The following is a 57,463-nucleotide window of genomic DNA, read 5'->3' as shown; positions in this document are numbered from 1 at the left end:
AATTGTTCTTCCGGCAGATACCGGCAATCAGAACGGGGATATGTGGTCAGCTTTTTTTCATAAAGGGCCTGGGCCACATCAAGCACTTGTTTTGCTCCCATGCCAAGCTTTGACGATGCTGCTTTTTGTAAAGAGGACAGGCAATGCGGTAATGGCGGATTCTTTTTCTTTTTCTCTTTGTGGGCTTCAAGAATTTTACCCGGCTGGCCACTCACTTCTTTTTTGATCCGGTAGGCTTCATCAGGACTGATTAAGCGGCCCTGGTCATCCAGCCCTTTTTGTATGTCAAGCGGCTGAAACGTGCCGGTAAACGTACCTGCTTCATGAAGGATTTCAACATGAAGGGTGAAATACGGGTGGGGTTTAAAGTTCTCGATAACCAGGTCCCGGTTGACCACCAGGGCAAGGGTCGGGGTCTGGACCCGGCCAAGGGATAACACGCCCTGGCTGCCGGCATCACGGCCTTTGAGGGTCATGGCCCGGGTGCAGTTCATGCCCACCAGCCAGTCTGCCTGTGATCTGGCCCGGGCCGCATCACGCAGGCCGGTATAATCATTGTTGCCTGTCATGGATGCCAGGGCTTTTTTGACTGATTTGTCATCCAGGGCAGCAAGCCAGATACGTTCGCAAGAACCGGTATAGTCGTGGTATTCCAATACCTCGTCAACAAGCAGTTGACCTTCTCTGTCTGGATCTCCTGCGTTGACTACGCTTTCAGCGTCCCGAAGCAGTTTACCTATAATTTTCATTTGTGCTGCAGCATCTTTTCTGACAGACGTTTGAAAGAAGTTTGGCAAAATGGGCAGATCTTCTTTTTTCCAGACCTTGTACCTTTCGTCGTATGCTTCGGGTTGATTCATTTCCAGCAGATGGCCAAAGCACCAGGTAACGACATTTTGGCCGCATTCTATATAACCGTTCCTTTTTTCGACATCCCCCAGGCCAGCGGCAATCGCCCGGCCAAGGGATGGTTTTTCTGCTATGAAAAGTCTCATGGTGTCTTTCTCCTTAATTGTTCCTTGTGTATTTTGACTTTCATTTTTTCTGCCTCTGCCTGCCCTTCAAGAAACCCGGCATGCCAGCTTAAAACGTCTGTGTTTTCCGGTTGGGGGTCCTGGTGCCGGAGTCCTGCCTCATAGCCTTCTTGCCAGGATTTTTTATCAATTTTCATAATTTGCCTTCATACGGTTCGCTGAACGCTAAATCTTTAACCGCTATGATGTTCAGACGATAACCGGGTCGGATGATTAAAGTGGGGGACATATTCATGTGTTTTTCAAGCAGGCCCATGGTTGTCCGGCCCATCTGGTCGGCAAAGGCCGTCCCCAATGATTCATTCAGCGTTGTTTTTTCGTTGTTATTACTGTCCAGGGTGTTAAGGGCATAAGCGGTACCGCCGGTGACAAGGCTCATTAGCAGGGCATGGCCGTAAATCCTGAAATAGTGATTATTCACCTTGTCTTTCAGACCGGTAAAACCCAGCTGATCCCCACCGGGCATATCATTCAAGGTCATTGCCCGGCCATCCGGAAATATTAACCGCTGCCAGACGACAAACACCCTTTCCTGGCCCATAATGATATTGTTCTGATATTGGCCAAAGACTTTGGTGCCTTGGGGGATGAGCAGGTTATATCCGGTTGCGGTGTCCCATACATTTTGACTTACCTGGCCGCTGATATAGCCGGGCAACGTTGAATCAATCCCGGTGATAAGCACCACAGGGATAATGGACCCGGTTTTAATGGATAACGCATTGGTGTCTTGATCCATGGAATAACCGTTATCCCACATTGAACCATCATTGCCTTGGGTTTGATTTGCCAATATGGATAAACCGGTTTTCGTTGTTACCGATGCTGTGGATTGTGAACCGACCCCTCCAAGGCCAATCCTTGCTTTTGCGTTTGCAAGCTCACTGTTTAACGATGCCAATCTTGCTGAAGATCCCGATTGCCGGCCAGTGTGATCAGAAACACCGGCAGAGGTGCTGATAACCATTGAGGCATTTTTTTTGTAAGCAACCAGGTTGGACTCTAACGCCTGGCGTTGTTTTTCAAATCGGTACTGCCGTACAGTGACAAGCTGTTTTTGCCGCTGCTTGTCCAAAGCAGCTTTTACAGGGTCCTGGGGCGCGGGAGTTGCAGGTACAACCTGAATAGGTTCGAACGTCTTTTGATCTTCCTTTTTTTTCAGGGTGCTTATATCGGATTCAGAAGCAAGGCCTTTACGTTTTTTAGGTGCCTTGGGCAGATTAAGCCCTTCTTCATCAGTTGATACGGATGACTGCTGCGGCTCTATCAACAGGGTTTCCTGATCCTGGCCACTGTTGTTCTTTTTTCGTTTGCCTTCATCAAAGATTGAAAACAGCAGCAGCAATACGATGATGGCAATGAACAGCATCAGCAAGAATATAGGCTTTTTGCTCAATACGGTTGTCATTACGCCTGGCCTTTGCAGTCCTCGTGGGGCGCTCATTTGTTAACCTCGATTTGGGTATACGTGTCTGCAAGCTCATATCCAGGCAGACGGAACATCTGGCTGAAACTGAATCCATCACTGCTTTTAAGGTGAAAGTATCCGGTGCCGGGGTTTTGCGATAACATGTCAATGACATAGCTTATCTTTACAGCGCGTTCGCTTTGGGCCTGGCTGATTATATAACCGGCTCGTCTGGCCTGTTTTTCAATCAGTTGGTCAAACGTTTCATTGCCGCTTTTAAGAAGCGTTATCGTGGTTTTTGCCGGTGGATATTGCAAAATCAGGCGGCTGATGATTACATCACAAAGCTGTAATGGCGGCTTAGAGTCACTCAATACCCATGATTCTTTAGGGGCAATGTGGGTGCAGGAAAAACAGTTTAACGCCATAAAAAAAAGAAGAATCAGTCTGGTAAGCGTTTTCATTATTTCGCCTCCAGCCTGGTCAGGGTTAGTTCTTCCTTATCCTTGCCAACACCTGCGATTAAATAGGCCTGGTCAAAAATCCGGTCCACAATAAAGCAGTTATTTTTTACCCGGTAGTTTACAAGGCCTTTACCCGCAGTGGTTTTAACCATGAACATTGGCATTTCCTGCAGTTTGGGTAGCTTGATATACGTTTTAACGCCGTTGTCAAAAACCTGCAGAGGTTTCCAGCCGACATCCCCGGATATTTCATACTCAAAATTTAATTCGGCAATATCAAAGCCTTCAGCAGTCGTCCTTTTCTGTTTTTCTTTGATTTCTTTTTCCCGGGCAGCTTTGGTGATTGCTATACGATCCTGGGGATAGATGAAGCCTGTATACAGCATGTGTTTTTTACGGTCAGATTTTAGATTGATATGATACACCCGCCGGTCAGTGGTGATCACGGCTGTGGTGGTGAGCCCGGAATCCAGGGCTTTGAAAACAACGTGACTGGTGCTTATATCGCCGCTGCCGGAAAATACGATTTCTGCGTACCATCGTGCGTTATCGCCCAGGACCATGGAATTAATCAACTCTCCGGGCTGCAGCTGCAAATCAGCCACTTTATAAGGGGTAACAATGATGGTTGGATTAGAATGGCCATAAACAAAACAGGTCATGCCGTTTCGGGTGGTGATAGGGTCCAGGGTGTTTCTTTGCCATCTTGACTGCAGGGTTAAAGGTTTTCTTTCTTTGCCGTCCAATTTGGCCGATACGGGGCTTACGAAATCCGCAGCCCGGCATGTTGCCAAACCCGCAACGAATAGTGCGATTGTGATTGTTGCAAGTTTTTTCATGTTTTAAGCTCCTACTGTATTTTTTTGCTGTGACTGATTTCTGACACATATATGCCGCTGGCATTATTGATGATTTCCTGCTGTGTTTCAGGAAGCTTACGCTTGATGATAAGGTTTGCCTGAAAAGTCGTCCGGGAGCGCTCAACACCTTTATGGGTTCGCTCTATTTCTGTCCATTCGACCAGCCAGGTTTCGCCGCTGACATACAGAGGCAAGGCCATAATCCGCACTTCGACCAATTTTTTTTCGCTGGAGATGTATGGATTATTGTCTGCATACCATTTCGCCAGGATTCTTTTTGCAGCCCCAATTGACATAAAACTGGATTGCTTTATGTATTTTTCCTGCAGGGCAATATCAGCCGTGACCGTCCGCCAGGCCGTGATAAACTGGCCCAGGCTGTATTGAATGATTTCCTGGCTGGTCTCAAGCTTTTTGGCCATCTGTCCGCCGCTGATCCGCCCGGCCCGGTCAACCTCAACCATGTACGGGATCACTTTTTGTTGCCTCAGCTGTATGATATTGCCGGCACCAAGCAGAATAGCGACAATGGAAACAAGCAGGGCGACCAGCCGCCAAAGATTTCTTTCCTGGATGAAAGATCCGAACACTTCAGCCCAGGCCTGCCGACCGGCGAGATAATGGTTTTGAATTTCTTTTGACATTTATTTCTCCTCTTTGGGTTTTACGGCTTTTGCTATGGCTTCCAATGCACCGCTCCTGGCTCCACTGAGTGCACCGGCCATGCCGCCGCCACCGGCAGCACCGGCGGCGGCACCGACGCCCATGGAGGCCGCACCCGCCGCCATGCCAGCACCTGCTGCCATGGCTCCGGTAATAGCTCCGGCACTGCTGCCGCTGTGCAGCGTCACCATTTTAGCTATTGTGTCGGGCAGAACTTTGATGAGAAACGCCAGGATGAAAAAACAGGCCGTGATAACAAGGGTTTCTGTAAAGCTTTTGAAGGTGAACAGCACCATATCTGCCATGAATGAGCCCAGGATATATAGCAGACACCGGATTACGAATAATTTAAGGCCTACGCTCAGGGCGTATTTTAAAAAACCGGTGGCAAAGCCCCTGGTGTATCTAAACCCGCCAAAACCCAAAATAAAAATGCCGAGATTTAAAGCTATGTAAGATTCGCAAAGAATGACCAAATACATGCCATAGATAAAAGCACCGCAGGCAGCACTGCAGATGGAGCACAGACAAAGAGCAGGGACAAATATGGGGTTCCAGGAATACATCATATTATTAGACACGTCCAAAATATCGGTGAAAATTTTGGCGAAAAACGCTTCGTCAGGAGTGGAACCGGAACCTGCAACATCTTCCGCCATATTTATCATGCCTTTAATTAGATCAACCCCCCAAGCCTGGCCTTTTATAATGAGAGCCCAAAAGATACCGCCAAAAATTGCTGTCATTACAAGATCCTCAATAACATCTTGTAATGTGGATTGTTTAAACCCAAGCTTTACGGCCATTACGACAAGTTGAATGACGAGCAGCCATTTGAGTAACCACAAGGCATGGCTTTTGATGTTTTCACCCCAGGTAGAGCCCATGATTAGATATTTATTTACAATTCTATCTATAATATCTTGATTAACATCAGCAGCGATTGCTAAATTTTTGAACAAAAACAAAAAACCTGCTATTATCAAAAAATAAAGACAAATTTTAACTGGAGTCTTCTTTATGTCTAAAAATTTGATCATCCTGACCATCTCCATTGTTGTCGCCATTAGTATCAGTATTGGCGTTTATTTCGTTGTATCCGGTGACTCTGAACCCGAGTGGAAAAAAATCGAAGCACAAGAGAAAAAAGTGGGTGTAAACAGAAAAAACGTTCTGGAATTACCTAATTAGGTAATTGTAATACATTCCCTCGCTCCACTCCTATTTCCATTTCCTGCTGCAAATCAGCATCCTCAAGCTTTGCAGCATTGTGTTCTTGAGCCAAAGCCGCAGTTTGAGCCTGAACATAATTAGCCAGCAGAGCCCTTGTCTGTCTCATTTCATGGACAGTGAGGGCGTTGATCTGGTTACCGGCTTCAATTGCCTGCTGTCTGCCTTCCTTGGTAGACAACAGGTCATCTAAATAGCTGTCAAACTCCCCTGAATCCTGGAGGTCTTGTAACTGCTGGCCGGTAAACTGAAAATTAGACTGTAAAACATTGTCAATTTTCTCAGAGGCTTTTGAAAACTGATCTAACTGCATTTGAATTCGATCCTGCATTAATATGTCATCTATTTTGAGGTCCTGTAATTCCGGCCAGGTTTCAGTGAAAATTGTCAGTAACGCTCCCATATCGGCCTTGTAAGAGTTCAAACGGCTCACATTGGCAACCGCTACCCTGATTTGAGATTGAAGATTTGAAAGCAGGTCGTTCGGCAGGTTTATAGTGTTTGTAATGGCGTTCTCTGTCTGCTTTACTAATTCGGTGTACCGCTTGATAGATTCGAGCATTTGTTCAATATCCTTGACATACTCAAGTGCCTGCGTAAAACTCGTTGAACAATTCACACAAGTAACGGGTATCCCGGCCATAGACACATTGACAAAGGCAATGACGGACAATAAAGCGATTGTGGTTTGGATTCTGTTTTTCATTTTAATGCTCCTTAAATTTTAGACTTTTTTAATACTTCTGGCATGCAGCCATTGTGTCGGCCATTCAGGGCCGTACTCATTTATTAAATTCTTAATTGCGGTGATATCTTCTTTGCCTGATGCTCCGGCAAATGACAGGGCCAGGGGGGATAAAGACAAGTTGATCAGGCGGCAACCCTGCGAAGATGTCACGTAATATTCACGTTTTGGCCGGGCCTGCGCGATGATTTTAACCTGGGTGGAATTGAGGCCCAGCCCTTGATAGAGGACTTTTTGAGTGTCTTTTTCTGCATCCTGGTTTGGTAAAAATATTTTGGTTGGGCAGCTTTCCGACAACACATCTAAAATACCTGAGTTTTTGGCATCAGAAAGGCTTTGTGTGGCAAGGACAACTGCACAATTCGCCTTTCTGAGCACTTTTAACCATTCCCGGATTTTTCGCTGAAAAACAGGATGCCCCAACATAATCCAGGCTTCATCCAGGATCAGTATGCTTGGCTGCCCTTTAAATGCTTTTTCAATGCGGTGAAAAATATACAAAAGCACTGGGATTAAGTTCTCTTCACCAAGATTCATTAACTCTTCAATTTCAAACACCGTGTACTTTTCCAGGATCATGGAATCGGCAGGCGCATCAAGGAGTTTGCCCATGGCTCCCTGATTTGTATAATGCTGAATCGCCTCTTTGAGTTCCTGGTGTTGGATATAATGATACAGGTTGCTTAATGTGCGGTGCTGATCCGGAGAGTTCCTGATTTGTGTAACAGCGTCATGTATAGCTGTTCGGTGTTCGGGCTTGATATCAACTTTTTGCAGGGTGGCCAGGGTGGTGATCCAATCTTCAGCCCATGCCTGCTCTGCATCTGTATCAATGTATTTTAAAGGGCAAAAAGCAAGTTGGCTGTCATCGCCGGCAATGTGATAATGGGTGCCGCCTGCGGCAGAGACCAGGGGAAACATTGACAAGCCCTTATCAAATGCGAAAATACACGCTTCCTTATAACGCCGGAATTGAGCGGCTATCATGGCCAACAAAACGGATTTACCCGCACCCGTAGGGCCAAAAATCAGGGTATGACCTAAATCTCCTATATGCAGGTTCAACCGGAAAGGGGTTGCGCCATCTGTGGCGGCATACATAAGCGGCGGAGATCCTGACGGATAAAAAGGACAGGGAGCGGTAGCAGATCCGGCATATATTGTTGACAATGGTAAGATGTCAGCAAGATTCAGACTGTGCAAAATAATGCGGCGCAGGTTGGAATAATTGTTTGCCGGATGAGTACCAAGCCAGCCTTCCAGGGCGTTAAGGGTTTCTATCCTGGCTGCAAAGCCTTGGGATAAAACCACTTTCCGGATATCCCTGGTTTGCGTCTGCAGCAACTGTTTATCTTCATTTAGCAGAATGATGTTCCCGGAAAAATAACCGAACCCGACAAATCCGGATTGATTAATTAAATATGCTTCCTCCGCATCTTCAGCCATCAGAGCGGCATCTTTGTTTGGTTTTGCTTTGGCGTTATTGAAAAGCTTGTCAAAAAAACCAATGATTTTTTGAGACCAGCCCTTCCTGTAATTTTCTATCTGCTGCAAGGCTGTCCATTGATCCATACAGATATAACGGGTGTTAAACCGGTAGGGTATGGATAAACAATCTAAACCAGACAGCATCATTGGGTAAGATTCTGCCGGAAAACCGTCAATGGCAACGACGCTTATATATTTATCCGCAATTTTTGGGACTATGCCGCCGGTGATATCTTGAGAGGATAAAAGATAATCAAGATACATAGGGATCTCCGGCAATTTTATTTTGTGGCGTTCCCCTGTGATAATAAAGTTGATAATTTCTAAAAGTTCTGAATATATGCCATTTTGGAGGAGTGTATCCTTGAGTTTCCGAAGTTGAAAAGACAACGAGAGCCTGTCCTCGATTTCGACCAGATTGTTTTGAAAGGTTTTTAACGCCTTAGGAATGCGGATTTAATAACATCCTAAATGCTAATTGCCGTAGGAAGAGCAACATAGTTCCATTGCGGTAAATATTCATCAAACTGAATTCTCATATTTTTTTTAAAATCGTCCGCTACTTTACGACCAGTTTTAAAATTTTTATCAAGGATAGACGTAAAAACCTTCAACCCCGTAGATGTTTTTGTTTTTGCTACGAAATCATTAACGATTTCGATACTCTTAAAAATAACACCTTTACATGCCCTTGTGATATGCGGGAACAATCGATGTTCAATGGGGTTATACTTTGATGTGTACGGTGGAAAATGAGCAATACGAATTTTGATTTTTAATTCATCCGACAATTTTTGCAAATCTTCTTTGAAAATATAATAACGAGCATTATTGCTTCCCCCACAATCACAAAGTAACAATAACGAATTAGATCCGGAATAATCATATTTTCCGTAAGTTAACCACCACCGCCGAATACACTCGCAGGCAAATTCAGAAGTATCATGGCTTGTGGTCAAAGTGACATAACCAATATTCCGATAGATGTCATATAGTCCATGAGGGGCCACTTTGCCGTCTGAATTTGAGACAAAATCGTGATCATTTACACGAATAGGTTCTTGTGTATAAAGCTTTCCTGAACGAAAAAAATTCCCAATCAATTCTTTTTTTTACATCCATACTTAACACGGGATGGCCCTCTTCATGATATTTTTGATTAAGTCGCTGAATATTTTTAAATTGTTCATCTCGTTGGGGAATGTTTTTTTTGCCTGCCTCTGATTTAAATGCTTGGCGGGAATGGAAATGATGCTTTTCCAGTAATTGATCAACCACGGTAACACTCACTGGAAAATTGTGTTCTTTAAGTTTTTCAGCGATGGCAGGACGAGATAGATTGGTCCATTTTATAGTCTCATCCATTGGAGAACCAGCGGTATGGTTTTTTATTACTTCTAAAAATGCATCATCCAATCCTTGAGTCGTTGCCAAGAGTGATTTGCGTCCTCCACCTATCTTCCGAATGCGTTGGGCTTCACCGGATATACTCGCCCCCAACTCCTGTTGCCCCCGACGAATGGTGCGATCATCACAACCGAAAAGCCTACGCATATAGCTCGCACCGCCATGTCCTAATTTTGAGGTTTCAATGGCAGCATAACGACGCCGATCTTTTTCTGATAGGCTATTATAAAAATCACGCATTTGCGCTTCTATCTCTGGAGAGTAAGTTTGTATCGTCATAATCGAATATGAATACTGAATTTATAGTCTGTCCACAACCACTATCTGTATATTTTTTAAACATTCCAAAAATTTGAAGTGCTGTTTTTTTGCATAACTACTAAGACAGTAGAGGAGATACATGAGATCATATTCGGAAATTATTAAATCCTTGGTCCTTAACACCGGCATCATCCCCCTTTTTTCTCTGGCGGTCGTCCTTTTCTTCTGAATATAAAAAGGAATCCATTTTCTGCGCTGATATATCCGGTTTCCAGGTGATAAAAAGATAATGAGTGGTGCGAAAATGCTTACCCTTTTTAAAATATATCCGCCTTTCATCATCAATGGCTCTGGTGATCTTGTCAGGGAAATGATTTTCATCTTTATCAGGATAATAATCTTCCGGGCTCCGGATACAGTCAAAGTGCAGGGTGAAACCATCGCCTAAATTTTTTAAAGATGCGGATATAGAACTTGAGAAGGTTTCAAGGTCTGTATCGGTTGAACTGGCCGTGTCCCTGGTAGTTATTTCATAGCCCACCAGGAACGAACCGTTTTTACAAAGGATAATCCCATTATCTGCCATCACCGCATACTGCAAAAGACTTTGCAGGCCCTTTTCTTTTCTGCTCATGGCATTGTAATGGATAGATTTATGGGGCAACTTTGGGCTGTCTTTGGCCGGGTAGAATTTTTTATGCCGTATATGCTGCCGGAACACCTTTGAAAGGATCGGCTCTTTTTTATTTGCTTTCCTGGCCAGGGCAAACCCGCCCGACAGAATGATCAGACCAATCAGTATCTGCCAGGGGCGATTGCCGCTGGATACCATCAGCACGCCGGCGGCGATACCAATGGGGAAAAGCAAATCCCGTTCGATGCCCATGATCAGGTCTGCACGATGTAATGAACGATGTATGGCTATCCTTCGCATTATATTAATGCTCCAGTGCCGAATGTGAACAGCGTATCAATGATCGGTTCCGCCAGGGCCAGCACAGATATGATACAGACCACCACCAGGAACCCCTTTGTCATGCCGTCCAAGTCGTCTTTCTTAAACCACATTACAAAAGCAGCCGCCAGGATCATCAGTATTGCAACGGATTTGGCCCACGGCCCGCGTAAAGTTTCCATCAAGGTTTCAGCCGGTGTTTCAAATTCCGAAATTGTTGATGCAAAAGCAGAATCAACAAAGATGATAACGCCAAAAAAAATAAAGGTGGGTACAAGTAACGGTAAATATTTCTTCATTTCTAAAACTCCTCTTCAAATAATCAATTGAATGGACAGACCGATAATGATGCCGAAAAGCACGGCGATCAATATATTCAGCGTGTTGTTTTTTTTGTTCACCTCCTTGATTTTTACTTTGAATTCTTCTGCAAGAATGTCTTGCTGGTCAGAAAGTTTTCGTGAGTATTCTTCGGCCATAAATTCACACACAGTTGCAACGATCCAGACAGGATCATTGTCACAGACTGTCATGTTGTGCCTTCTGGCTATTTCTGCCTGGATTTTGTCTTTCATTCCTGCGGTTCCTGGGCCTCAATGATCAGGCCGGATTCATCCAGGATGTTCCAGATTTCATCCCTGGCTATTTTAAGCCGCTGTTTAGCCATGACGTTAAATTTGCCGGAATTGAATGCCTGGGCAAATGTCAGGCGGGACTTGAGCATCAGCTCTAAATCATAGCCAAAGGTTTCTTTTTTATACGTGGGCAGAACAATGGTGGTGCCGCCCTGATTCCGGTTGGCCTTTTCCAGTTTGTGATTTTTAAAGTCAATTTGGCCGAAGAAAGGGTTGACCCATATGGTTATAGGGGTGTCCGGAAAACCGTCCATCAAAGATGCAAGGCCCTGGATGGTATCACCTTCGGCCTGGCCGCCGGTGATCAAGGTATGCAATGTCAGGGTGTGGCCGCTCTCTTTCAGGAAATCGGCAACATTGTTTTCCGACATGTACGCAGCCAGGGGGACAAATGTGCTGGCGCCGCTGTCAACAACAGCGAATGCCTCATCCGGCAACTGGAGTAATTTTTCTATCATCGTGTCAAATAACCGGCTGTTAATAGAATCACCTTCCATGATTTCTATTTTGGTCGCCTTTAATGCTTCATAGGCTGTCAGGGTTGCATTAACCGGATCAGCGTCCAAACATGCCAGTAACTGGTCTCTGTCAACCAGATATTGACTTAACAGGCTGGCTGTAAAACTTTTCCCAACACCGCCCTTACCCTGCAGAATCATATTTATAGATGCCATTTTTTCCCCTTTATAATTGGTTATGGATGCAGCTTGCTTTGCAGCATCCGGCTTTATCGCCAAGGCACATGGCATACATGGTGCCCCAAGCTAACATTATGATTTTTTGAAAATCCTTTTTGGAAACTTTGGTAAAATCTTCAAACCGGTGTTCTTTTTTGAATTTGTTGAATAAAAACTCATAGCTTATCCTCTCCTCGTAATAAGCCATGAAATCAAACAGCCCCCTTAAAGGCTGTAATTCATCTTCAGTGCAAAGATCTATAAAGTCGTTTTGCAGTGTTTGTATTCCTGACCAGATATATTCCATGGCGTTTTCATAACTTGACGTTGTGATGCCTTTCAGGTTTGTTATCTGCATGTAGGCACATAGTTCTGCTTCAAGATTTTCAGCGGTGGTGTTTTCAATCCATGCCCAAATAGAAATTAAACCTTTGAGTGCCAGCATCTTTTTTTCAGTAACATTGGCCCGCTGGAACCGGGGGGTAACACTTTGGAGCGCCTGTACCTGGACAGTCTCCACCCGGGCTTTTTGGGCATTGACAGCCCTTAACTGTTCATATCCTTTTAATTGAGCGGCCTTGGCTACCTGGCTGCGAAAGAGATGTCCCATCATGCCAAGACCGGCCAAGGTGATCCCGTAGCCATCCTCTCTTGGGCCGTGATCTGCCACATGGCCCATTGGGATAAAATTTTCTGCCTTAAATGCGGCAGGAATATCCAAAAAATGGATTTTTGTTATCAAGGCGTTGTGAGGCTGATCAATTTCATGGGCCAGTTTCCAGCTTGAAATACCGAATTCGCCGGTGGGCAATAAAACTGTCAGATCGCTTTCTATTGGTATTTGTAATGCGGCTTTTAAATATAATTTGTCTTTTTGAGCCTTTTCCATGGCGTTGAAAGCTTCAATGTATTTAATTTTCCAGGCCATGGCTCTTTTGCCTGTAAAACCCATAACAAGCAAAACAAAACCATCACGGGTCATATTAAAAGCTGGTCGTTCCTCGCCTTTTGCATCGACATATTTAACGTCCTCAAAATTGAGGGCGTTAAAATCTTCCGGTATTTCAAGATGTTGAATTGTTCGAATAATATTATCATGTCTTTTTTTGAAATGTTCTGCGACCATCATCGAAGATACCGTTAATTTCCCGTTTATCTCTGTAATGTTGATGTGTTGTTTCTCTATTTCCATGTCCATCGTTAAACTCCAAAATAAATACTCTATTTTAGGGGGGCTCAAAATTGAGCCATCCTAAATAAATCTATCATAACAAATGGTTACTACCCTTTTTTGATGAGGTTAAACGGTTTTTCATTTTCTTTTTCTTCCACAATAGAGTCAGTTTCTTGTGGGTAAGGATCGTTTGAATGACTGAACTTTCCCTTTTTTGAACCCAAGCTTTGCCCTATGGTTTTTCGAGCTGTTGAAGTCTTCTTTTTTCGAGAGAACGGTGATTTCTGGTCATAGTTATCAACTATTTTCACCCAGGCTTTGTATGACATCGTGATTTTTTTCTGGGCCACAAAATAATCAAAAACGGTTTTTTTCGTATACCCCTGGTCCAGCAGCTGCTTGGCTTCAGTGTGGACTGCCAAATATTGACTTTTACACGTCGGTTTTAAATTCATTTAAGCGCCTCATCTATTAAATTTATGGTATTTTTTGAGGTTATGCTGGCGGCAGACTTCTGTGAAATTTGCATAGCTGGTACTCCACTTGCCTTCTGCTTTTAACATTCTATGAATTTGGGCTTTGGAATAGCCCTTGTTTAAAAGCACAATAATTTCATGTTTATTGGCCTTGAATTCGTTTTCTCTATCGTTGGCTGATTTCGGCCCTGGTTTCAGATCAGGCTTAGTTAAAAACACATAACTTTCCGTATAGTCTTTAAAAAACTTGGTAAAATGTGTGTATGACATGGTTATTTTACCGGCCTGAGTAAGTTTTTGATGGATATGATTGATAGGCACACTTTGAGAAAACAGCTGTGATATTTCTTCTATATTTTCCTTAAATTCTAAATATTTAGTGGAAGTGGACTGAGGTTTGACAAATGGTTTCCAGTATGCGTCAAAAGCTGCTTGCAATTTTTTATACAGCCGTTGTGTTGCCCTGCAGTCATCAAGTGCATTGTGGGTTTTGAGGTCAGACACATCAATACCCTGCTGCCGGCAGGCCACTTCTAATTTTTGCCATTTCCAGGTACCGTAATATTCGCTGAATTCAATCTGAGCTATATCAGCATACGCTGCCCCTAAATCCCGGCATGATGGAACAAGTTGCGGCCAGACACGATCAAACGCCTCTGCTGTCTGCCGCATTAACCTAAAGTCAAAATCAGAGTTGTAGGTCATTATCGACTCTGCACTTTTAATAATCTCAAGAATATGATCATGGTAATCTGCCCAGGTCCTAAGATTTGCCAGGGCACCAAGGGTAATGCCGTGCATAGATGCCGCCTGGTCTTTTATAAAAACAGATGGTTTGAACCGTTGATTAAAAAGTGTCTGGGCTGTATCTGCGTCAATAATCGCCAGTTCTATAACCTGATCCTGGCTTTCCGTACCGGTATTTTCTGTGCTAAGTATTAGTTTCATCTAACCATCGTCTTTCTTTCAAAAACTTTGACAGCCCAGGTATCCAGCGGCCATTATCACGCTGCCAGTCCTGGGACATCTTGTTTTTTCCAATGATTTGTAAAAGTTTTGATGTTTCTGGTATTTCTCCAGCCTGAACAAGTTTTTTAAAATTCATCCAGGCTTGCCATTTGCCGGTTTGCCGAGGGTATTGATTTAAAATCACATCGAATTGTTTTTTGAGAGGCAAGTTATTTAATTCAGATTCCTGCTGCTGTTTTTCAGCCAGAATCCTTTCCTGCTGTTCTTTCTGCTGCTGCCGTTGAATTTGATCCTGCAGCTTTTGTTCTTCATCTTTTTTTCTTTGGAGTTCTTCCGAATAGACTTTAAAGACAAGGGTTTTAACGCCAAAAAAAGAAAAATTATCTTTGAGGGTTTGGCCGTAATGTTTTTCGATTCTTTGTAATGCTACTTTGTTTGGCCCTGACAGGATTACACTGTCGTTCTCGATTTCAGCCTCCAGGCAGGGAAGATATTTAGCGGCTAAATTTAGTTGGTCCTTTTCAATAATACTCTCTCTGACTTTTGCCCAGGTTGCAGGCTCCTGGCGGCCATGATTTATGACTGATTCTGAGGGAGACGGAGGGGGAGTATCTATATATAATCTATCTAGGGTATATTCCGACAAATTGCCGACATTTTTTCCATCCGGGGTATGACATTCCTGGGTGGTCTCCAGGTCGTCACCTTCTGGTAATTCTTGCCCAGCTTCAGGCTCAATTTCTGGGGCCGTTTCCGGCTGATCCTGACTGGGTGTTTCATCCGGTTTTTGTCGAGGTTTTGTTTTACCAGCCCTTAATTCTCTGAATTTAATAATTACAGGATGAGCAAGAAAATAATACACGGTCTGCTTCCAGCCGTTAATTTCTTCCCTTACGGCCTTGATTAGCCCGGATTCTTGAAGGATCTTGACGTGTCTTTCAATGGTTCGATAGCAGAAGTTTGTCCGGTTGGCTAATGTTCCCATATTCACGAATGTATGGTCTTTACCAACCGCGCATCTTACCATTGCCTTAAACGTTTTTTCGATCCCTGCTGTCATTTTCCCACCATCTTTTCTTTCTATTTTCCCAAACCACAAATCAAGGTCATTCGCATAACCATGCGAAATTGTGAGATTATTCAAGATCCACCTTTCTAACCGAAAAAACAAAACACTCCACCGATTGCTTGACAAGACTCTTTTTTTGAGTTATCTTCTAAATTGAGATTATTCAATTTAGAAGACACAAGCTTCTACAGAAGGACCTCATCGGCGCCCACCGATGAGGTTTTTTTGTTTTTAGCGGTTACCTTTCTTTAAAAATAAGTTCACTCTCCATAAAAAAAATTTTATAATAGAGCGTAATGTAATAAAGAAAGAAGTTAAGACGGGCGATCTGGTATCTTTTTCCAGAGCACCGCTTAAGGAGAGCCCAAATAAAAAAGGGCTCAGAAGAAAGAAATCTTCTAAGCCCTTAAAGTCGGGTTGGAGGCGGCTCCCGGATTTGAACCGGGGAATAACGGCTTTGCAGGCCGGTGCCTTACTTTTCCGTAAAGAATCCTCTTTTAAACCTACACACTTAACATATTAATAACCGTGCTTTCCTCAAAAAGCAACAATTATTTTAGTTAAGTGCAGATTTTGTAACTTTCCAACAAGCTCAGGTAAACATTGCTTTTTATTTTATTTCAGCATGTCAGCCTCTGTCAAAACAACCTATTTATAGGTGTTTGGGGTTGATAATAACTTAACATAAAATCACAACAACCTGGATTTATACGTATTTAGCATAGGATTTGCATTTGTTGGATGAAGTTACCAATTTTTAATTTGGAAGGAATCTAATTGAAACAGATCAGAAAAGTTGATGAAGCGTGGGAATTTTATAATGAATTTATTTTAGGGTCATTCTCAAAGAGAAGTCAAACCACAGAGACAAGCAGATGGGAAAACCATATTTCCCCCATGGTTGGGGAAAAAATCATAAATGAATTGACCATCGTAGATCTTCTGAAATTACGCAAATCGTTGGAATCAAAAAAACTGAGCCCTCAGACTGTTTTTCATTGCTTATCCTTACTGCGTAGAATCCTTAACCGGGTTGTCGATTATGACTACTCTGTGCAGGTGCCTAAATTCAGAAATGTGATGCCTAAATTTGACAACCGCAGGTTACGGTATCTTTCAAGACCTGAATTGGCGTCTCTTTTAAGAATTTTAAAGAAAAAATCAAAAGACTGGTTTGAAATATCATTATTTGCCGTTAATACCGGGCTGCGCCGAGGGGAAATATTAAATCTTGGTTTTGAGAACATCAACAAAAACGACCGGAATATTTGCATTTTAGACTCTAAAACGCATAAAAACAGAGTTGTTCCGTTAAATAGGACAGCTTTTAAAATAATTTCGCGTAAGAAAGATAAAAAAATATTTACCTTGTCCGCACCAAAAATTTTTGAACAGGCCGTTGAGGAATGCGGCCTGAATGATGGAATCCAAGATGCCAGGCACAAAGTTGTATTCCATACACTGCGTCACACTTTTGCAAGCTGGCTTGTCCAGGATGGGGTTAAGCTTGAGGTGGTCAGTCAGTTGCTTGGCCACAGCAGTATTAATATCACAATGCGGTATGCTCATTTAGCACCTTCCCAAGCGAAATCCGCCGTTAATTTAATAAGTCAAAAATTAGAAGAGAATTTTGGCGATTAATATTGATTTATGGATACTTTTTATAGTTTTTTGCATACTTTCTGTAGGATAAATGCAGATTTTTGAAGAATTCTCCAAATATCTGCATTTATCTCGAATATTCTGTACAAATCTTCGAGGGTAGGAGGGCAGGACATGTAAAGTAGGCCCACTTTTCAAGGTGGTCAACTTTACGTCCTGCCTTATTCGCTTCACTCAACGGGCCTTATTCGCTATGCTCAACGGTGATTTACACAGACTTTCTAATAAAAAACCCAAAAGCCATTTAGCAGAAAGCCGGAAGCCACTCATGCCCAAAGTCGCACTTTTGTAGCTGGCAAGGAATACATTTTTTGTTGACTATACATTAATCAATTCGAAACCGCCCTGCGCAGCCTTCAGGCCGGTGGTGGTATTGATATCTTTGCCACCGGCAGTAATGCCAAACTGCTTTCTGGAGAGCTGGCCACCTATCTATCTGGTCGGTACATCGAAATAAAGGTATATGGGCTGACCTATAATGAGTTTTTAACTTTTCACAGGCTGGAGCAAGGGCTGGATAGCCTGCAAACCTATCTGAAATTTGGCGGACTTCCCTACCTAAAACATCTGCCTTTAGAAGATTCAATTGTTTTTGATTATCTAAGAAATGTTTCAGATGCCATTATCCTCAAGGACATTGTTGCCAGGTACGATATCCGAAATGTTGCCTTTCTGCAGCGGTTATGCCGTTTCCTTGCAGATAACGTCGGTTCCCTGGTCACGGCGCGGAAAATCAGCACCTACCTGAAATCCCAGCAGATCAAAATCTCCCACAACCTGGTCATTGACTACCTGTCTTATCTTTCCAGCGCCCAGCTTGTTCTTCCGGCAAGACGGTATGACATTGCCGGCAAAAAAATCTTTGAAATTGAAGAAAAATACTATTTTGAGGATCTTGGCATCCGTCATGCAATGGTCGGATTTAACACCTCAGACATCAATAAAATTATTGAAAACGTAATTTTCACCCACTTGAAAACAGCCGGATATGATGTCACCGTTGGACAAATTGGGAAAAAGGAAACCGATTTTGTTTGTGAAAAGCAAGGGGAACACCTGTACATCCAGGCTGCTTAAATGATTCCGGATGACAAAGTTCGGGATCGTGAATTCGGCAGTCTTCTTGCTATTCCAGACAACCATTCTAAAAAAGTGGTGACCATGGACCCGGTTATCGGCGGCACATATAAAGGCATTGAGCATATCCATCTTGAAAATTTTCTGCTCCGGATAGTTGGGAAGACGACCAATTAGGCGGCGTTGTCAAGTATTTTCCAGAAAAAACTTGACAGATAAACATTAACACCCATGCTTAACAAAGCGATGATTTGAACGGTTATTGGTTGTTTTTTGAGACTTTGCTCGTCCACTTTCATACCTTTATATTGTGGTCTGCTAAAAAATTTGAATTGGTAGGAATCGGAAATCCCGGGATACACGTAATATTGCTCGCCGATTTGATGATCTAAAAAATGTGGAAGTACAGGGATAGTCCGGAGGTTTCATGCGCCTAAAAAACGGAACCATCCGGCAAGTAGTCCTCACCATCTCTACAAATTCAGACTGATAAAACAAACGAAAAAATCCAACACTCCGGAGTGCCCAAACGCTTTTGGAGCGTTTCTTTTTGTGGGTGCCAATTCATCCATCTTTATCCTTATTAAATATTATTTTTGAAGTTCTGGTGGCGGTAGAGGCCAACGATTTGATCCGGCCCGTTTGGCTGTACACCATGCAACCACCTGAAAATTCCAGATTAAAAATAATTTTTTCTGCGTGGAACGGAGAAAAATTAATGGAAATGTGATTATGTGATAAATTTTTATTTGACATGGGCGGACTCTGTTTGTATATTGGGTAATGTGAAAGTGAGTATGTGACACGGAGATTATATGAAAGCTCAAGAATACATAAAGGCAAGAGGCATTGAGGTTACCTCGCTGGACAATGCGAGCGTGGGTCGCCTGTCTATTGATGCGGAGTTTAAGTTTGCCGAAAAACGGGGTGTTGTTGTATCTCCGAAGCGTGGCTCTGTCTCTGATCGATACCTGTCTTTGCTTTTTAACGAGGGTGTATCCTTTGTTGTGGCTGAAGGCGGCTCGACGCTGTCCTTCTATGAAGTTCCCCCAAGGGCGGGCGAGCTGCATTTCGTTCGCGCTTTGAAACCTGTTAAGGTACGGCTATTTCCATCGCAGGATGTTTTTGAATATCTCTCGACCCTTCTGCGGCAAAGCGTGAAAAAGCGGGAGGCTATCGATGCTGTTGCGTCGAATCTTCTGGTTGCCCGAATTGCCGATGAAGAGGCAGGAAAAGAGGATGTGTGGGCGTGCTCTATCGCTGGAACGGTTGATGACTGTTCTGATTTGATGTTGAGCATCAAAGGCAAGCTGAAAGATGCAGATATCAACAATGAAGGGGTTTTGAAGTTATGTGCCGTCCTTGCTGGTTTTAGACTGAAGCCAGCGACACCCGAAGAGTCAGCCCAGCTGACCGATTGGGTGGCACGAGCAAGCGATAATAAAAAATGCATACATGGATTGCCTTTGGCCCTGTCTCCGGTTTTTCAGTCTATGGGTGAAAGCGCCAACTCAATATCGCTTATTACATCTGCTGTAGGCGCTCAGTTTTCAATTCTGCCCGGTTCGGGCAATGACGAAGTCGTTCTGGAGAATGGGAATCAGGAGCTTTTATCCCTGTTGCAGGTTTTGTATCCCAAAGCCTCCTTCATCGATGATGGCTATCTTGAAAGTAAACCTGCCAAGAAAAAGGATGCCGTTGTATTGATCCCGCCATTCGGCAGATCAATACAGCTGAAAAAGGATGCTGCATTAACCAGTCCCTTTTTTAAAGGTAATCCGGCGTCAAAGAAATATCCCGCTGAATACCTCTATTTAATCAAGGTCATTGATCAATGTAAGCCGGATGGTCTAATTGCAGTTGTATTGCCGGAAGGGATTTTATCCGGAGCAAGCCACAGGGCTTTCCGGAATTGGCTGCTGGATGCCGTGCAGATCCTTGGTGTTGTCAGCTTGCCGCCCGGATTCTGTTTTTCCGGCACAGGCATTCGATGTTCTGTTCTGTTTATGAAAAAAGCCAAAGAGCTTCCCGCCGATTACTCGATTTCAATGATTGAGCTCAGGCAGGAGGATTTTGACGGCGATGTAATTGCTGACACGATTGAAATCATTAAGGGAGCATTCAATCCGGAGGATCGCTCATGAGAAGTACCGTGATCCAGCTGAAAAAGTTTCGCAAAAAAGGCAACCGCCTCGACCCTCGTTTTTACCTTGGTGAAAAGACAGTAAAGACCATTATAAACGGTAACTACGACAGCTTCATCAAGCTGGGGGACCTGCTTGACTATTTTGCCGACGGCTCACGATTGACCTCATGTGAAGCAGGTATCCCGATGCTGCGTCTCAGCAATCTCGATGCATGCGATATCCATTTTTCCGGGTTGAAATATGCGTCAATAGATAAGGCCGCCAAGTGGACGGCGGTAAAGCCCCAGGATGTGCTGTTCACTCAGGCTGCCGAACCTTTCAGGGCGGCGGTTATGCCCGAGAGGTTTGACGTTATTACCGTGTCTTCCGAGATCACGGTCATGCGCCCGAAGTCTGCCGTTGTACCCGAATATCTGGCGGCCATACTGTCCGCACCCACCATGGGCAAGATCCTGAAAGATCTCGCCTACAGGCGGTCTGCCACAGCGTTAAGACGATTGCGCCTTAAAGATATTGCCGGAATTCCCATCCCGCTTCCGGGCCGAGAACTGCAGAACAAAATCAAAACAGCATATGATAATGCAGCACGCCTGAGCCAGGAGTCGGAAACAGAACTGTCTCAGATTGTACAGGCTGTTCATGCAGAGATCGACCGCAAGACACAGATGCAGGTGACCATGCGCCAGTTCAAGATTCGTAAAACAGAATTGAGCGGCCGATGGGATGTTGCGTTTTGCGCAAATGAGGTGCTCCGGAAACAATTGCTGGAGAGTGGCAGTGTTACCCCGCTTCTTCAGGTGGCTAAACCGGTTCCATCAACCTTGAAAGGGATCGGCGAGGATGAACAGGTTTGTGCAGTGAAAGCCGAGCATATCAACGAAAACACCATGATGGTGGAAAGCGTGGAAACCTGCCGATTATCCGACCTTTCACCCCGAATGAGGCAGCCGTTGAATCCTGGGGACGTGTTGATCTGCACAACGGGCAGCGGAGAACAAGTGGCCTATCTGGATGAAAAGACGGCGGCCGAAGACTGCAGGATTCTTGGAAGCGCCACGTTTACCGCTCTGCGCTTCACGGAAACGCCAAGGTATTTCACCATTGCCATGACTCACCCCATTGTGCGGGCGCAATTGAACAGCCTTGCCACTGGGGCCGTGCAGCGTTTTGTCAGCAAAAAGGATCTGGATTCGCTTCTGGTTCCCAAATTGTCGGTGATCTGGCGGGAAGATTTTGACAGTCGTGTCGCCCGGGCCTTCGAGAGAAGACGTGAAGCCTTGACCGCAAAAGCCCATGTATTGGAGTTTGCCGAGCAGTTTTTTTCCAAGGAGTTAGGAGGGAGGAGTTAGGAGTTAGGATGAGTATTGCATCCCAAATGATTGAATATCTGAACCGCGAAGGTGCCGCCACACCGGAGACCATTGCGGCTTCAATACCCGACCTGAACCAGTGCGGTGGTTCTGAACGCGCCCTGTTGTTGTTGCGGTTGAACCCGAAGTTTGAACGCATCGACAAGGAAGCCTCTTCACCTGCGGAACCTTGCGACGGTTTTATGGTGAAGGAAGACGAAACTCCCTATCTGTCCAGCTCCAAATGGACCACACGCGGCAGCGGAAAGTCCGATGAGGAGGTGATCCATGATGCGGCGGTCCAATACTTCAAGACAGTCGGAAAACAAGGCGATCTGATCAGCAATGTAGTTTCGGCGGTAACCCAAACAACCAGGCTAAGCGCACCGGCTGTGGAGCAAGCTTTACGGTCTCAGTTTATGACAATGAATACGAATATTTTTAACCGTCCGAAAAAATAAAGGGGAAAATTATGTCTTCTCAATATTCTAACTCCCAACTCCTAAATTCTAACTCCTCCCTTCTAACTCCTAACTCCTGAGGCAATTATGGCTAAGAAAAAAGACAATGCACTGGGCAAACTCCGGGGACAGGCCCGGGAGCAACTTGCCGAACTGGGTTACGAAAAACTGATTGAGGACTTTCAGCTGTTTGATCCGTTTGGCGACGGCAGCATGGATGCCACTGCGGATCTGGTGGCGATGGATGGTGACGAGCCGGTCGTGCTTTTTGCGGCTGCAGATCCCGGCGATGCCGCCCGTCCTTCCATTCAGGATGACGCCAAGTTCAAAGCCGGGCTGGGTGCGGATGAAGGCAAGCCGTTCCGCTTTGTCTGGGTATGGGATGGTGACAACAATTTCATTTTCGATCTGGAAAAAGATGCCCAGATTTCCGACCTGCCACGCAAGGATTTATGGCGGGAGATTGCCAAGCCGATTTCCGATTCCCGTTCCCGTCTGCTTCAGGACCTTTCCGCTGAATACCACCGTGGGGACTTCCGGGCGATCCAGCGCAAATTCGACCAGCTGCATGATGCCATCTACTCCCGGGGCGGCGTTAAGCCGACCAATGCGGCTATTGATGAACTGGGCAAACTTCTGTTCCTGCGCATTCATCTTGAAAAATCGCCTCGCTACAAGATCAAGGACGGTGCCGGTAAGGGCAAGCTGTTTTCCGAGATCTATTCTTCCGAGTATGTAAAAAAGAATGGGAAGAAGGCTGTCATCGAACTGAAAGATGCCTTCAGGGAAATCAACAATCTGCCGCAGTACAATGCCAAGGACATTACCGGTGAAGTTCACACCATTTTTGCCTATGACGAGCCGCTGAGACTTGAAAACACCGACATCCTCGCCATGGCAATCGATTCCATGGATCTGCGCGACCGCGATGGTCAGCCTATCCGTTTGTCAGTGCCGGACAAGGAACTGGTGGGTAATGGAGAACAGGCCCGGATGATGAGGGCGCATCTCATCCACGAAGACCTTCTTGGCTGGGCGTTCGATGTCTTCCTTCGCGGCAAGTATGCCAGCAACGAGGGCTTGGCTACCTACCTGACCCCTTCACAGGTGGTTGAGTGCATGAGCCACATGGTTTTCCATGACATCACCGATGCCGAGCTCTGGGCTCGCCGGGGTGACAAGGATCAGCAGGAGCGCTGGAGTCCCACGAAAGATGAAAAAGATCTGCCCGCTTTCCTCTGCGGGGATATCTGTTGTGGTACTGGCCGTTTTCTGGTGGGCGCACTGCGCGAGATCAAAAAACGCATTCTCGATGACAAGCATGTGGGCCACAGCGACGAAGACAAACTGGCATGGCTCAGCCAGATGAAGCGCCACAGCTTCTTTGGGGCGGATCAGGCTGAAGGCAGCATCCAGAAGGCACGCATCAACATGCTGCTCTATGGAGAGGACCACAGCCAGCTGCTGAAAGTCGACGATTCCATCGCGGATACGCAGGTGGACAAATTGGTGGGCAAGTTCGATTTGATCCTGACCAATCCACCCTTCGGGTCAGGGAAGTATGACGACCCCAAGGGATTGGTAAAGATGCGGAAAGAGGAATTAGACCTTGAACTCGGCTGGAAATGGAAAGCCGGGGATCGAAGCAAGAAAAAGGCGATTGATAAAGCCGAACCGGCCGCACTCTTTGTGGACCGCAATCTTCAGCTGCTCAAGCCCGGAGGACGTCTTCTGATCGTTGTTCCGGATGGTATTCTTTGCAATTCTGGTGATGCCTATATCCGTGAATATATCATGGGAGCAAAGGATGAGGAGACCGGCGAATTTTTGGGAGGAAAAGCCATCCTCAAAGCGGTTGTAAGTCTTCCAACGGAGACCTTTGCCATCTCCGGCACTGGTGCAAAAACCAGTTTCATTTACTTGCAAAAAAAGAAACATGCTTCGGAAAAACAAGGTTCAGTATTTATGGCAGTGGCTGAGCATGTGGGCTATCTGAAAAAAGGGAAATCAGAGGTTCCTGATCCAGCAGGTAATGATCTGGTTGATATTGCATCAGTTTATTCTAAGGGGGAGTCCATATGAAGTTCAAAATATGTGATACGCACTTCCCCGCTGCCTGGGTTAGCGTTGAAGGACTAAACCTTTTGAGGTTGGATAGTCGCTACTATTCGCCTCAATATTTAAAGGATAATGACCTTTTAAGCAGTGAGCGCTTTGACAAGAAAACTATCGGACAAATGTCATCGCTTGTTAAGGATGGCCCGGGTGGGTGGGCCTTTAAAGCAAGCGAGTACACATCCGATGGCGTACCCGTAATTCGAGCATCTGATCTTGTGAATGGGTTGGATTTATCCAATGCAGTTTATATGACGGAAGAAAAGCACGAGGAGTTAAAACAATCAGAATGTCTACCGGGGGATCTTGTTATTTCGGTCCGTGGCACTCCGGGTAGAGCAGCTATAGTTCCTGATTCTGTAAAAAAAGCCAATTTGAATGCAGCCGTCGTTCGAGTTCGTTTAAAGGAGAATTGGATTCAAAATGGAGAATACATTACAGCCTTTCTGAACTCACCATTTGGTAGGAGGGTTACTGAACGAATAGCCAATGGAGCTGTTCAAAACAATATCAATTTGACAGAAGTGCGTAGTATACCAGTCCCAATCCCGGCCCAAGAAGTTCAAGAATATATAGGCAAAAAAATTGCTCTTTCTGAACGAATTAGAAGCTTCTCAAATACATGCTTTAGGGAAGCCATTAATTTGTTTGAACAAATTTACGACACACAGAGGTTCAAGCCAAACAATTCTACCTCAAATTTTATTAAAGGAAGTGATCTTCAATTCAATTTAAATAGTCAGTTTTACCTACCTCGATACTTTGATATGGAGCAGCACCTTTACTCTCGCGGCTTGCCAGTAAAATCCCTAAAAGAACTTTTGCGTAGTAAAATTATACGGTCTTCAACTCCTGAACGTACAGATGTTAATTCAATACCTTGTATTCTAACGTCTGACATTGATCCATATGAGATTCGCTATACCTCTCCGAGTTTATATATAACCAAACAAGTTCATGAAACTCACTCAGGCAAGCTTGAACCACTCGATGTCGTTTATACATCGGTTGGACCTCCAGTGGGAGAAGCTGCTTTAGTTCTAAAGCAATACCTTTCTATGGCGGTAGGCGGTGATGTCTCAATTCTTCGGACCAAGAAGGAGCTGCATCCTGGGTACCTTGTTCTATTCCTAAATTCGATATTTGGGAAAATGCAAAATGACAGACATTCAAGAGGTATCAGGCAACGCCGTGTATACCCTGAAAATATAGCCGAGTTCTATATCCTATTAGCTTCTAAAGAGGATCAAAAATTCATTGGTGATCGCATTGTCCAACACCAAACCTTAAATGAACTATCGCGTAAATTTATGATTGACGCCAAATCTGATGTCGAAGCCTTGATTGAAGGAAAACTAGACACCGACGCCATTCTGTCCGGCAAAATCAAAGCCCCGACTTGGGAGGATATCGAAAAAGAACTGGAGGGCATTTAAGAAGTTAGGAGTTAGAAGTTAGAAGTTAGAAGAGTGGAGTTAGAATCTGGTGATTTACTTGCCAACAACATTCTAACTCCTAACTCCTAACTCCTAAATTCTATATTCTGCATAAAGGAGTTAGAATCATGAAAAACGCACCTGAAAAATCAAATCCTCTTTTCGACCGAGTTGTCAGCATCCTCGAAGAAGCCCGATCCAATGTGGTTCGTGCGGTCAATAGCAACATGGTTGTGGCCTATTGGCTGATTGGACGTGAGATTGTGCAGGAATTGCAGGATGGTGAGGAACGTGCTGACTATGGTCGGCAGGTTATTGAAGATTTGTCCAATCGGCTAACCAAACGATACAGAAAGGGCTTTTCGACAACCAATCTTTGGTATTTTCGGCAGTTTTATCAGGCATATTCTAACCGCCTTTCAATTCGCCACTCAGGAGGTGGAGAATCTGCAAAAGACGAAAAACTCCACCCGGCGGGTGGAGAATTGGTGGCCAACCAGAAAGGGCCACCCTCTGGATACGAATTGAGATCAGGCTTCTCCCCCCAACTCTCATGGTCCCACTACCGCGCCCTGATGCGCGTCAAAAACGAAAAAACCCGCTGTTTCTACGAGCAGGAAGCCATCGAGTGCGGCTGGAATAAAACGCAGTTGGAGCGGCAGATTCATTCCTCTTACTATGAAAGAATTTTGGCAAATCGGGGTGAAGCCGGACTGACAGCTCCTGACAGAGAACGCCTGCCCGGGAACCCCAGGTCTCCCGAGACAATTTTAAAATCACCCTATGTGTTAGAATTCCTCGGGTTGCCAGATTCTCCGAGCCTGCGTGAAACCACATTGGAGCAGGCTATCATTACCCATTTACAAAAATTTCTTCTGGAAATGGGAAAGGGGTTTGCTTTTGTCGGGAGACAGAAACGGCTGCGCTTTGATGATACAGATCTCTACATCGATCTGGTGTTCTACAACTGCATTATCAAATGCTATCTGCTGATCGACCTCAAAATGGGGGAGCTTTCTTACAAGGATGTGGGGCAGATGGATGGGTATGTACGAATGTTTGATGATTTGTATACAGCAGATGATGACAACCCCACCATTGGACTGGTTCTCTGGACAAAGAAAAATGAAGCGGTTGCCAAATATTCCGTGTTGAGCGAGCAAAAACAGATTTTCGCGTCAAAATATATGCTCTATCTGCCAAGCGAGGAACAATTGAAGCTGGAGATAGAAAAGGAACGTAAATTGATCGAAGAGTATCTGGAGAATAAAAATGAGTAATGAACAACAGCATATTGATTTGTTTACCTATGGTTCCACCTGGCTCCGTGCGGATTTTCATCTGCACACCAAGGCTGATAAAGAATTCACCTATTCGGGCGAGGAGGATTACTATTTCTCGAGTTATGTAGATGGGTTAACGCAAGCAAATATCAGGCTCGGTGTAATCACCAACCACAACAAGTTTGATGCGACGGAATTCAAAGCTCTCAAAAAGACGGCTGCAAAAAGGCAAATCTGCCTGCTTCCAGGAGTTGAGCTGTCGGTCAATGACGGTCAAAACGGCATTCATACCTTGATCGTTTTCAGCGATCAATGGTTGGAAAACGGGAATGATTATATCTCGCCCTTTATTGCCGCTATGTTTCCCGGAAAGGCTGAGTCGGAATATCAGCACGAGAACGGACGAAGCGATAAAAACATTCTTCAGGTGGTCGAAGAACTGGAAAAGACAGCCAGGGACTATTTTCTTATTTTTGCCCATGTAGAGCGTAAAAACGGACTATGGCAAGAGATGGGTGGTGGAAAAATAGGTGATTTTTCCCAAAAACGATATGAAGTGGTCAGAAGACGCACCCTTGGATTCCAAAATGTGGAAACTCACGATGTACAGGATAGCAATAGAGTCTGCCGGGTCAAAGTGAAACGCTGGCTTGGCAACTGGTATCCAGCGGAAGTGGAAGGATCGGACTGTAAATCCATCGATCAGGTCGGCAATGGACATCCGTGTTATCTCAAGCTCGGGGCCTTCTCATTTGATGCAGTCCGGTTTGCCCTGATCGACAAGGAAAGCAGAGTAGCCACTGCGCCGGTACAACACAACCATTCCCGTATCCGCAGGGTCCGCTTTACAGGCGGGACACTGGACGGAAAGGAACTTTGCTTTTCACCGGAGCTAAACACCCAGATCGGCATCCGCGGGAGCGGCAAGTCCTCTGTTCTGGAAGTGCTCCGATATGGCCTGGAGATCCCTTTTGGAGCGAAAGCCGGAGATCGGGATTACAAGCAGAAGCTGGTAGGATTCACCATGGGAAGTGGAGGAAAAATCGAAATCGATGCCACGGATCGGTATGGGCAGCCGTACACGATTCGGCGGGTATGGAAGGAGCCATATTCTGAAGTTCTGATCGACGGGAAGCTGCAGCCAGGGGTTTCCATCCGGGAAACAGTACTTCATAAACCGATCTATTTTGGGCAAAAAGATCTGTCCAACACAGGTGAAGGCTTTGAAAAAGATCTGGTTGACAAGCTGCTCGGCTCGAAACTGGAGGATGTCCGCCGCAGAATTGATCAGCAGAAACGCAAAGTGACGGAAGCGGTGGACCGACTGCTTAAAATCAGCAGTGCGAAGGAGCAACTTGAAGAACAGAAACAGATCAGGCAGGACACCGAACATCGACTTAAACTGTACAAAGAACATGGCGTTGAAGAGAAACTGCAAAAACGACTGGATTTTGATAAGGACGCTCGAACCATTGAGAAAGGCATCCGGTTAACCAGTGATTTTATATCCGATCTGGAGGAGCTGCTGGCTCGGCATGAGGATGAGATACGTAATTTCAAAGGATATGCATCCAAACATAATGCAGAATTGTTCAGCCAATTCTACACATACTATGAGACCTATATCTCTTTCCTCAATCAAGTCAAAAAATGGTTGAGTGAACAAAACAAGACACAAGAATCACTGTCGAAATGCAGGAACGAACTTTCTGACATCCGCAAGGGCATGGTGGAGGAATTCGCGGAAATCGAGCGTAAGCTATCCGAAAAGTTAAAAGACAGGGGCATGCAAAACATAAGCCCGGATGAATTTTTGCAATTAAAGAAAAAACGGACCCTTGCAACACAGCTTATTACCGAACTTGAAAAACAGGGCAAACATCAGGCAGGACTGCATAACGTACTTTTAATCGAACTTGCGGCATTGAACGATCTTTGGCTTGAAGAGTTCAACCTCATCAAGAATGAGCTGGATAAAGTCGGAGCTGACGGTTCTTTTCTGTCAATTGCCTCCGGGTATAAAGAAGATAAGCAGGCCTTTCTCTTTTTTATGAAGGAGATGTTCAAAGGCAGCGGCATTCGAGAAACGACCTATCAGGGGATTGTGGATCAGTATGTCGATTTTATTGCTATTTATAAAGATTTCGAAAATGCTCAAAATTTTTTTGGCAGCAACCCTCAAATCCTGGCGGATTTGTTTACAAAAAATCTGAAAAATCTTTTGACATATCAGACACCGAACAAATTCATGATTATGTATCGTGGCAAAGAGTTACAGAACCACTCACTGGGGCAACGGGCATCGGCGCTGATTCTATTCGTTCTCAGTCAGAAGGAAAACGATCTCATCATCATCGATCAACCGGAAGATGATCTCGATAACCAGACCATATATGAAGATGTGATCAAACTGATCCGGGAGATGAAACCGAAGGTCCAATTTATTTTTGCAACCCACAATCCGAATATCCCTGTTCTGGGTGATGCGGAACTGGTTCACGCCTGCTCTTTTGCTGACGACAAAATCAGGGTCGAATCCGGCAGCTTAGACAATCACCAAACCCAACAGACCATCATAAGAATTATGGAAGGCGGCAAAGAGGCATTTAACCGCCGTAAGGAGATCTATCAGATATGGAAACCATAACAATCATGCAGGTACTTGAACAGGGCGAGGACAGCAAGAACCAGTTTAAAAAGGATTTCACCAATGCCGATGCTTTGGCTGCCGAATTGGTTGCCTTTAGCAACACATTGGGCGGCAAAATCTTCGTTGGCGTCAATGATGACGGTGAAATTATCGGCCTGAAAACGGCGGATATTCAGCGAATCAACCAACTTCTGTCCAACACAGCCAGTCAGAATATAAAACCTGCCATTAACCCCTTGACAGAAATTTTTACAATTGAAGAAAAGCGTATTCTTGTTATTGATATCGCCAAAGGAAACAACAAGCCCTATCAAGACAAGAGCGGTGTGATTTGGGTCAAGAATGGGGCGGACAAACGCAGAGCCACTGCCCGTGAAGAGATTCAGCGGTTGTTTCAGGAATCAGGGATGGTGCATGCAGATATAACCCCAGCTAACGGCATGAATTTAACTGACCTTGACATGCCGTATTTCACAGCCTTTTTTCTAAAACGGTATGGCAGACCTCTTGATGAACAACAAATACCTTTTGAGCAACTTTTATCGAATCTAAATCTGAGCAAAGACGGCATCTTGAATATTACTGGGGCGTTATTGTTTTCCAAGACTCCTGAGATCCGGCTTCCTGCCTATATTGTCAAAGCAGCGGCATTCCCGGGAACAAGCATTGCGACAGAAAAATATATCGACAGTCGGAATATTACCGGAAAACTGTCGGACATATTTCAGAGAACAATCGGTTTTTTGCTTGATAACATTAAAATGATTCAAGGCGAACAAGGCATTAACAGTTTGGGAGAACCGGAAATACCCAAAATTGTATTTGAAGAGCTTGTTGCAAACGCTCTTGTTCATCGTGATTATTTTATCTCTGCCCCTGTAAGGATATTCGTTTTTTCTGATCGTATTGAAATAATCAGCCCAGGACATTTGCCCAATAACCTGACCGTGGAAAACATAAAAGCAGGGAACTCTAACATCCGGAATCCTGTTTTAGCCTCATTCGCCTATCACATTTTACCCTATCGCGGTTTTGGCTCCGGAATTATACGTGCCTTGGAACAATATCCGGATATTGAATTCATTGATGATCGCCAGGGGAACCTCTTCAAATGTATTATCCGGCGTCGCCAGATTAACGAGGAAAGATAATTGGATCTAAAACTCAAGTCTGCCGGTGAAATGATTAACCACCTCATCACATGGGGCGAGGTCACCCGCTTTGAGCTGAACGGTATTGCCGGTGCTCAGGACTGGATTACGACCTTCGAAAACGCAGGTATTCTGCATACATCAGCCACTGATATCTGGAGCCTTTCACCCGAATTTTGGAGCCTGCTGGGGGAAGAGGATTTAGGAGTTAGGAGTGAGAAGTTAGAAGGGAAGAGGGAAGAGGGAAAAATTGGAGCCTTCCGCACAGTGTTGTTCCAGGTGCCGGAATATCGTGGCTACCTGATTTCAATTCTTGCCGAAGGTGCTGCATCCGCCGCTAAGCAGGGGCTGCATGCTGAGGTTGAAAAATGGTCCGGCGACGAGCTGCTGCCGTTCCTGAAGGAAATTAACCAGATTTTGGATGAAATCGAAGTCAATGGCTATCGGTTGGTGGATGGAACCGCTTCTGTAATTACTGAAAGGTTCAATCAATATCGCAAACAAAAACATTCTAACTCCTCACTCCTAGCTCCTAACTCCTTAAGCAACTCGAACCAATTTCTTTTGGGCAGAACGGCCCGGCCGCAAGACCTCTTTGATTTTGTTTTGAAGCGCTTTGTGCCTTATGCCATGCCGGAGCCGTGCAACGCCCATGGGCTTACACCGGCACTTCTACCGATTATCCCCCTGGTGGATGCTGACGGCAATGCACAGTTTATGAATCTGGTTCCGGCACCATGGAATGTCAGGCGATCGGTTATTCAAAGTGGTATTGCACTTTTTGATGAACATGGAAAGCCGATGAGTGACATGGGGACAGCTGACGCTGCCCGGAATGCTTTGCAGGACGCTCTGATTGAACAACCCTTTTACAAGGCCGTAACCCAGCTGGCGATCAATCATTACCGGGCAAAGACCGCTTCTTCCCCGAGCTTCGAATTGGTTCTACAACCCGGAGCCGGACTGTCCGGCGTGGCGCTGTTTTACGAAACCCGGAAAATGGGATTGTTGAAAGATTGGTTGCCGCTGCTGGTTCAATGCCAGGAGTGCTTTGCCGCCAGACCGCTGGAGGAGAGCCAGGTCGAAAATATGATGGAGAACCTGCTGGCTCTGGACATTCTAGATCAGGCCGATGATAACCTCGTTCTTCATGAAGATTTCCAGTCTACCTTGATGGCAGGACGGCTTCGTTCGGTGTTTCGTCCCGGCAAGGTGCTGCAAGAGAGAATGAAGGAGTTAGTAGTTAGGAGGGAGAATGAAAAGAAGACAGAAGTTAGAAGTGAGGAGGAATATAGACGTATATTTACGCATAAGATTCTAACTCCTAACTCCTCGATTCTAAATTCTTCTTCAAAGGAGGAGTTAGAATGAGGGAGCCGGCAAAATCGTTTCAGGATTTGATTGTGTGGCAGAAGGCACATGCCTTTGTGCTTGCAATCTATTCTTTTACACAGTCTTTTCCGAAACATGAGCTTTATGGCTTGACTTCCCAATTAAGAAGGGCCGCAATATCAATTCCTGCAAATATCGCGGAAGGTTTCAGAAAACAGTCTGCCAATGACAAGGCCCGTTTTCTCAATATTTCTGAAGGTTCCTTGGAGGAGTCTCGCTACTACCTAATCCTTGCTAAGGATCTAAAATACATTTCTTCTGAGCAATATCAGACCGCTTGGAATCAATCAGAGGAAGTTGGCAGGTTACTCAATGGCTACCGCAGTTCTGTTCTCAAAAATAAAGGAGGACAAAATGCCTAAAATTCTAACTCCTAACTCCTCCCTCCTAACTCCTTCCCGAGTTGCCTTACCAAAATTATTTCTGTGGAGTGACCCGACAAGGTATCAGGAATACCCGGAGGCTCTCGCCCGGGCGGAAGAAGGCCGTGTTTATACACGACAGGAGATCGAGCAGGAGCTGTTCGATATCACGCCGACCCTGACCTTCAAGAAAGATGGTAAACCTCGAGGACGTGGAACGGATGGTATTGTCAACGCCATGGGCTTCGAGCGTTTCGGCCAGAGGCTGTGTGTAAACGGGCTCGATCTTATCCGGAAAACAGACCACGGTTTTGTGGTTTCCGAGGCAGGCTTGAAGCTGGGCAACACCTACAAGAACAGCGCTGAGTCCGATGAGTGGCTTCATTTGCTGGCAAAAAATCTTCTGCTCCGGGAACCAAGAACACGACTTCTGATTGGGCTGATGCTCAAGGGCTGGCTGCTGCAGGTGGACGTGTTCAACAAATTCCCCAAGAGTCAGATGTCATTCACAGGGCCGGAACAGGCCAGACTGGATATCACCTCCAAGGACTGTCTGCAGTTCAATGCTCTGCTCTCCGACCATGCTGAATTGGCATTGGGTCCATTATGGATTGCCGAACTGTCGGAACACGGCTTGAGCCTGCCCATTGAATGGTGTGGCATACGTGTCGACCAGCCCTCCATTAAGGATCTCTCCTCTGCCATTAAAAAGAGTTTCGGGTTGCTCTTCTATATCGGAATTTTCAGTGACGAAGGCAATGGCTGGGCCGTTGATAGGAATCACGTTGGCCGGATGCTCGGTTACGATGTCCTTGAATCGTTCGGCGTTTCGGCTTCCGGTGGCCAAGGCAAGTCAAAGGATGAGCTCTTTCTTGAGGCATTACGGCAAACCATGGACGGTGAAGGATATGCCATCGCCAGCGCCCTTGCGGATAAATTTGGAGAGCTTTGCCAGACCCCGGTTGAAGAGCGTGAAGAAGCTTTGGACCAGTTTGCCCGTGAAGCCATGTATGACGACCGTCTGGTCATTGAAGCCTATCACACTGGCCAGCCCCGGATGGGACGCGGCTTGTTCGGGGAAAAAGAATTTAGGAGAGTGAAGTTAGGAGTTAGGAGGAAAAATGAGCAAAATGGTTTTAATTAAAAATGACATAAGAACATATTGGAGGATAGTGCGATGAAAGGAAAAACAAAGTCACGCGGAAATATTCTAACTTCTAACTCCTATCTCCTATCTCCTTCCCGAAAACCTTGGGCAGCAAAAGGAGTCGCGCTTTATCCACCCAGCTTCTGCATGGTTGGACAAAATCAGGTATTTAACGCTCTGCACCAATTCCGGCGTTCGTTCTGGGATGGTCAGACTCACGATATTGCGGGATTTTTCGTGGCATTCGGAGACTGGGGTCTTGGTAAGACCCGTCTCGGCTATGAACTGATTGGAGAGGCCACCGGACAGATCGATGAGTGGCTCTTGAATGAACACGAATATGTGGTCGCTCCCTATAACCGAAAAGATAAAAAGGCACGGGTGCTTGAACCGGCGCTGTCCGATGGTGTCCTGCCTGTTTACATACGCTACAGCTCTGTATGTGATGATGAGCTTGATGCACCCACATGGGTTGCACGACTCACCGTTGAATCCCTTCGCCAGACGCTCGAATGCGATGTGAAATCCGGTGGCGTTAAAGCGCTCTATACAGACATCACCAACGCCCTTCATGCCAAGGGGATTCCGCTTGATCAGCTGACCGCCTGCGTGAAAAACGAAGAGCTGGATTATTCCGCACGGCTCGATGCCGCAATGGAAATCCTCAAACCTAAAGGGATCAAACATCTCTGGATAATCGTTGACGAAGTGGAAACCCCCGGTGATCTGAAGCGGGGCCTTCGTGATGATACCCCGTCCAGTATTGATGATGAATACCTGCTGATGGTCTCCGAGGTTATCAAGCACGAAAACTGGCGCAGCCAGCACCCCTATGTGAATTTCCTGCTGCTCTGCTCCATGGGTATGAGGGACCAAATTCAGATCGGTCCGAATTTGCGTCGCGCCAGCAGTGTAACAATAGAACCGAATCAGGTCACCGATGTTAGCCGGTATGTGAATCATATCAAAGAGTCGCTGGCTGATCCGGAGTCGGTGGAATATCCGGCGGGTACGCTAGAGGCGGCCTTTCTCTCTGCCAACAGAAACTTTGGCTGGCTGAACGTCATTATGTCATCAGTGCATGAGACCTATGCCCGACACAAAGAGCGAAACGAAGATATCAATTCGTGGGCATTGATCCGGGATTTTGCCAAAACCGATGCCCGGGCTGGCAACATTTTCAACGATAATGCCGCCATGCCTTTGATCGGCAAGATTAAGGATGTGCCTCAAGAAACCGTGGAGCGTATTGTTTACGGCCAGCTCCCCGTGGGCGTGGGTGGGACATCATCTGCCAACATCTCCCCGGCTTTTGCTGAGACCCTGCTTGGGCATGAAATCGCCGGACGCGGAAAGACATTTGCTGAGCTGAGCATGGTGCATATCGATGCGTCAACGCTTGCCAGTGAACTCATCCGGCCTGAATACGGCTTCAAACCGGTTGAAGGCAAATCAGACACCTACTTTACCTCCACATGCCAATTGTCCGTGGTTGGATTGCTGGAAGCGTTGAAAGCCTTTTCGGTCACGGCGGGAAGCAACGACTCTTCGGAAATTGTCATCTACACCGACCTTGAGCAATGGGGCGAGCAGCTGACGGCTCTTTACCCGAGAGATGGAATTGAGTTTGCCGCAGAAGCGCTGCACAGGATCTTCCTGAGCCCCGATTACCGGGTGGAAGACAGCCGCTTTATCGGAATGGCATTCCGCCTGTGGAAGGAATTCAACAAATTGCTCAATGCGAATACGGAAAGTGTCCGGTTCTTCAAGGACGGCCGCTTTGAGCAGAAGCTTGAGGATTATGTAAAAGAGGTGTCCGCTTCTAAAAACAAACGGACTGTAGCGACATGCCTTGGTTTGGCAAAGCTGTTGGATGAGTCATTAGAGAACGCAGCTACCGTGCAGGCATTGTCCGGCATTCCTCATCAGGTGTTCTCTTCACGATTCACATCGCCATCTGTGGATGGATTCCGGGTTACACCAGACGGAAAACTGACAATCGTCTATTGTCTCGATTCTGATGAGACCATCAGAAAGCTGAGCACATATCTTGGCACCGAGCGAGTGCATCCAATTATTGTGCTGTTCTCCGCATCCGCAGATTATGCCGCTTTTGAGGAACAACTGGATAAATATCCGATTCTGAAGCGATGTGTTCTGACTTCACGGCTGGTGGTTCAGGAAGAAGATTTTCTAATCAAATATTCTGCCCGGAACTCCGTTTTTGAACCACAGGATGCAAGGCTCAGCAAGGTCGCCAATGGTCTGCTGAAATCCTATGAGGATGAATGGGTTTCCAAAGCCAGAAACTGGTCCAACAAAATCAGGCAGGACGGTTACCTGATCGCACCGATCTGGAGTAAGGCGAAAGGTATACCGGTGGCCGACTTTGCCAAAGGCTACCGCTATATGCTTGCCACGAAAAATTCTCTGGATGCCACTCATGGAAACCATGGCGGTCCGTTGAGCGATGTGGAGTTTGAAAACTGCAAGCAGGCCGCCAAAAAGAATACCAATCCGCCAACCGCATGGAGCTATGGAGATCTGCTGGAGATCTTAACCCCGGATCATTACCCGAGAGTTCCTCGTTGTTTCTTTTCAATTTTGCGCGAACTGAAAACACAGACGGCAGCAAAAAAACTGGCCAAGAATTTCTTCTTTATCGTGCCTGAAACCGAATTCAAGTCGGTTCAGCAGATGGAGCAGATTCTTGAACTGTTGATTGGGCTAGGTGCCGTGCGCCAGACTAGTGGAGAGCTTTTCCGGGCGATTGATCAGAATCAGCTGGGAATCCGACGGGAAGCCGCTTCCAAGTGGCTGAAGAACGAATGTAAGGAAGCGATCAAAAACTGTGAAGGACTTTTCCCGACTCAGGCAGACATTCTCTGGAATGCCTCATATCCAGATGCCAGCCTGAAACTCGAGGATGCCGAAAAGAAAATCAAAGCGATTGATTTCAAGATCCTTACGGCACCTTCTATAAATTCACTTCAGGAGGATGCGTTTACGGATCTGATCGCACAGATCCTGCAAATCGAGAACCTCATCGTGAAAGTCTGCCCGCTGGATATCGGCAGTAAGAATGTGGAGTTCGAGTGCGTGGCGGCCCAGATCGGTCAGTTTGAACGGAAATATAATTCCCTGTCGCTCTGGCAGAAAGTCTCCTTCCTGAGCTGGCTCAAAAAGCACTTCCTATCAAAGCGCGAGGAGCTGCTGTCCGAGATCAACCGGATCATTAAGGACAGCAACGAATTGAAGTTCGTTTCCGGAAAGCCATTCCCGATCGTTCCGCTGACACTGCCGCTCAAGGCTATTCAGAATGAGCTGGAAAATGCTCGAAAGGGTGTGGGTGCTCCAACCATGACTCTGATGGCGACAATAAAAGCAAATAACTACACCCTCCTAGTTCACCAGTATCTTGTGGATTCAAAATACGAGTCCGCCTGGGAACGCTTGTCTGCCTTGAGTGACCTTGTCTCGCCGGATATGACGGACAGCTTCTATGCAAGGTTCGTTGCCTTGAGAACCCGCTGGGAATTGGTCATTCAGACATTTGATGCCACCGATAGTGTATGGACGCAGCTTTCGGAATTTACCAAGGATGCACCACAGGAAATCCTATCAGATCTCACCGGGATCAAGTCTGAGATCCAGAAATATAACGGGATGATTTCCGGCGGCTTGGAAAGTCAGATTCAATCCCAATGCGATGATACGGCTGAAGATGAGCTTTTGACCTTGCTGCAAAACGAGGTTGATGCGTGCGAATCCAAGCTCCAGCCAATGCAACAGAAGATCTCCGACAGGCTGGACACGATTAAGTCCGACTTGAGGAAAATCATCCGCAGCACCCAGCTTCAGGCATTGAATAAGCTGCTTCAGTCTGAAGGCAAGAGCATCATGGAAGAACCGAAGGCCGAAGATACCTATCAGAAAACCAAGATGGTCTATGAGTCCTTCAATACAAAGGTGATCGCTGATGGTGATAACGTCTTTGAGACCTCAGGGCAGCCGGTTTCCTTTGAGCTTTGGGTGGATATTTATAAAGGGCTGAGCAACGGATCTTACAGCGAAGAGGAGCACCCGGATCATGACGAGGCTATCAAGGCTCTGAAGAAGATGAAACTTATCAGGACAAGATTGGAGCTGCGATGAAAACCCTAATTCTTGATATCCAAAAAGATCTGTTTGAGTCATCAGTGCTGGAGCAATCAGCTGAAATACAATTCGTATCAGTTGATGAAGCCCTTGGGTTGAAAGGCGTTCCATGCGTTCTGCTTGGCTCCAAAGGGATTGATGACTTTACCCGCACCGTGCGTAAGCTAGCGCGGGCCAATTATCAAAACGGTAGCGGTCTGATCATCATAAATCCGCCGATTGACACCGATATTGGCAACGCTGTTGACGCGCCGGTTTCAATCACCGTGAAGAAACGTAAAGCATCTTCTTTTTGTAAGCCCTCGGGTTTTGATGGTCTGGATGGCGAAAGCAAATATGAGATCTGGTCGGATGGCACGATTGAGTCATCACTGCGCTATGGCGTGATGGGCGTTGACGATAATAAGGGTACCGTGCTGCTCAAATACCAGCCCAAGAACACATCAGGCGCGGTTTTCATAACTACTCTGAAATTGCTTTCCTACAGCGGTATGACCAATGAGACCGACAGAGAAGCACTGCTAAAGCAGCTTCTGACATGGGAGAACAAGCAGTCGTTTGTCAATGAGGAGCCGACCGAAGATGTGACGGCTCCAGATGAGAGTGTATTGCATGCTGTGGCAATCCTCTCTTTTTCATATGGCAGCAAGGACCCGGATAGAATTTCAGCAGCCATGTCCAGGTTTTTTACCCTCAATACCGACGCAGATGCCATCCGAAAGGTGATAGAGCAACTTTCAGCTAATCTGAACGCAACAAAGGAAAATTGGACGTCCAAACTCGAAGATTATATCGATCAGGCCGGACACTACTCCTATGCACGGGAAATAAAGGAAATACTTGAAGATGAGGAGGCTGGTGTATGAAAAGCGTTCAAATGTCACGCGCATTGACAGCAGCCATGAGCCTCCGCCTGCCCGGCACCGCTGGCAAACTGGCCAACAAGATGCGCTATGTCGATTCCAAAGGACCACTGTTTCATGACGGGGGCCTGATCAGGAATATTACCCAAGGCAAGCACGAGAAAGTTTATGCCGTTGGCATTTCATCGAAAAGCAAAAGCATGCCTGCTTTGGGTGGATTGCTCTATGGAGCTGCTGCACTCCGGCATGACTTGGTCGTTGCCAATAACGAGGTCAGTGAAGGACTGCAGGATAGCCGAGTCGACATCAACGATATGAACTTTCTCGGGGCGTCAGAGCGTCTTGTGTGGAAGGAGTTCATTCTTGTTTACCGACTCCTTTCGGATTTGATGAGCTCTGATACCAAGCCAGACATCATTTTCGTGGATATCCCTCTACTGGTTTCCCGGGCGGAACAAAGCGTCTTTCTTGAAGAAGAGGATGTACAGGAGGACTGGCAGGCCCTTCTACACGTGATGGAGGATTTCTGGCAGCGCCACCTGAATGACTTTTACCCTAACAATCCCGACGGACCATTCCTTGTATCACTACAAACCAAGCGGGATCTGAACAGTGCCGTCCTGAATGCCATTCGAGAAGAAGGTCAGTCAGGAAGCCCGGAAGCCATTGATGACAAAATCGTGAACCTAATCCGTGAGGACTGGGGGCAGCTACGAAGAGTCGGCATCCTGCGCTTTCTGAAAGGGACACTTAAGGCTGGGCGCAGAACTGCTGCCTTCTATTACGAGTCTCTCAGCAAATACATGAAGCGTTTTGAGCCGAAGCTTGTTTCAGAGCACGGCCTTGTTGGATTTCACCTGCAGGTTGGTCTGCGTACTCCAATCTGGAAGGTTGAAACCATTGGCAAGCGTGACAGCTGGAGCACAGAGAGCCTCGACAAACTGGCTGGGCTGATCTCTTATTTAACCATTCATGACAACCCAAAAATGAAGCCGCTTCCTCTGTGGTTTGCCGAACAGCTCGTTCGTATGCCTAAGGAAGTTCTAATCAGCTATTTGAAATCGACCCTCTCAATGCTCAGAGACAGAGAGGTTGATCAGATATGGCTTGAAGGTATCGACACAATTCAGGAAGAGGTAGAATAATGAAAAATAATCAAGACAACTTCATCGGCAAACTGGTTGGAAACACGGGCCAACCGGACAAATTGACCATTGCTCTCCGGAATAGCTTTTCAGCAAGGCGCGGCGAGTTCGTCAGGATCGCTCATCAAGAGCGTGAAAATGATCCGAACATGGATGTACTCGGGCGTATTGTCTCCCTATCCAGAAACAGCATCCTGTTCAACCCTGCTCTTGGTGAAGGCATTAGTGAGGTTGAGCTACTGCCACACTCCAAAGTTTCCGGGGAAACGGTGTATGGAACCATTGAACTGGTTGGTTACAAAGATCCATATACCGGTGAAATCAGAATCCCTCGCAGACCGCTTAATCCGGGCACAAAGGTCTACAGTGTCGATTATGACTTTTTGACCAAGTTTTATGATTTCTCGGAGGACACCAGCATTCACCTTGGCAACCTTGTCGGGTACGAAAAAGGCTCAAATGTCGTTCCTGTATATCTTGATGCCAACACGCTGGTGACAGAACACTTAGCCGTGCTGGCTATGACCGGCTCTGGTAAAAGTTACACCGTTGGGCGAATTATTGAACGCCTTGTTGCTCAGCTGAACGCATCGGTTGTGGTTTTCGATCCACATGGGGAGTACGGGAAAGCATTGCGAGGCGGAACCCTGAATTTCAATGACCGGCTTGATTCCATCGAGGATGTCAGAGACCGGGAAAAGCTCACTGAAATTCAAAAGAGGCTTCAGGCGCTTCAGGATAAGGGTGCCGGTATTACCGCCTTCACACCCCAAATTCGAAGCTTCACCGAAAAGTATGCAGGAAAGAATCAGAACCTGGCTCTTCAGCTGGACCACTTTGATGTAGATGAATTTTCCGGAGTATTGCCGGGCCTGACGGAACCTCAGCAGCGTGTTCTTGATGTGGCACTGAGATATTGGAAAGAGAATTTCGAAGAGCCTCGGGACATTCAAGAGTTGTTCTCTGTTTTGGACGATCTTGATCGCCTGAAAAGTTGGGTTGCTGAATCTGGAAGTCCGGGTGAAGCCAGTGCTCTTAAGGGCGGAAGTGCCAATATTGCAGCCATCCGTTTGCGCAGGATGATTAATGAGGCGCAAAGCTTTTACACCCGTGCTGCAGGCGATCCTTTTGATGTTTACAAAATGGTCGGTGATGACAATGAGCAATATGGACGGTTATGTATTGTAGACCTTCAAGGGCTCTCGAACACGGCAAGACAGGTCATCGTTGCATTGATATCCAGCGAACTGATGAAAGCGGCGGGCGACAAGAACCGTCCGATAAGACCCTCTTTCATCATCTATGAAGAAGGCCACAATTTCGCACCCAATGGCGAACCCTGCATATCAAAGAACATCATCAAGCGGATTGCAGCCGAAGGTCGAAAGTTTGGAGTCGGGTTTGCCATCGTAAGTCAGCGCCCCAGCAAACTGGACTCTGATGTAACCAGTCAGTGCAACACGATTGTGGCCATGCGTATCAAGAACCCGGACGACCAACGATTCATTCAGAAAACATCTGATTATTTCTCCGCAGCAGACCTTGCTGAGTTGCCGACACTGTCAACAGGTGAGGCATTGATATGCGGCCGGGCAATTATCGCTCCGCTGGTGGTAAAAGTCGGAACGAAGGCCCTTGTTCATGGAGGAGAGTCGCCGAAGGTATGTGAACGCTGGGGTAAACCGGAGATTTGATGAAAAGAAGCATAAACATAAGCGAAACAGTTTTTTCTGCCGTCACTGATAAGTCTCATATGGCAGAGAACTTTCCTATGCTTTTGCAGTCTGGAATCCCAGACAGTGGTGTGACGATCCATTCGCACTTTTTAACTTACTTGTCGAGCTGCGGTCAAAAAGCTGGGTATTCCGCGATTACGGAATGCCCCGTGAGTATTAGCGAATCATTTCAAGGCATCGGAGAGATCCGAGCTGATTCCGTGTGGTTTGATAAATCGGATTTAAAACCGAGAGTCGCCTTCGAGTTCGAACGCTTTGAAAAAGGTGATGAAAAGAAGCTCAAGCAGAAGGTTGAAAATTTGGCGATAACAGCGGCGCTCATTGAGACCATTGAATTGGCCGTTCTTGTCTACTGGGTCCGGCCTGGTTCGATGCCCAGAAGCATGGATGGTGTAGTCGCCCCATACGGAGCCAGCTTCAGGAGAAACGGGATCGTGGTCCCCAAAGCCATGACACCGTTAATGGTAATCAAATGCGTCATGAAAAGCTCTGGAGATACGCAGGATCTTGTGTTTGGAGAATTCCTTCGGGATATGCGTAATGAACGGCACTTATCTGGAGGAAGTTATTAATGGGCATTTTCTTTAGAACTAAGAAAAACGAACTACTTGGCGACCGTTTTCGGCTTATCGAAGAGGTCGGTAAAGGTAGCTTCGGTGAAGTATGGAGGGCCGAACGTTTATCTGATGGGAAACATGTCGCCATCAAGATTCCAAAGGATCAAGAAAAAGGTGAAGAGGTCCTTCGGAAAGAAGCAGATATCATTAAGGGAATCATCCATCCGAACATCGTGCAGGTTTACGCATTTCATAACATAAGCGATCTGTTCTTCATTGAAATGGAATTCATTGACGGGTTCAGCCTTTCATCAATTTTGCAGGGCTCCAACAATGCAATGAGCCTATCTTTCAAACAGATGCTGGAATGGCTTGCCGATATACTGGATGGACTCGCAGCCGTGCATCAAAGGAATATTTCACACAACGATCTTAAGCCGGAAAACATCCTTATCGCCAAGGATACCAATAAGGCCAAAATAACTGACTTTGGCGTGAGTAGAAGATTTGAGGATGCGTGGGTCTGGACCAAGCGTCATGGAACAGAGGCGTACATGGCTCCGGAAGTGGCTCTGGAAGGTAAACGTAGCAAGGTGTCGGATATTTATTCGCTCGGAGTCTTGCTATATGAGATGACCACAGGCTCCCTCCCATACACCAGTCCACACCAGTTGTTGACGGGCTTGAACATCTCAAAACCCCGGGAAATTAACACCGATATTCCATCCGACCTTGAACAGGTGATTTTGAAAGCGATGGAACGGCGGCCGGAAAAAAGATATCAAAGCGTCGGTGAGTTGCGAGCTGATGTCGATCGATGTGTGGATTCCTTGTCTGCCAGCAATGTGATGACGGAACTGCCTTCTCGGTCCGCACCCAAACAAGAATTTCAACCACCTTCATCGAGCCCGCTCTATTACCTTGAACTCGCCAAAAAGAAGCTTTCCGATGGTGATCATCAGGGGGCCTTGGAAGCGGCTGAAGCGGCAGTTGACCGCAGCGATGAACATCCTCAGTACCTGCGGATGCTCGGCGGTATTTGCATTCGTGTGGGATACAAAAAGAAGGCCATTGCTGCTTATGAACGATTGATGGGGATCTACGAGCGCGGATACCCGGTTGAGGATCGTCAGAAGATTGAGACCATCGAGCGTCTTGGCTCTCTGTATGTGGACGATCAGCGTTATGAACAAGCCATCCAGATTTACACCTCGCTGGTCAAGATAACCTCAAGCTCCTATGCAAAATTCAAACTTGCAATTGCCTACGGATTGGATGGCGATTACCGGCAGGCGATCCAGCTTCTTGAAGAGGTCAGAAATGAAAAACCGGAGGCTTTGGTCGTCTATAACAAACTGGCATGGGCTCATGCATTAAACGGAGACGACCACCTTGCTCTCAGCTTCTATAACCAAGCGTTGGCAATAGATGCTTTTGACCTGTTCAGCCTTTTCCACCTTGGACAGTATTACCACATCATCGGTGATCGTCGCAGATCAAATGAGTATTTCCAGCGGTTTTATAATGCAGATAAGGTTGGTGATTATTCCGCCCGGGCAAAAAAAATTACTGGTGATGATAAATAAAGGAGAGCGTGATGTTTCAAACAGAAGTGGCATCGGAAAAAGAGTTTTCAGACTGGAACGAATTGTATGCGTGGGTCGCTGATGAAGAAAAATCTACATCACGAGTTCCAATACAGGGCTTACTTAAAAATGGAGCCAAATTCCAGGAGGATAAATATTTCGGCAGTTCAGAATATAAACTTGCTTTCACTGAAGAGGGACTGAAGGCACTCTGCTACAAGCTTGGTTTTCCTTTGCTTGCCCTTGAAATGACAAAAGAAAGTGAGTTGGCCTCAAGAATACTAAATGATCTCCTCAGCCAAGATAATGCGAAAGCACAGCTGTCCAATAGTGAATTTGTGATCAATGAAAAAGGCAGCGACTCATCACATGGGAAAGTTTGTGGAATTGTTTCGAGTAGCTATGTCGGATACAGCAACAATTCATTCATGCGAGATATTGAAAATGTAATAGGTTAAAATGATTATGAAGTTTATTTGGAAAAAACATTTAAGACAATATTTGAAGATCAACTTGAATCATGGACTACCAACTGTAATGAGTGGCCTTCAAAAAGGACTTATAAAATTTTCAAAGAATGGTTTGATGTTTATTGTTCTGACATAATTTGGGATTTTGGAGATGATGAGATTAAGCATGATGAGGATTGAGAACCAATTTTTGAAAATTGAGACCCCACATTGCTTCAGTTATTTGTCGCTATTTTCCAAAGTGTCTTGGAGACAGATAATAGACATATCTGTCGCTCTGATTTTTAAGTTTTTTTGCTATTTCCCCATAAAGGGTCGTTGCCAAATCTCTCAAACCACCAGTCTTCTGGCGATAAATATCGTTCGACATCTTCTTTTGCAAAAGAATATTTGTACTGATTGCAGTATAGAATAATAGTTTTATATGCAGTGGTCAGTTTTTTTGTCATTTCATTGCATTTTTCATCATTGCCGTTGCATTTATCCGGATGCCACTGCATGATGAGTTTTCTGTAATTTGACTTAATCTCTTCCATTGACACCCGCTCTGGTAGATTCAAGAGTTCTTTAGCTTCAATAATATCTTGATATTTAATCAATTTTTCTTCCCATGTATGACCGCAAACAAGCCTTTTTCATATCCTGTGCTGACAATTTCGCTATCGGTAATTCCCGATATATCATTAAAAATGGTTTGCCGAAAACTAAAATCAGTAAAACCTGCTTCCCTCATTATTTCAAGTATCTGGTCAACCGAATAAAATGTTGCCTGTTTATAAAAAAGACTGTTTTGTTTATGCTTTAAATATGTTTGCCCAAGCGGACTGCCGCTGTCTATCATGCCAATGACAATAGTGCCTCCATCAGATAAAACCCTGTAAGATTCGGTAAACGTTTTATAAATATCATTGACAAAACATATAACCGTAACCATCAAGACAAGTTCAAAAGATGAATCTTTAAACGGAAGACATTCAGCCCTGCCCCCCCAAGACATCAACCCCTCTTTGCCGAGCTATTTTTCTCATGCTTTCAACAGGTTCAATTCCAATTTGGATTCCCAGAGGAGCGGCAAATCTTCCTGTTCCCGCACCGATTTCCAGACCGCACAGTCTTTCCGGAATAAACGACCTGACAGCCCTCAGTTCAGCTTCATAAACCTGTCTGTTCTCATCGAACCATTGATCATACTGCTTTGCATAATTCTGATACGGACTAATTTTATACATTTGCACTTCTTTTAATACGGTATAAAATACAGGTGTTTTTGTATATTATACCTTATTTTCATATCCTCACTCTGCTATGAAAGTTTGTCTGAAAGGAAAGTTTTCATTTTGTTCTTATCCAATACAATTTCCAAAGGCATCATCTCACCCTCAAACAGAACATTTGTCGAACTTCTGAAATCATATTTCCGAGCTTCTTCCGAATCTGTGGTGTATATGCTCAGATTTATCTTTTCTCCGAACATTTCTTTCATTTCTTCGGCTATACCAATAGCCTTTTTACATGACATTCAGCCGGGATTTCCGCTGTGGAAAACTGTCAGTTCAGCCATAATTCCTCCTTTTTTATAAAATACTGTTGTTAGTCTATGTGTTGATGTTAAGCCGCCGTGAACAAGTGATTATGTAGTTTTTTTTCTGTCAAAGCCCGAGTTTGTAATGTTATCGGGTTAGAAAAAATTAAAACAGGACAATTTTTCAATAGCAGCCAAGCAACCGGATGTAAATAGAAAGTTTGAATGAACCTTTTAAGGAAAACAAAACTGAGCCTTAATGGTATTATCAGTCGCCCAAGCTTATTTCAAAACAGCATTCAATAACAGAAGTATTGTGGGTAATGACCGATAAATCACAGGAAAAATCTACGGCAGTCTTCTGCCACTCGATGTTCGAGTGCCAGAAAACTGGAGGCCTTGATCATCGTTTCGGCCACTTAAGAATTTGGGGAGCATTGTTCAAATCCTGAAACCCCTGCCGTTAAAGGTGTTTTGATACGTATTCATAATTCGATAATCAAAATTGGCCCAAAGGATGATCAAGGCCAAACTGGACATTGGCGCATAGGCAACCCTCGCCTCAAACACCTCGGTTTGGGCTGCCATCTTTTCAATCTCAAATCACCGAAATAAACAAAAGATGTCAGCTTCTCCCTAAGAAACACTTAGGAGTTTATAATCCGGAGAGCAACTACGTCGGCTATCATAGGTAATATGTTGAATTTACGTGATTAAACACAATAACAAAAGTTATTCTATAAGTTGCTCAACAGTTAGCCCCATTGCCTCTGCCAACCTGATCAGGGTAATTTTTCTTGGGTTGGCGTCTATTTTTTCGATTCTGGTCAGTGCCGGTTGTTTGATTCCTGCCTTAGCAGCAAGCTCTGCCTGGGTCATGCCCAGATATTCACGCCAAGCTTTTACAAGGCTGTCCCCTCTGACGTTTGCCTTCACCACTTCATGAGGAAACCATACATCAGACTCATCCTGGACCACTCCTTCAACCAAGGACTGGTAATCTTCCCAGGGGATTACAGCAAACGCTGGTTTCCCTCCCTGTTCAATGATTTGGACATTATTGGTAAGTGCGGTTGTCACGTTTTTTTACCTCCTGTATTGCTATAATTTGGACCTGATCTTCGTCGTCAAAGAGCACTCGGTAGCGGCCCACTCTCATTCTGTAATCATATTTGTGGTTTTTTAATGGTTTAATATCAAGGCCCGTGCAATTGGGGAAATTAATCAACTGATCAATGCTTTGAAAAATTGATTCCTGATATTCCTTCGGCACTTTTTTTATTTGTTTACGGGCTTTGTTGTTCCATCGAATTGTTTTCATGAATTAATTATAACAATTTATAACATAAAATCAATATAAAAGTTATTAAGAATTATAATCTTGTGCTGAAAAAATAATATTAACAGGGAATAATCCGGAATTTTCGCTACACCAGATCCAAAAGGAGATCATGCCATGACAAAGAACAGCGAATCATTGAAATATCGCTTTGAGTTGACAGATTTAACCGGCATATTTAGGCATTCCACTGTCGGGGCTGTCATCTTCCTTCTCCTGGCAGAAGGAACAGTCCCGGTAATGCTCAGATTTTTTTTTGCACCCGCTTGTCCCTACTGCCGGGATGAAAATGTCCTGAACTGCATATTTTCCCGGGGCATGCCCAAATTTTACCCCCGGGTCAGGACCCCTGAGCATCAGGGATAAGGCCCTCTCCTTTGCAGTACCTAAAAAAAGGTCCGCCCAATCCACTTCGCCAGATCGGTTGAGAGTTCAGGAAGCTTGTCAAAATTGAAGGACCTGTAAAAAGTCAAAAATGACAAAATTTATATTAGTGATTTCAAAATGTTACTGTTAAGGAAATTGTAAAAATCGAACTTTTTACCGATTCATCAAAATTAAACGGTATCTTTTTTTTGATACTTTTAAATTTTTAAAACAGCTGAATTACATTCCATAATCTTCACCATAAAACGCTGGAAATTTTTGTTAAATTTTATCCAATTATAGTTGTGCTGTTTTTGTTCACGGATGTAGATTTTCCAGGCTTCTTTTTCTTTGGCGGATTTGAGTTTTTTCACCGGTTCAAATTTATATGGATTTTCAATTGTATAACCGCCTTTGGATGGTTCAAATTCCCCTAAAATTTTCAATCGTTCATCATTGCCCCATCGCAGGCTTTCAGGCTTTCGTCTATAAGAGCGTGCATCAAACGACAAAATATCCTCAGCTTGTCCTGTTCCGTGATATGCCAAACGGCATTGGGACAATTTGCGCAAATTGTTTTGGGAGAGCGGTCCAGGTTGGCTAAAACCGGGCTGCCTGCATGTGCTTGTGTTTCGTTGTGTTCCGGTGTTTCTATTACCTGGCTGTCCTGTGTCTCGTCCATTGTTCTGATCTCCTTTTTTGGGGTGTTCAAGGATAATGCCGTTTTGGGCAATTCGCATACCGGTTTTAGAAAAGGGGATGCTTGAATTTTTCTTTGTCTTGCCGCCGATATCAGTTAAAACAAAACCTGCCCCCCGGGGTTTGACTTCAAGGCCGATTCTGGCCAGTTCCCTGTGGAAGTCTTGCCAGGTATCAGATTTAACTGCCGCCTGGGCGATAAACTCTTTTGATTCTAAAACAAAGGTGTCAAAGGATTTTAGTCCTGTTTTGGTTTCAAAGTCTTTGGCTTTGGCGTTTTCCCGTTTTGGCTTCCGTTGAAAGAATTCTTTTACCTCATAATCCCCGGCTGATTTCTCATAAGAACCAAACCGGTCCTGAAGTTTTTTCCTGGACAAATTCTTATCAAAATCGCTTAATTTTATATGATGGCCATCTTTTTGTTTGTGGCCGATTGCAGCCAGGATACAGCCGTTCCCGCGCATTTGCACAGTTAAGCCGTAAACGGCAAGCTCTTTGTGCAGGGACTGCCAATCCCGGGCATTGTCAAAGGCGTGTTTGACATCGGATTGCCGCTGTTTGACGTAATCGCTAAATTGCTGTTCAACACCGACATCAATCTTAAGTTTATATTTTTCCTCCAGGATCCGGCAGGTTTTATCCCGTTTATAATAATCATAAAAAGGATCATGCCGGGTGTATTTTTCCTTGTGGATCATATTGTAAGCAACGTGCATGTGGGGATTGTCTGTGTTGATGTGTATTCCGCAGAGCCGTTGATGGTCTTCAAAACCTAAAGCGGCTGCAAATTCTTTTTCAATGTTTTTAAAATCTTCCAGGGAAAGTTTTTTGAAATCTTCAGGATGAAAACTTACCACCATATGATAGGTTTTTTCTTTTTTGGTCCGGGTGTTCATTCCCTGGGTGGCTTTAATTTCATCAATGGCCAGACCATAATCCTGCCCGGCATAACACCCGGCTGTCCATTTTGCATAGAGCTTTTCCCCTTCATGGCCGGCATTGATATACAACCCTAACCGCTTTATGTTGTCGTTTTGCGGTTCGCAATGGATACGTTTTGATATCATGGCATTAAACTTTGATGATGGCGCCAGGCTCTAACGCCATTAAATTGCGGCGTTGCCTGAAAATATGGAGGAAGACAGGGCTGCACCCTTACATCATATCCCGGATTTTAGAAATAACCGGCTTGAGCTGCCGCTGCCTGTCTTCAATGTCATCCAGCACCTTTCTTATCTCTGCAGGAGACACATTTTTAAACCTCTGGGCAAGATAGTATTTAAACAGCCCCCCAGCCGACCAAGGTCAGCGTTCAATTTAAGGGCGGATAAAAAAGCCTCCTGGTCAAGCCTTGATTCAATCCGCTGGCCAGTTAAAATCCTGCGCATATACTCAGAGACAGAAAAGCCCGTCTGTTTGGCGAGTTGCTTGATTTGGCTGTATTCTTTTTTCGTCACATAAGATTTGAGGGTTATTTCCCGCTTGTCTTTTTTCATTAAAAACCCCTGCGCTTTTCAATTTTGTGAGAATCGCCTGCTTTGTTGAGAACACCACCAGGAACAACGGTGTGGGCCTGTACCATTATTCCCGGTGGTGCAGCTATTTTGTTTTGTCTACTTTCCCGGCATAGGCTTGAGCTGGAATTTTTAACTTGTGTATGGCCGGATTCTTTTGGTTTATGACGGCAATATCGTCTATCTTTCTGCCCTGTTTGGTCTTTTTAATAAAAATCACCAAATCAACCGCCTCGTGGATTAAATCATCCATGGGGGTCGGCACAACTTCGGCAATGAGCTGCTGCAGCCGGATCAGCCCCCCGGCACAGGAATTGGCATGGACGGTGCACACGCCACCCGGGTGGCCGGTATTCCACGCCTTTAACAGGTCCAGGGCTTCACCGCCCCTGACTTCACCCACAACGATCCTGTCCGGACGAAGCCTCATGGTGGCTTTAAGAAGATGCTGCATACTGGTGTTCCGGTTTGTACGCAGCATCACCTTGTTTTTTGACAGGCACTGCAGTTCGCTGGTGTCCTCGATAATGACAAGCCGTTCATTGCCGGCAATATTTGCCAGTTCTGCAAGAATGGCATTGGTCAGGGTGGTTTTGCCGGAACCTGTTCCGCCCGCCACCAGGATGTTTTTTTTGTTTGCAATGGCATCGCAGATAATTTGCTGCTGATCCAAAGACATGGTGCCGGACCGCACATAATTATCCAGGGTAAATATTCTGATGGCCTTTTTGCGGATTGTGAACGTGGGATTTGCCACAACCGGAGGGAACAATCCCTCAAACCGGCTGCCGTCCAGGGGCAATTCACCTTCAACAACGGGAGAATCCTTTGTAACGACGGCCCCAAGCATGGACGCAACCTGGCTCAGTATTCCGGCGGCAGATGATGCAGGGATGGCGGACACTTCCACCATTCCCCTGTCAAAGGTATCAAGCCATAGCCTGCCGTCAGGATTGAGCATAATTTCAATCACGTTATCATCATCCAGGGCCTGGGTAACAATGGGGCCTAAATTATGCTTCAGACTGTCCAAGACCACGCTCATTTTCACTCCTTTCCAATATTTTCTCAGAGACCGAAAACCCAAAGAGGGGTTATCGTATCGATTATTGATGATTGCGGTACAAAGCCGAGATACCTGCTGTCCAATGAAAATTTTGTGTTGCCGACCACAACCAGGTGATTGGCAGGTACGATACCTGTTTTGGGTTCAAATGCTGTAATAGTCCGGCCTTTGCTGTCTGTATCCGAGGCCGGGGGCAGTTGATATGCCTGGCCTGGTAACGCAGCCACACGTTTCATTAAAGGGGTGTTTTTAACGTACCTTGAAACAAGAGGCTGTTGTGCAGCAGTGGGGTGAAAGACCACATAAGAGCCGTTGGCAACTGCCCGGGAGGTTTTTAAATATATACCTGGTGGCAGGCTGGCGGAGGCATTGATATAACAGTATTGAGATATAAAAAAACAGACCGCAAAAAAGAGAGTGCAGGGCAGCATGATTTTGCTTTTATATGTCATTCTTCTATCCCTTTTTTAGTTTGAAAAATTCATATGGCCGGGCGGTCGGATTTTAACCCGCTCCTGGAAGACAGGATCTAAAAAATAGAGTATCTGCTGACCGTATACTGTGTTGTAACCGGCAACGAAGATAAGCATATCGCCGGGGGTTTTGATTCCCCCTTTTTCGTCTTTGACCGGGCCTTTCAGCCGCATGCATTCATCCGGTGTGAGCAGCGGCCTTGCGACTTCGCTGACAGACACAGAGGCATTGCCCATGCCGCCTAACCGCTTGCCGGAGACACTGGTTTTTTTGTCCACCACGGTGGTTTTCCCGGTCATATCCGATAGTAGTTTTGCGGTTTCTATTTTATTGGGTGCATATGCAATCCTGACATGGCAGTTTGATGTAATTGATTCGTCCCTGGTGTATTCTTTTTGCAGCTGGGATAAATCCTGGACAATGATATAAGCCTTCACACCGTAACCGGCCATAAAGGCCAGGGCTTTTTCCATGATTTCCAGCTTGCCCAGGCTGGTAAATTCGTCCAGCATGAGCAATAGCCTGTGTTTATAACCAACCACGGCCTGTCCGTTTTCAAACTCCATTTTCTGGGTGAATTTTCTTAACGCCAGATTGAAAAACACACGCAGCAGGGGCCTTAACCGGTCCAGGTTGGCAGGGGATACAACCAGGTATAAATCAACAGGGGTTTGGGAGTTCATGATATCTGAAATGAAAAAATCAGACTCCGAGGTGTTCTTTGCGACAATGGGATCACGGTACAAAGACAGGTTTGTAATGGCGGTTGATACCACCCCGGATAACTCACGGTCGGCTTTGATCACAGCTTCACCGGCATAACTGTCAATGGTGGATTGTATGTTGTCTGCCAGATCCGTATCCATATCCGGATACCGGTTCTTCAGGATCTGTGCGTGTTCCTTGTCTATCATGGCATAGAGCAGGTTTTTGACATCCCCCTCATTGTCGCTTTTTGTGATTTCGGCCACAACATCGGCAAGGGTGGCATCCTGCTTTGATACAATGACATGCAGAATCAACCCGGTCAGCAAGGCATATCCGGCCTGGGTGAAATAATCCTTCATGCCCTTGCCGTCCGGGTCACAGATCATCTGTGCAATATTCTGGGCATCGGCAATGGCATGATTGGTATTAATCCGCACTTCTGCCAAAGGATTCCATTTAGCAAAGGAAAAGGTTTCATCGGCAGGATCAAACTTAAGAATGTTATGATGTAATTCCTTGGCCCTGTATCCTGATGTCAACGCGTAATTTTCACCCTTAATGTCCAGGGTGATGCTTGAGCCCGGCCAGGCAAGCAACGAGGGGATAACCAGGCCCACACCTTTACCGGACCGGGTGGGCGCAAATGCTAAAATATGTTCCGGGCCGTTATGGATCAGGTACTTGGTGCCCCGGGCCAATGGAAAGCCGCCCACATATACGCCTTCCCTGGCATCAAGTCCCATGGCGGGCAACTCTTTTTTCTTTGCCCAGGCAGCCGTGCCGTGCAGATTTAGATTGCCTTTAGGCTTTTTCCTGAGAATCAGGAAAAAGCCGAAGACAGTGCTGAGGACAAAAGCCCCGAAGATCAAGTCAACCTGATTACCCACCGGGGTGTCTGTGATGTATTTATTCCATTCAAACACCTTCCAGGGCAGGTAACAGGTATCAAACACCGGCCTGCCCAGGTCAGGATGGTATCTTAACGCCCTGGCTACGGTTTGGGTGGCGTAACCCATGAAGGCAAAGGCCCACAGCAAAAAACAAACCGGGAAGAGCAGGGGATACCAGCTTTTTTTTACCCTGGCCTGCTTAAGGCCGTATTCCTGTTTTTTCATCGTTCAAGCCCTATGCCTTTGTTTTTGGAAAGATATTGGATCTGGGATTTCAACTGGCTTTGAACCCGGCTCTTACCCATTTTGCATTTGGCCAGGTCATTGAAATCCGTGTACCCAAGTTTTTTTGATTCATCCGTAAATTGGGGGATAATGACTTTAGCACCAACAGCTTTGGCCGCTTGTTGGGCTTTTTCCACTCCCACATTATTTTCTTTGGCGTGGTCATTATCCGCACAAATGAACAGCTCAGCGGAAGGCATCAATTCCCGGATCTGTCTGGCCACATTTTCAAGGTTGTTTGCATCAAAACAGACCACTGCCGGAAGGTGGCTCACATCATTCAGAGTTTTTCCCGTTGCAAACCCTTCAACCAGCAGTATGGGTTTTTGTTCGTCGAGTTCGCCTATGGTATAAGCGTTCCCGGATTTTTTACCGCCGGTCAGAAACTGCTTTTGCCCATCCTCGCTTATGAACTGCAGGGATTCTATTTTGTTGGTTTTAAGATTCTTGGCAGGGATAATCAGCCGGTTGTTACTGTCTACCCGGTATTCTTTGTCGCCATTGATCTTTTTATCCCTAAGATACGGGTGATCCGTGGTTTTTTCGGCATTGATGTAAATGCCGAACGCTTTTTTGGCTGCTGCAGCGTGCTCCTCGTCCTGCTCGGCTGCCCGGGCTTGTCTATTTCCGGATGTAACAACAATTTTGCCGATTTCTCCTTCATATTTAAAATTGGCTTTTTCCCCGGTTTTATGGTTCTGAATGAACCCCGCAGGCCTGCCGTCAGGATAAATCGTATATGCACCGGATTTTTTGCCGCCCTTATCTCCTTCAACCGCTACACGGTGCAGCTTGCCGTCCGCCTGGGGGCTGTCAATTTTCAGGCCGAGCCTGGCTGCCTGATCCCGGAATTGAGCAAATACTTCATTCATATCAAGGCGGTTCTCCCGGGCAGGTTCGAGCCATTTCTGAAATAGCTTTTGGTCAGCCCCAGGTTCGACAAACCAGGATTTTTCCTGCTTATCCCATTTTGCGCCAAGGGCCTTGGCTTCATCTTTTTCTTTAAACGGCACATTGATATATAATTTTTCAGGCTCTTTTTCCCCTTTGCGCATAGATTCACTTAAAGGGGCCGACTCCCGGGGGGTGGGATAGCGTTCAGTTTCCAGTTCCTGCCCTGTCTCGACTTCAGATGGTGTGCTGTATACCTGCATGCCCTTTGCATCCCGAACTGTAAAAACCGTATTTTCAGGCAGGTCATTAAACAGTTCGTTGTTTGCCCTATCGATACTTATAACGGCCAGGTGATACGCAAACGCTGTGGATTTGGCCTCATCCAGGCTTTTGAAATTCTTCTCCTTTACAAAATCAGGTGTGTTGTCAATTTCTTTGCCATTTTCGACTGTATGGGCCTTGATTTCATATGACGGGGCGGCTGGTGATAATTTCCGGTCCAGATCAAGACCCATAAGGTATTCAGCGATTTTTTCCGCATCCTTCATTGCAAACCCAAGCTCTTTTACCCGGTCTTCCGGCTTGATTGCCTTGAGCCAGGATGAAACATAAGCTTTATTGCTCTCTTTGGATTCGGCAGAATAGCCAATACCGGTTTGGGAACACACCAGCCAGCTTGATATTTCCGCCCTTAATTCCTCCTTGGCCCTGGAATCCTTATCCGCATAGTCAACATTTCTGTCCATCATGGATTTATGGGCCGTGGCATGGGACAATTCATGGAATATGGTGGAATAGTATTTTGACGTATCATCAAACTGTGACTTGTCAGGGGTTTCAATGGTATGGGTTAAAAAATTATAAAATGCCTTATCAAGCTGACTTCCGGTGATTTCCACATTTGCAGATGCAATTATCTTTTCTGCTTTATCTTCCGGTCTCCAGGCAGGCTCCGGATGCATGTACGGTTCTATGCCTTCAACCTGGGTGGCATTAAAAACAGAAAAGGTTTTGAAAACAGGCTTGTTTACCTTGGTCATTTTTTCCTGACCGGTTTCATCCAGGACAGGCTTTCCTTTATCATCAAGCTCTTTTTCCAATCTGGCAGGCGAATAAAAAAATCCGGTGGCGGCTTTTTGCCCTTTTTTGACAAAACAATTCATCTCTTTAGCCTGGTTGAAGGTCATCCACCTGGGGTCATTGAAACCGCTCATTGCCAGGTTAATCAGGTTTACACCTTTATAATTCTGATCCGTGGTTAAGTTTTTAGGCAGTTCCAGCAACTGGCCTTCTTTCCACGGTTTCTGCCAGGGCGCATCGCCTTTTTCAATGGCCTCTAAAACCCTTTTTGAAAACTCATTGAGCTGATCCTGATATCTGCTCATAATTCACCCCCCTCACTCTCCAACTGAGATTTTTGCATTCTGGCCAATTCTTCTGCAGAAATTTTGATAAGGCCCAAGGATTCTTCGGCATATTCGGCAACATCGCCCGGGATATCGTCAGAATCAAAATCAAGGATATCCAGTTGTCTTTTCAGCCAGGCGATGTACTCATCAACAGTCATGTTGCGTTTCATTGCAAAATACTCAAAATCCATTTTTATTCTCCTTTGTTATTGAACCGGGGTTTGCCGTTATCGTCAAAATAACGTTCTTTGCATTCAGGGAAGCCGGAGCATCCCCACCAATAATTCTTTTTCCCTCCTTTGGCTTTTTTCTCTGATTCCCGTTTAACAAGGGGTTTGCCGCAGGCCCGGCACTTGTGTTCTGACAATTCTATTTTCTTCTTTGGCGTTAAATCGGGCTTGCCGTTTTTATCATTGAGGAATACGGGCGTTGCATGCCCATCCTGGTTGAAACATCCCCAGTACCACGAGCCTTTTGGGTTTTTTTGCCTGCATAAAGGCCGGCCGCATTCCGGGCAAAGATGGGTTCCCGGCAAAGGGGCTAATTGAAGGGCAAATATTGCTTTGACAAGTTCGGGAACCTGGATGCTTTGATCTGTCATAAACCCGGACAGGCTTTCTTTACCGTCAGCAATGGCTGATAATCTGGATTCCCATTTTGCCGTTGTCACAGGATCTGTGAGTACTTCAGGGGCCATTTTGACCAGCTGCCGGCCAAGATCAGTGGAAATGATGTTCTTTTTCTGCAGTTCAAGCAGGTGCCGGGCTTTTAATGTTTCAATGATGCCGGCCCGAGTCGCTTCTGTTCCGATGCCTTCATTTTCTTTTAATGTCTTTTTGGCTTCGGCATCTTCAATGAACCGGTGAATATTTGCCATGGCCTCAATCAGGGTGCCTTCGGTAAACCTTGCAGGCGGTTTTGTTTTTTGGGATTTGATATCAACCTGGGCTGCGGTTATACCGTCGTTCTGGTGTACCCCGGGCAAAACCTGGTCTTCGGCGTCTTCATCCTCTTGTTCCCTGATGAAAGCGGTCCAGCCGGGATTCAATATCGTTCTGCCCGTTGATTTCCAGACCGTATTATTTATGCCGGTCAGAATTTTCTGCGCTTCAAACTCCATGGCCGCATAAAACTGGATGCAAAAGCTTTGGGCAATCATGCGGTACAGGGCAGATTCATCATCAGACAGGTTCGAAGGCGTTTCACCTGTGGGAATAATGGCATGGTGGGCAGTTACTTTTTTTGTGTCGTATGCCGCGCTTTTGATAGAGCAATCCGTGTTCCCGGCAATTTGCTCAAGCCCTGAAACGTTTGTTAAAACTGCAAACACACGGCCGGCTTCGTCAAATTGTTCTTCCGGCAGATACCGGCAGTCAGAACGCGGATAGGTGGTCAGCTTTTTTTCATAAAGGGCCTGGGCCACATCAAGCACTTGTTTTGCTCCCATGCCGAGCTTTGCCGATGCAGCTTTTTGTAAAGAGGAGAGGCAATGGGGTAACGGCGGATTCTTTTTTTTCTTTTCTGTAACAGCCTCTATAATCTTGCCGGCCTGGCCGCTTACCTCTTTTTTGATCCGAAAGGCTTCATCAGGGTTGATTAAGCGGCCCTGGTCATCCAGCCCTTTTTGTGTGTCAAGCGGCTGAAACGTGCCGGTAAACGTACCTGCTTCATGAAGGATTTCAACATGAAGGGTGAAATACGGGTGGGGTTTGAAGTTTTCAATGGCAAGATCCCGGTTGACCACCAGGGCAAGGGTCGGGGTCTGGACCCGGCCAAGGGATAACACGCCCTGGTTGCCGGCATCACGGCCTACAAGGGTCATGGCCCGGGTGCAGTTCATGCCCACCAGCCAGTCTGCCTGGGATCTGGCCCGGGCCGCATCACGCAGGCCGGTATAATCATTGTTGTCTGTCATGGACGACAGGGCTTTTTTGACTGATTTGTCATCCAGGGCCGCAAGCCAGATACGTTGGCAAGAACCGGCATAATCGTGGTATTCCAGCACCTCGTCAACAAGCAGCTGTCCTTCTCTGTC

55 protein-coding genes and 1 pseudogene (2 of these 56 cut by a window edge) are annotated in these 57,463 nt (G+C 45.7%); 24 read left to right on the top strand and 32 right to left on the bottom strand.

Going from position 1 to position 57,463, the window contains the following annotated elements:
- The 7 genes in view from DESPODRAFT_RS06110 to trbL are tightly spaced (at most 11 nt apart) and all read right to left on the bottom strand, a layout consistent with a single transcriptional unit that may run on beyond the window.
- A protein-coding gene (locus tag DESPODRAFT_RS06110) for a DNA topoisomerase III (protein WP_004072223.1) crosses the window boundary here: on the bottom strand, nt 1-995 show its start. Its footprint begins 1,156 nt before the window's first position; 995 of the gene's 2,151 nt are visible here — the first part of the coding sequence; its start codon is at nt 993-995; the stop codon falls past the left edge of the window.
- Entirely contained in the window at nt 992-1,171 is a 180-nt protein-coding gene (locus tag DESPODRAFT_RS06105; protein ID WP_004072220.1) for a hypothetical protein, read from the bottom strand. Before DESPODRAFT_RS06105 ends, DESPODRAFT_RS06110 begins: the two co-directional genes overlap by 4 nt.
- Nucleotides 1,168-2,478: a TrbI/VirB10 family protein gene (locus DESPODRAFT_RS06100; RefSeq protein WP_004072218.1), complete on the bottom strand. Its 1,311-nt coding sequence runs from the start codon at nt 2,476-2,478 to the stop codon at nt 1,168-1,170. Before DESPODRAFT_RS06100 ends, DESPODRAFT_RS06105 begins: the two co-directional genes overlap by 4 nt.
- The gene (locus DESPODRAFT_RS06095) at nt 2,475-2,906 is read right to left on the bottom strand and encodes a conjugal transfer lipoprotein TrbH (RefSeq protein ID WP_004072216.1); all 432 of its coding nucleotides are present in this window, start codon (nt 2,904-2,906) and stop codon (nt 2,475-2,477) included. The genes DESPODRAFT_RS06100 and DESPODRAFT_RS06095 overlap by 4 nt, the downstream gene beginning before the upstream one ends.
- Nucleotides 2,906-3,745: a P-type conjugative transfer protein TrbG gene (gene trbG / locus DESPODRAFT_RS06090; RefSeq protein WP_004072214.1), complete on the bottom strand. Its 840-nt coding sequence runs from the start codon at nt 3,743-3,745 to the stop codon at nt 2,906-2,908. The genes DESPODRAFT_RS06095 and trbG overlap by 1 nt, the downstream gene beginning before the upstream one ends.
- Before the next feature lie 11 nt (nt 3,746-3,756).
- A complete protein-coding gene (locus tag DESPODRAFT_RS06085) occupies nt 3,757-4,410 on the bottom strand; it encodes a VirB8 family type IV secretion system protein (protein ID WP_004072212.1) in 654 nt (217 codons plus the stop codon).
- Nucleotides 4,411-5,391, bottom strand: coding sequence for a P-type conjugative transfer protein TrbL (trbL, locus tag DESPODRAFT_RS06080; protein ID WP_245532025.1), 981 nt, complete (start codon nt 5,389-5,391; stop codon nt 4,411-4,413).
- 58 nt (nt 5,392-5,449) lie between these two features.
- Between trbL and DESPODRAFT_RS20265 the strand changes: the two genes are divergently transcribed.
- Nucleotides 5,450-5,620 carry a hypothetical protein gene (locus tag DESPODRAFT_RS20265; RefSeq protein WP_004072208.1) on the top strand — a complete coding sequence of 57 codons (171 nt, stop codon included), beginning with the start codon at nt 5,450-5,452 and terminating at the stop codon, nt 5,618-5,620.
- Here the strand turns inward: DESPODRAFT_RS20265 and trbJ are convergent.
- From trbJ to DESPODRAFT_RS06025, 11 genes and pseudogenes are all read right to left on the bottom strand, one after another.
- On the bottom strand, nt 5,613-6,365 hold the full coding sequence (trbJ, locus tag DESPODRAFT_RS06075; RefSeq protein WP_004072206.1) for a P-type conjugative transfer protein TrbJ: 753 nt from the start codon (nt 6,363-6,365) through the stop codon (nt 5,613-5,615). The two genes, DESPODRAFT_RS20265 and trbJ, sit on opposite strands and share 8 nt — an antisense overlap.
- A gap of 18 nt (nt 6,366-6,383) precedes the next feature.
- Nucleotides 6,384-8,282, bottom strand: a complete 1,899-nt coding sequence (locus DESPODRAFT_RS06070; protein ID WP_245532024.1) for a VirB4 family type IV secretion/conjugal transfer ATPase — start codon at nt 8,280-8,282, stop codon at nt 6,384-6,386.
- 77 nt (nt 8,283-8,359) lie between these two features.
- Nucleotides 8,360-9,257: pseudogene (locus tag DESPODRAFT_RS20565) on the bottom strand (ISAzo13 family transposase).
- Nucleotides 9,258-9,705: 448 nt separating this feature from the next.
- Nucleotides 9,706-10,494: a VirB3 family type IV secretion system protein gene (locus tag DESPODRAFT_RS06060; protein WP_040015860.1), complete on the bottom strand. Its 789-nt coding sequence runs from the start codon at nt 10,492-10,494 to the stop codon at nt 9,706-9,708.
- The gene (locus tag DESPODRAFT_RS06055) at nt 10,494-10,814 is read right to left on the bottom strand and encodes a TrbC/VirB2 family type IV secretion system protein (RefSeq protein WP_004072205.1); all 321 of its coding nucleotides are present in this window, start codon (nt 10,812-10,814) and stop codon (nt 10,494-10,496) included. Before DESPODRAFT_RS06055 ends, DESPODRAFT_RS06060 begins: the two co-directional genes overlap by 1 nt.
- A gap of 15 nt (nt 10,815-10,829) precedes the next feature.
- Complete coding sequence (locus DESPODRAFT_RS06050; protein ID WP_004072204.1) at nt 10,830-11,090, bottom strand: hypothetical protein; 261 nt, start codon at nt 11,088-11,090, stop codon at nt 10,830-10,832.
- Nucleotides 11,087-11,824, bottom strand: a complete 738-nt coding sequence (locus DESPODRAFT_RS06045) for a nucleotide-binding protein (RefSeq protein WP_004072203.1) — start codon at nt 11,822-11,824, stop codon at nt 11,087-11,089. The genes DESPODRAFT_RS06050 and DESPODRAFT_RS06045 overlap by 4 nt, the downstream gene beginning before the upstream one ends.
- A gap of 10 nt (nt 11,825-11,834) precedes the next feature.
- Nucleotides 11,835-13,019 carry a Rha family transcriptional regulator gene (locus tag DESPODRAFT_RS06040; protein ID WP_245532023.1) on the bottom strand — a complete coding sequence of 395 codons (1,185 nt, stop codon included), beginning with the start codon at nt 13,017-13,019 and terminating at the stop codon, nt 11,835-11,837.
- Between the two features lie 89 nt (nt 13,020-13,108).
- Nucleotides 13,109-13,456 carry a TraK family protein gene (locus DESPODRAFT_RS06035; protein ID WP_004072201.1) on the bottom strand — a complete coding sequence of 116 codons (348 nt, stop codon included), beginning with the start codon at nt 13,454-13,456 and terminating at the stop codon, nt 13,109-13,111.
- A gap of 9 nt (nt 13,457-13,465) precedes the next feature.
- Nucleotides 13,466-14,425, bottom strand: coding sequence for a 3'-5' exonuclease (locus DESPODRAFT_RS06030; protein ID WP_004072200.1), 960 nt, complete (start codon nt 14,423-14,425; stop codon nt 13,466-13,468).
- Nucleotides 14,409-15,590, bottom strand: a complete 1,182-nt coding sequence (locus tag DESPODRAFT_RS06025) for a helix-turn-helix domain-containing protein (protein ID WP_157488425.1) — start codon at nt 15,588-15,590, stop codon at nt 14,409-14,411. Before DESPODRAFT_RS06025 ends, DESPODRAFT_RS06030 begins: the two co-directional genes overlap by 17 nt.
- Nucleotides 15,591-16,412: 822 nt before the next feature.
- On the opposite strand from DESPODRAFT_RS06025, the gene DESPODRAFT_RS06020 reads away from it, so the two are divergent.
- The 22 genes from DESPODRAFT_RS06020 (at nt 16,413) to DESPODRAFT_RS19905 (ending at nt 44,442) form a co-directional block, all read left to right on the top strand.
- Entirely contained in the window at nt 16,413-17,156 is a 744-nt protein-coding gene (locus DESPODRAFT_RS06020; RefSeq protein WP_245532022.1) for a tyrosine-type recombinase/integrase, read from the top strand.
- A 345-nt stretch (nt 17,157-17,501) separates the two neighbouring features.
- Nucleotides 17,502-18,254, top strand: a complete 753-nt coding sequence (locus tag DESPODRAFT_RS21845) for an ATP-binding protein (protein ID WP_083843617.1) — start codon at nt 17,502-17,504, stop codon at nt 18,252-18,254.
- Nucleotides 18,255-18,431 (top strand): hypothetical protein, encoded by a 177-nt coding sequence (locus tag DESPODRAFT_RS19910; RefSeq protein ID WP_157488424.1) that lies wholly within the window; start codon nt 18,255-18,257, stop codon nt 18,429-18,431.
- A gap of 638 nt (nt 18,432-19,069) precedes the next feature.
- Nucleotides 19,070-20,398 (top strand): N-6 DNA methylase, encoded by a 1,329-nt coding sequence (locus DESPODRAFT_RS06005; RefSeq protein ID WP_004072188.1) that lies wholly within the window; start codon nt 19,070-19,072, stop codon nt 20,396-20,398.
- Complete coding sequence (locus DESPODRAFT_RS06000) at nt 20,395-21,750, top strand: restriction endonuclease subunit S domain-containing protein (RefSeq protein ID WP_004072186.1); 1,356 nt, start codon at nt 20,395-20,397, stop codon at nt 21,748-21,750. Before DESPODRAFT_RS06005 ends, DESPODRAFT_RS06000 begins: the two co-directional genes overlap by 4 nt.
- Nucleotides 21,751-21,758: 8 nt before the next feature.
- Nucleotides 21,759-22,211, top strand: coding sequence for a hypothetical protein (locus tag DESPODRAFT_RS05995; protein WP_004072184.1), 453 nt, complete (start codon nt 21,759-21,761; stop codon nt 22,209-22,211).
- A gap of 87 nt (nt 22,212-22,298) precedes the next feature.
- Nucleotides 22,299-24,293 carry an HsdM family class I SAM-dependent methyltransferase gene (locus DESPODRAFT_RS05990; RefSeq protein ID WP_004072182.1) on the top strand — a complete coding sequence of 665 codons (1,995 nt, stop codon included), beginning with the start codon at nt 22,299-22,301 and terminating at the stop codon, nt 24,291-24,293.
- Nucleotides 24,290-25,762: a restriction endonuclease subunit S gene (locus tag DESPODRAFT_RS05985; protein ID WP_004072179.1), complete on the top strand. Its 1,473-nt coding sequence runs from the start codon at nt 24,290-24,292 to the stop codon at nt 25,760-25,762. Before DESPODRAFT_RS05990 ends, DESPODRAFT_RS05985 begins: the two co-directional genes overlap by 4 nt.
- A gap of 128 nt (nt 25,763-25,890) precedes the next feature.
- A complete protein-coding gene (locus tag DESPODRAFT_RS05980; protein ID WP_004072176.1) occupies nt 25,891-27,042 on the top strand; it encodes a PDDEXK nuclease domain-containing protein in 1,152 nt (383 codons plus the stop codon).
- On the top strand, nt 27,035-29,692 hold the full coding sequence (locus DESPODRAFT_RS05975) for a TrlF family AAA-like ATPase (RefSeq protein WP_004072174.1): 2,658 nt from the start codon (nt 27,035-27,037) through the stop codon (nt 29,690-29,692). Before DESPODRAFT_RS05980 ends, DESPODRAFT_RS05975 begins: the two co-directional genes overlap by 8 nt.
- Nucleotides 29,680-30,846 carry an RNA/DNA-binding domain-containing protein gene (locus DESPODRAFT_RS05970; protein WP_004072171.1) on the top strand — a complete coding sequence of 389 codons (1,167 nt, stop codon included), beginning with the start codon at nt 29,680-29,682 and terminating at the stop codon, nt 30,844-30,846. Before DESPODRAFT_RS05975 ends, DESPODRAFT_RS05970 begins: the two co-directional genes overlap by 13 nt.
- On the top strand, nt 30,847-32,217 hold the full coding sequence (locus DESPODRAFT_RS05965) for a hypothetical protein (protein ID WP_004072161.1): 1,371 nt from the start codon (nt 30,847-30,849) through the stop codon (nt 32,215-32,217).
- Nucleotides 32,214-32,600 carry a four helix bundle protein gene (locus tag DESPODRAFT_RS05960; RefSeq protein ID WP_004072159.1) on the top strand — a complete coding sequence of 129 codons (387 nt, stop codon included), beginning with the start codon at nt 32,214-32,216 and terminating at the stop codon, nt 32,598-32,600. Before DESPODRAFT_RS05965 ends, DESPODRAFT_RS05960 begins: the two co-directional genes overlap by 4 nt.
- The gene (locus tag DESPODRAFT_RS05955) at nt 32,593-33,744 is read left to right on the top strand and encodes a hypothetical protein (protein ID WP_004072158.1); all 1,152 of its coding nucleotides are present in this window, start codon (nt 32,593-32,595) and stop codon (nt 33,742-33,744) included. The genes DESPODRAFT_RS05960 and DESPODRAFT_RS05955 overlap by 8 nt, the downstream gene beginning before the upstream one ends.
- Before the next feature lie 33 nt (nt 33,745-33,777).
- Nucleotides 33,778-37,902: a hypothetical protein gene (locus DESPODRAFT_RS05950; RefSeq protein WP_004072157.1), complete on the top strand. Its 4,125-nt coding sequence runs from the start codon at nt 33,778-33,780 to the stop codon at nt 37,900-37,902.
- A complete protein-coding gene (locus tag DESPODRAFT_RS05945; protein ID WP_004072156.1) occupies nt 37,899-38,771 on the top strand; it encodes a hypothetical protein in 873 nt (290 codons plus the stop codon). The genes DESPODRAFT_RS05950 and DESPODRAFT_RS05945 overlap by 4 nt, the downstream gene beginning before the upstream one ends.
- Complete coding sequence (locus DESPODRAFT_RS05940) at nt 38,768-39,913, top strand: hypothetical protein (protein WP_004072155.1); 1,146 nt, start codon at nt 38,768-38,770, stop codon at nt 39,911-39,913. The genes DESPODRAFT_RS05945 and DESPODRAFT_RS05940 overlap by 4 nt, the downstream gene beginning before the upstream one ends.
- Nucleotides 39,913-41,607, top strand: a complete 1,695-nt coding sequence (locus DESPODRAFT_RS05935) for a helicase HerA domain-containing protein (protein WP_004072153.1) — start codon at nt 39,913-39,915, stop codon at nt 41,605-41,607. Before DESPODRAFT_RS05940 ends, DESPODRAFT_RS05935 begins: the two co-directional genes overlap by 1 nt.
- Complete coding sequence (locus tag DESPODRAFT_RS05930; RefSeq protein ID WP_004072151.1) at nt 41,607-42,221, top strand: hypothetical protein; 615 nt, start codon at nt 41,607-41,609, stop codon at nt 42,219-42,221. Before DESPODRAFT_RS05935 ends, DESPODRAFT_RS05930 begins: the two co-directional genes overlap by 1 nt.
- Nucleotides 42,221-43,792 carry a serine/threonine-protein kinase gene (locus DESPODRAFT_RS18555; RefSeq protein ID WP_004072148.1) on the top strand — a complete coding sequence of 524 codons (1,572 nt, stop codon included), beginning with the start codon at nt 42,221-42,223 and terminating at the stop codon, nt 43,790-43,792. Before DESPODRAFT_RS05930 ends, DESPODRAFT_RS18555 begins: the two co-directional genes overlap by 1 nt.
- 11 nt (nt 43,793-43,803) lie before the next feature.
- Nucleotides 43,804-44,250: a hypothetical protein gene (locus tag DESPODRAFT_RS05920; RefSeq protein WP_004072146.1), complete on the top strand. Its 447-nt coding sequence runs from the start codon at nt 43,804-43,806 to the stop codon at nt 44,248-44,250.
- An 18-nt stretch (nt 44,251-44,268) separates the two neighbouring features.
- Nucleotides 44,269-44,442, top strand: a complete 174-nt coding sequence (locus DESPODRAFT_RS19905) for a hypothetical protein (protein ID WP_157488423.1) — start codon at nt 44,269-44,271, stop codon at nt 44,440-44,442.
- 104 nt (nt 44,443-44,546) lie between these two features.
- On the opposite strand, the gene DESPODRAFT_RS05915 is transcribed toward DESPODRAFT_RS19905, so the two are convergent.
- The 6 genes from DESPODRAFT_RS05915 to DESPODRAFT_RS05895 all read right to left on the bottom strand — a co-directional run bounded on the left by DESPODRAFT_RS05915 (nt 44,547) and on the right by DESPODRAFT_RS05895 (nt 47,105).
- A complete protein-coding gene (locus DESPODRAFT_RS05915; RefSeq protein ID WP_004072144.1) occupies nt 44,547-44,861 on the bottom strand; it encodes a J domain-containing protein in 315 nt (104 codons plus the stop codon).
- On the bottom strand, nt 44,858-45,259 hold the full coding sequence (locus tag DESPODRAFT_RS20555) for a class I SAM-dependent methyltransferase (RefSeq protein ID WP_216594040.1): 402 nt from the start codon (nt 45,257-45,259) through the stop codon (nt 44,858-44,860). Before DESPODRAFT_RS20555 ends, DESPODRAFT_RS05915 begins: the two co-directional genes overlap by 4 nt.
- Nucleotides 45,237-45,491 carry a class I SAM-dependent methyltransferase gene (locus tag DESPODRAFT_RS20550; RefSeq protein WP_216594039.1) on the bottom strand — a complete coding sequence of 85 codons (255 nt, stop codon included), beginning with the start codon at nt 45,489-45,491 and terminating at the stop codon, nt 45,237-45,239. The genes DESPODRAFT_RS20555 and DESPODRAFT_RS20550 overlap by 23 nt, the downstream gene beginning before the upstream one ends.
- A 74-nt stretch (nt 45,492-45,565) precedes the next feature.
- Complete coding sequence (tsoX, locus tag DESPODRAFT_RS05905; RefSeq protein ID WP_337661141.1) at nt 45,566-45,823, bottom strand: HSGNPxU motif (seleno)protein TsoX; 258 nt, start codon at nt 45,821-45,823, stop codon at nt 45,566-45,568.
- A gap of 693 nt (nt 45,824-46,516) precedes the next feature.
- Nucleotides 46,517-46,864 carry a helix-turn-helix domain-containing protein gene (locus tag DESPODRAFT_RS05900; protein WP_004072138.1) on the bottom strand — a complete coding sequence of 116 codons (348 nt, stop codon included), beginning with the start codon at nt 46,862-46,864 and terminating at the stop codon, nt 46,517-46,519.
- Nucleotides 46,842-47,105 (bottom strand): type II toxin-antitoxin system RelE family toxin, encoded by a 264-nt coding sequence (locus tag DESPODRAFT_RS05895; protein WP_004072136.1) that lies wholly within the window; start codon nt 47,103-47,105, stop codon nt 46,842-46,844. The genes DESPODRAFT_RS05900 and DESPODRAFT_RS05895 overlap by 23 nt, the downstream gene beginning before the upstream one ends.
- Before the next feature lie 135 nt (nt 47,106-47,240).
- Between DESPODRAFT_RS05895 and DESPODRAFT_RS05890 the strand changes: the two genes are divergently transcribed.
- Complete coding sequence (locus DESPODRAFT_RS05890; protein WP_004072134.1) at nt 47,241-47,489, top strand: hypothetical protein; 249 nt, start codon at nt 47,241-47,243, stop codon at nt 47,487-47,489.
- 218 nt (nt 47,490-47,707) lie between these two features.
- Here DESPODRAFT_RS05890 and DESPODRAFT_RS18550 read toward each other — a convergent pair whose 3' ends face one another.
- From DESPODRAFT_RS18550 to DESPODRAFT_RS05850, 8 genes are all read right to left on the bottom strand, one after another.
- Complete coding sequence (locus tag DESPODRAFT_RS18550) at nt 47,708-49,255, bottom strand: relaxase/mobilization nuclease domain-containing protein (protein WP_004072132.1); 1,548 nt, start codon at nt 49,253-49,255, stop codon at nt 47,708-47,710.
- 165 nt (nt 49,256-49,420) lie between these two features.
- Nucleotides 49,421-49,684: a plasmid mobilization protein gene (locus DESPODRAFT_RS18545; RefSeq protein ID WP_004072130.1), complete on the bottom strand. Its 264-nt coding sequence runs from the start codon at nt 49,682-49,684 to the stop codon at nt 49,421-49,423.
- Nucleotides 49,685-49,787: 103 nt separating this feature from the next.
- Nucleotides 49,788-50,747 carry a P-type conjugative transfer ATPase TrbB gene (gene trbB / locus DESPODRAFT_RS05875; RefSeq protein WP_004072128.1) on the bottom strand — a complete coding sequence of 320 codons (960 nt, stop codon included), beginning with the start codon at nt 50,745-50,747 and terminating at the stop codon, nt 49,788-49,790.
- Nucleotides 50,748-50,770: 23 nt separating this feature from the next.
- Nucleotides 50,771-51,220 (bottom strand): S26 family signal peptidase, encoded by a 450-nt coding sequence (locus tag DESPODRAFT_RS05870; RefSeq protein WP_004072127.1) that lies wholly within the window; start codon nt 51,218-51,220, stop codon nt 50,771-50,773.
- Between the two features lie 15 nt (nt 51,221-51,235).
- Nucleotides 51,236-53,065 carry a type IV secretory system conjugative DNA transfer family protein gene (locus tag DESPODRAFT_RS05865; protein WP_004072125.1) on the bottom strand — a complete coding sequence of 610 codons (1,830 nt, stop codon included), beginning with the start codon at nt 53,063-53,065 and terminating at the stop codon, nt 51,236-51,238.
- The gene (locus tag DESPODRAFT_RS05860; RefSeq protein ID WP_004072123.1) at nt 53,062-55,404 is read right to left on the bottom strand and encodes an ArdC-like ssDNA-binding domain-containing protein; all 2,343 of its coding nucleotides are present in this window, start codon (nt 55,402-55,404) and stop codon (nt 53,062-53,064) included. Before DESPODRAFT_RS05860 ends, DESPODRAFT_RS05865 begins: the two co-directional genes overlap by 4 nt.
- Complete coding sequence (locus DESPODRAFT_RS05855) at nt 55,401-55,619, bottom strand: hypothetical protein (RefSeq protein WP_004072121.1); 219 nt, start codon at nt 55,617-55,619, stop codon at nt 55,401-55,403. The genes DESPODRAFT_RS05860 and DESPODRAFT_RS05855 overlap by 4 nt, the downstream gene beginning before the upstream one ends.
- A gap of 2 nt (nt 55,620-55,621) precedes the next feature.
- Nucleotides 55,622-57,463, bottom strand: the 3' portion of a protein-coding gene (locus DESPODRAFT_RS05850; protein WP_004072118.1) for a DNA topoisomerase III. Its footprint extends 306 nt past the window's final position; the window shows 1,842 of its 2,148 coding nt (coding positions 307-2,148); its start codon lies off the right edge, out of view; the stop codon is at nt 55,622-55,624.

This window comes from Desulfobacter postgatei 2ac9 (assembly GCF_000233695.2).
Classification (GTDB): domain Bacteria; phylum Desulfobacterota; class Desulfobacteria; order Desulfobacterales; family Desulfobacteraceae; genus Desulfobacter; species Desulfobacter postgatei.
Note: the sequence above shows the minus strand (reverse complement) of the source record. Positions and strands in the feature narration are given on the sequence as shown.

Excerpts from the sequence above, each read along its gene's own strand:
- DESPODRAFT_RS06105 (WP_004072220.1), bottom strand. The coding sequence starts at position 1,171 with ATGAAAATTGATAAAAAATCCTGGCAAGAAGGCTATGAGGCAGGACTC.
- DESPODRAFT_RS06100 (WP_004072218.1), bottom strand. The coding sequence starts at position 2,478 with ATGAGCGCCCCACGAGGACTGCAAAGGCCAGGCGTAATGACAACCGTA.
- DESPODRAFT_RS06095 (WP_004072216.1), bottom strand. The coding sequence starts at position 2,906 with ATGAAAACGCTTACCAGACTGATTCTTCTTTTTTTTATGGCGTTAAAC.
- trbG (WP_004072214.1), bottom strand. The coding sequence starts at position 3,745 with ATGAAAAAACTTGCAACAATCACAATCGCACTATTCGTTGCGGGTTTG.
- DESPODRAFT_RS06085 (WP_004072212.1), bottom strand. The coding sequence starts at position 4,410 with ATGTCAAAAGAAATTCAAAACCATTATCTCGCCGGTCGGCAGGCCTGG.
- DESPODRAFT_RS20265 (WP_004072208.1), top strand. The coding sequence starts at position 5,450 with ATGTCTAAAAATTTGATCATCCTGACCATCTCCATTGTTGTCGCCATT.
- trbJ (WP_004072206.1), bottom strand. The coding sequence starts at position 6,365 with ATGAAAAACAGAATCCAAACCACAATCGCTTTATTGTCCGTCATTGCC.
- DESPODRAFT_RS06060 (WP_040015860.1), bottom strand. The coding sequence starts at position 10,494 with ATGCGAAGGATAGCCATACATCGTTCATTACATCGTGCAGACCTGATC.
- DESPODRAFT_RS06055 (WP_004072205.1), bottom strand. The coding sequence starts at position 10,814 with ATGAAGAAATATTTACCGTTACTTGTACCCACCTTTATTTTTTTTGGC.
- DESPODRAFT_RS06050 (WP_004072204.1), bottom strand. The coding sequence starts at position 11,090 with ATGAAAGACAAAATCCAGGCAGAAATAGCCAGAAGGCACAACATGACA.
- DESPODRAFT_RS06045 (WP_004072203.1), bottom strand. The coding sequence starts at position 11,824 with ATGGCATCTATAAATATGATTCTGCAGGGTAAGGGCGGTGTTGGGAAA.
- DESPODRAFT_RS06040 (WP_245532023.1), bottom strand. The coding sequence starts at position 13,019 with ATGGAAATAGAGAAACAACACATCAACATTACAGAGATAAACGGGAAA.
- DESPODRAFT_RS06035 (WP_004072201.1), bottom strand. The coding sequence starts at position 13,456 with ATGAATTTAAAACCGACGTGTAAAAGTCAATATTTGGCAGTCCACACT.
- DESPODRAFT_RS06030 (WP_004072200.1), bottom strand. The coding sequence starts at position 14,425 with ATGAAACTAATACTTAGCACAGAAAATACCGGTACGGAAAGCCAGGAT.
- DESPODRAFT_RS06020 (WP_245532022.1), top strand. The coding sequence starts at position 16,413 with ATGGTTGGGGAAAAAATCATAAATGAATTGACCATCGTAGATCTTCTG.
- DESPODRAFT_RS19910 (WP_157488424.1), top strand. The coding sequence starts at position 18,255 with ATGATTCCGGATGACAAAGTTCGGGATCGTGAATTCGGCAGTCTTCTT.
- DESPODRAFT_RS06005 (WP_004072188.1), top strand. The coding sequence starts at position 19,070 with ATGAAAGCTCAAGAATACATAAAGGCAAGAGGCATTGAGGTTACCTCG.
- DESPODRAFT_RS06000 (WP_004072186.1), top strand. The coding sequence starts at position 20,395 with ATGAGAAGTACCGTGATCCAGCTGAAAAAGTTTCGCAAAAAAGGCAAC.
- DESPODRAFT_RS05995 (WP_004072184.1), top strand. The coding sequence starts at position 21,759 with ATGAGTATTGCATCCCAAATGATTGAATATCTGAACCGCGAAGGTGCC.
- DESPODRAFT_RS05990 (WP_004072182.1), top strand. The coding sequence starts at position 22,299 with ATGGCTAAGAAAAAAGACAATGCACTGGGCAAACTCCGGGGACAGGCC.
- DESPODRAFT_RS05985 (WP_004072179.1), top strand. The coding sequence starts at position 24,290 with ATGAAGTTCAAAATATGTGATACGCACTTCCCCGCTGCCTGGGTTAGC.
- DESPODRAFT_RS05980 (WP_004072176.1), top strand. The coding sequence starts at position 25,891 with ATGAAAAACGCACCTGAAAAATCAAATCCTCTTTTCGACCGAGTTGTC.
- DESPODRAFT_RS05975 (WP_004072174.1), top strand. The coding sequence starts at position 27,035 with ATGAGTAATGAACAACAGCATATTGATTTGTTTACCTATGGTTCCACC.
- DESPODRAFT_RS05970 (WP_004072171.1), top strand. The coding sequence starts at position 29,680 with ATGGAAACCATAACAATCATGCAGGTACTTGAACAGGGCGAGGACAGC.
- DESPODRAFT_RS05960 (WP_004072159.1), top strand. The coding sequence starts at position 32,214 with ATGAGGGAGCCGGCAAAATCGTTTCAGGATTTGATTGTGTGGCAGAAG.
- DESPODRAFT_RS05955 (WP_004072158.1), top strand. The coding sequence starts at position 32,593 with ATGCCTAAAATTCTAACTCCTAACTCCTCCCTCCTAACTCCTTCCCGA.
- DESPODRAFT_RS05950 (WP_004072157.1), top strand. The coding sequence starts at position 33,778 with ATGAAAGGAAAAACAAAGTCACGCGGAAATATTCTAACTTCTAACTCC.
- DESPODRAFT_RS05945 (WP_004072156.1), top strand. The coding sequence starts at position 37,899 with ATGAAAACCCTAATTCTTGATATCCAAAAAGATCTGTTTGAGTCATCA.
- DESPODRAFT_RS05940 (WP_004072155.1), top strand. The coding sequence starts at position 38,768 with ATGAAAAGCGTTCAAATGTCACGCGCATTGACAGCAGCCATGAGCCTC.
- DESPODRAFT_RS05935 (WP_004072153.1), top strand. The coding sequence starts at position 39,913 with ATGAAAAATAATCAAGACAACTTCATCGGCAAACTGGTTGGAAACACG.
- DESPODRAFT_RS05930 (WP_004072151.1), top strand. The coding sequence starts at position 41,607 with ATGAAAAGAAGCATAAACATAAGCGAAACAGTTTTTTCTGCCGTCACT.
- DESPODRAFT_RS18555 (WP_004072148.1), top strand. The coding sequence starts at position 42,221 with ATGGGCATTTTCTTTAGAACTAAGAAAAACGAACTACTTGGCGACCGT.
- DESPODRAFT_RS05920 (WP_004072146.1), top strand. The coding sequence starts at position 43,804 with ATGTTTCAAACAGAAGTGGCATCGGAAAAAGAGTTTTCAGACTGGAAC.
- DESPODRAFT_RS20555 (WP_216594040.1), bottom strand. The coding sequence starts at position 45,259 with ATGTCTTGGGGGGGCAGGGCTGAATGTCTTCCGTTTAAAGATTCATCT.
- DESPODRAFT_RS20550 (WP_216594039.1), bottom strand. The coding sequence starts at position 45,491 with ATGTATAAAATTAGTCCGTATCAGAATTATGCAAAGCAGTATGATCAA.
- DESPODRAFT_RS05895 (WP_004072136.1), bottom strand. The coding sequence starts at position 47,105 with ATGAAAACAATTCGATGGAACAACAAAGCCCGTAAACAAATAAAAAAA.
- DESPODRAFT_RS05890 (WP_004072134.1), top strand. The coding sequence starts at position 47,241 with ATGACAAAGAACAGCGAATCATTGAAATATCGCTTTGAGTTGACAGAT.
- DESPODRAFT_RS18550 (WP_004072132.1), bottom strand. The coding sequence starts at position 49,255 with ATGATATCAAAACGTATCCATTGCGAACCGCAAAACGACAACATAAAG.
- DESPODRAFT_RS18545 (WP_004072130.1), bottom strand. The coding sequence starts at position 49,684 with ATGAAAAAAGACAAGCGGGAAATAACCCTCAAATCTTATGTGACGAAA.
- trbB (WP_004072128.1), bottom strand. The coding sequence starts at position 50,747 with ATGAGCGTGGTCTTGGACAGTCTGAAGCATAATTTAGGCCCCATTGTT.
- DESPODRAFT_RS05870 (WP_004072127.1), bottom strand. The coding sequence starts at position 51,220 with ATGACATATAAAAGCAAAATCATGCTGCCCTGCACTCTCTTTTTTGCG.
- DESPODRAFT_RS05865 (WP_004072125.1), bottom strand. The coding sequence starts at position 53,065 with ATGAAAAAACAGGAATACGGCCTTAAGCAGGCCAGGGTAAAAAAAAGC.
- DESPODRAFT_RS05860 (WP_004072123.1), bottom strand. The coding sequence starts at position 55,404 with ATGAGCAGATATCAGGATCAGCTCAATGAGTTTTCAAAAAGGGTTTTA.
- DESPODRAFT_RS05855 (WP_004072121.1), bottom strand. The coding sequence starts at position 55,619 with ATGGATTTTGAGTATTTTGCAATGAAACGCAACATGACTGTTGATGAG.